The sequence below is a fragment of the Methyloprofundus sedimenti genome, from assembly GCF_002072955.1.
Taxonomy (GTDB): Bacteria; Pseudomonadota; Gammaproteobacteria; order Methylococcales; family Methylomonadaceae; genus Methyloprofundus; species Methyloprofundus sedimenti.
In genome coordinates, this window is the sequence record NZ_LPUF01000006.1 from 1 (window position 1) to 57671 (window position 57671).

Sequence of the window (57671 nt, forward strand, 5' to 3'; positions counted from 1 at the left end):
GCATACCGACGGTACGGGATCGAGTGGTACAAACAATATTAAAGCTACTGCTGGAACCGGTCTTTGATCCGCATTTTTCACCGCACAGCTATGGATTTCGCCCAGGGCGAAGCCAGCACGAAGCGGTACAAGCGGCACAACAGATAGTGAACAGTGGCAAGCCCTACGTGGTGGATATAGATCTATCCAAGTTTTTTGATAGAATCCATCACGACAGGCTGATAGCCCGAATGGGCGAGAAAATATCCGACAAACGGATACTTCGCCTAGTCGGAAACATGTTGCGTAGCGGCGTCATGATCAATGGCATCGTCAACCCCAGCAAGGAAGGCGCAATGCAAGGGGGCTCACTCAGTCCCTTGCTGAGCAATATCGTTCTGGATGAACTGGATCAGGAATTGGAAAAACGTGGACTGGAATTTTGCAGGTACGCGGACGACTGTAATATCTTCGTAAAATCGCAAAAAGCGGCAGATCGAGTGATGGAAAAAGTCAGCCAATTCATCGAAAAGAAGCTGAAACTGAAAGTGAATCAGGAGAAAAGCCAGGTGGCTAAATCCGATGCGGTAAAGTTTTTAGGTTTTACCGTGGTTAAGGGGACAATTGCCATTGCGCATAAAGCCCTGCAAACAGCCATGAGTAAAATCGAAGCACTGACACCGCGAGGTACACATCAGACTCTGGATACATCACTGGACGAGATCAATCAATGGTATGTGGGCTGGTCAAATTACTACAGTTTGACTTACTACCCCTCACAATTGAATAAAATCGAAGCCCATATCAGGCGACGACTACGATCACGAATAGTCGATCAACAAAAGAGAAAACAGCATCTATATCGAAAACTGGTCAAACGGGGCGTACCACGAAAACAAGCATCAAAAGCCGTCTTTTCAAACAACAAACGGTGGCAACTCTCCAATGCGCGAGCAGTGACGAGGGCTTATCCGAACAGTTGGTTTATAAATCTGAAAGGGCAGGAAATACGATCCGACCGAAAGTTAGAGCATTGGTTTGAAGTTTCTCAATGGATACGTCTTGCGTGAGGAGCCGTGTACGGACCCGTACGCACGGTTCTGTGGGCAGACGGGAGCTGCGGCTCCCTCTGACCCGATCTGGATATGTGTTTAAAGGGGCTGTTAAGGTTTATATCTTGAATACAGCCCCTGTGTTAGAGTCAATTAGCATCAGGATAAAATAATTGCTCACCGTGTTTTTTATAGTCGCCAATCAGTTTCTGGCCTTCAGTACCGGTGATAAAATCTATGTATTTCTTTGCCAGATCATATTTTACGTGCTTATGTTTAGCCGGATTTACCGCGATAATATGATACGGATTAAACAGGGCCTTATCACCTTCATTAAGGATAACTAAATCTATTTTATCTTTAAATGCAAGATAGGTACCCCGATCAGTTAGCGTATAAGCCTGTTTTTCATCGGCAATTTTAATTACTGCGCCCATACCTTGTCCAACTTCAAGGTACCAGGGCTTAGCAGGTGTTATTTCAGCCTGTTGCCATAAAGACAGCTCTTTTTTATGTGTGCCGGAGTCATCGCCACGAGAAATAAAATCGACTTGTGCTTGAGAAATCTGTTGCAGTGCATTGGCAATAGGTTGATTGATATCAATATTAGCAGGGTTAGATCCAGGCCCAATGAGTACAAAATCATTATGCATCACGGCTTTTCTATCTATGCCGTAACCTTCTTGTACGAATTTTAGTTCAGCCGCAGGCGCATGAACAAATACTACATCGACATCGCCATTTTCTCCTAAATGAAGTGCTTTGCCTGTGCCAACGGCTATGATATCAAGATGCACGTTATAGCGTTTTTCAAATAAGGGGTTGATTACTTTCAGCAAGCCTGAGTTTTCAGTGCTGGTAGTCGTTGACATGCGTAAGCTGTCTTGCGCATAGACAGAATTAATAATGAGACAAAAACTAAGTAGAAGTATATTTTTTAGCATAATAGATGTATTAATTTAAAGAAGATTCAAACACTGGTTTATTTCAATTTATAATTGATTAATGCAGATTTTACTGGATAAATCATTTCATACTTAATATTTTATTTGTTTTTCCCTTTTTTCTACGCATGAACCTATATGACAAATATTTATCAATTAAATCAACTATGCTTTGCTTATGCCAATAAGCAAGCACTGTCGCTAGAGAATTTACAGATAGAAGAAGGAAAAATAACTGCATTAATTGGTGCAAATGGCTCAGGAAAAAGTACTTTACTCAATATACTTGCATTTTTAGCAAGTCCTTCTCAGGGCGAAATCCTTTTTAGGAACCAAAGTGTCAATAAACGAGATTTAATTCAGTATAGACGGCGCGTGGGTTTTCTTGCGCAAAAGCCTTTTATGCTTGCAGGAAGTGCTTACGACAATATTGATTTTGCCTTAAAAATTCACAATCAATTACAGCGTCCTGAGAAAATATTAAAGGTCTTAAAGCAACTGGATATTAGTCATTGTATTCACCAGCAAGCTAAATTATTATCCGGTGGTGAACTGCAAAAAGTTGCTTTAGCACGTATTCTGGTTTTAGCCCCCGAAGTTTTATTATTAGATGAGCCGTTTAGTTATCTGGATCAGAGTAGTGCGCAAGCCCTGGAATTATTTTTGCAAAGTTATACACGGAAAACTGGTAAGACATTGATTTTTAGCACACATGATCGCTTGCAAGGTTTTGCGTTGGCTGATCATGTGGTAGCTCTCGCTGATGGTATGGAAGTAATGACACCGCTGATTAATGTATTTCATGGTGAAATAAAGCAGCATCAGTTTCATAGCGGTTCATTGTGCATTCAATTACCTGAAGCCATTAGCAAAGGGCGTCATGCCTCAATTAACCCTCAAGATATTGTGTTATCCACAACAGCACTGGAATCGAGCATGCGTAATCACTTTCTGGGGAGGGTTATTATGATTGCTGAAGAAATGGGCGTTGTTCGAGTCAATGTAGATACGGGTGTCATCTTTAAGGTACTGATAACTTATCAGGCTTTAGACGAATTAAAAATAAAGCTGGGGGAACAGGTATGGGTTAATTTCAAGTCCAACTCTGTCGTAGTTTTTTAAGTCTAAAGTGTTCTAAAACTGTGTTACCGCCTTAATATCAATGCACAAGTAATAAAGCATGATCTACACCACAATCATTGTGTTTGAACATACTCTTAAAGAACGGTCTGTTGCATAAATATTTAACAGTTCAATTGGGTAAACCACTATGCGTAGTAAAACGGCTACCATCGAAATAACAGGGGAGTTGTAATATTTAGGGCAAGCCATATCAAAATCAGGATCCAAAGATGCTTCTTTATTAACTGGAAAATTAGATTTTTCTAAAAAATTGCTTACCTATTTAAAATGCAAAAGAGCCAAAATAAATTTAAGTCATTATTTCTCTTATTGAGTATGGTTCAGGAAAAATACTGCCTGTACTGAAATCGGTGAAACGCTAGGGATAAATAAAATTTTACAATATCTAATTTAAATTTCTCAATTGGCTGATAACGCCTGTTTAGGCAGTATTATTTGTTCTCCTGCCTTTAAGCCCGCAATGATCTTGATACGGCCGTCAGGGTAACCCTGGCCTATGCGAACAAATCGACGAACTGGCTGTCCGCCTTCCAGTACCCAAACCACATCCAGTTGCCCTACCTGATGCAGATAGCCCTCAGGAATTAATAAGACTTGTTCATCCCCTTGAGGAATACGGAGTCTGGCAAACATACCTGGAAATAAGCCGGTTTGTTGTTCGTCATGTGTTTTGATCAACAGGCTGCGTGTGCCGGGATCGGCTGCCGGAACAATCTCAGCAATTGTGACAGGCAGGGTTTTATCCAATGTGTCTATGCGCGCTTCCAATACTTGTCCCGGTTTCAAGGCGATGGCGACTGATTCACGCACATGCGCTTCGAAACGTAACGAAGCTGGATCGTATATGGATAACAGTGTTTTACCGGGTGAGGCGATATCGCCTGGTTCGGCATAACGATCGATCACTCGTGCAGCAAATGTTGCTTTTATCTGACTGTAATCCAGCACATATTGTGTTTCATTAAGTGCCTGACGAGCGGACAAAAGTTGCGATTTTAAGCTTTCATAGTCAGCTTTTGCGGCTTCAAGATCCACCAGTGTTGCACTTTCTTTGGCATAAAGATTTTGAGTTCTTGTGAAATGAGATTTAGCCTGCTGCAAGCGAGCATTGATCACATTCAGGTTTTGCGCAGCCTGAGCACGGCGTGCTTTAAGATTCTGATCATCAAGAGAAACCAGTAATTGTCCTGCTTTTATACTATCCCCGGATTTAACATAAATAGCCTTGATTTTTGCCTGAATTTGCGCAGCCACCTGGGTGGTTTGTCCTGATTGCACGGACGCGGTTACTTCTTCAAATAGCGGAATGCGCTCAGGAATCAGCGTCAATGTTGGGCCTGAATACTGGTTGACGACTGGATTGATACCGGATGCAATTTTTTCTTCGAATGCGCCCGCCATCCACAGGATCATCAATAATAAAACCAGGAGGGTAACAATCGATGCCATGAGAGTTTTAAATGAGTTGGACAAGATCATTGCTCCGTGTCTGTATAAATTAAATAGTAAACCGTCGGGATCACGAACAAAGTAAACAGTGTTGAACCTATAATGCCGAAAATAATAGCAATAGCCAAACCGCTAAACACTGGGTCGAGGGCTATGACTATATTGCCTAACAGGGTTGTGCCGGCAGTCAGCAAGACTGGTCTCATGCGGATTGTTCCTGCTTTTAGTAGGGCATCGCGTAAGGCCAGGCCTTCATTTCTGGCCTGGGTGATAAACTCCACCAGAATCAATGAATTTCTGACCACAATTCCCGCTAAGGCGATCATGCCGATCATGGCGGTAGCGGTAAATAACACAGGGTTAGGACTACCATTAATAAACCGTTCACCAAACTGATTGAGTAGCCAGAATCCCGGCATAATCCCAATCACAGTTAATGGAATCGCCGACATAATAATCAATGATAAAGTTGCGGAGCCGGTTTGTAAGCGAAGAACGAAAAAAATGCCTACCAGCGCAAAGGCAAAGGCCAATCCCATATCACGAAACACTTCCACGGTGATTTTCCATTCACCTTCTCCACCCCAGCTAATGTTTACACCGTCCGGGAGTTTCCAGGGAATGCCACCGCCAGAATTGAAGAAAGTGCGATGCTGCCAGTCTGGTGCTGTATTGGTTGAATTATTCAAATCGGCGCTGACATCGGCGATGACTTCAGCTGGCGTCCGACCTTCCAACTCGGCCATCACATATACCACCGGCTTTAGATCCTTGTGATAGATGGCTTGATCGGCTTCGGATTCGACAAACTCTCCCAATTCGACCAGTGATATCATGGTTGAGCCGAATAGCGATTGTGCCTTTAGTGGTAACTCGCCAAAAGCCTGCTGGCTACTGCGAGCGTATTCAGGCAGGCGTACTTGAATAGGGATAGGCTGCAATTCGCGCTCCAAATTAAAGTAACCTGCGACAAAGCCTTGATTAGCCAGGCTTAAGGTTTGCGCTAGTGTTTGTGTGGTAATGCCGGACAGCGCCGCTTTTTCCTTATCGGTTTGAAAACGCCAGCGTGTTTGTGCCGATTCCAAACTGGAATCGATATCCACCACAAAAGGTTCTTGCGCCAAGCGCTGCATAACTATCTCTGCCGCTTGTCTTTGTTGCGCGTAATTTGTAAGTGTGTCGCCGTAAAGTTCAGCAACTAAAGTACTTACCACAGGAGGGCCGGGCGGAACTTCGACTACTTTGACTGAAATACCGTTGTTATTTAATGGCTTTAGCAATGCCCGCAGTCGCATTAGAATCGGATGCGACTGATGCTCTCGCTGTGCTTTGGGTGCCAGTGTCAAGCGTATGTCAGCCATATTAGGTGCTACACGATAGTCATATTGCCGTACCAGACCATTGAAGTCGATGGGCGATGGTACACCGACATAAGCCGCTTGAGCGGCTATTTCGGGAAGTTGCGCAGCTAATTGTGTGGCTTGTCGGGTAACAGCAGCAGTTTGTTCCAGACTGCTATATTCCGGCATATCAATGATAATCTGCATTTCGTCTTTATTATCAAACGGTAGCAGTTTGAGCGGTACCATCCGTAATACAGGTAGTATGGCTGTTATTAAAAACAGCCCTAGCATTAATAGAATCAGACTCCATGCGGTTTTTCGGCTGGCGATACAGGGCGCTACCAGGCGTTCGTATAAACCAGGCTTGGCATTGGCTATAACCGTTTCTGCGGTAGGTTTGAGCGCCTTGCTGGCCAACCAGGGCGTGACGATAAATGCAACGACAGTCGATGACATAACCGCCACCGGTACATTAAAGGCCATGGGTGCCATATAAGGCCCCATCATACCGGTAATAAAGGCCAGCGGGATAAATGCCAGAATAATAGTCAGCGTCGACATCAGCAGTGCTGGACGAATTTCCGCCATAGCGGCAACAATTCGCTCTTGGAGACTACCGTTACCCTGGCGCATGAAGCGTTCGATATTGTCGATACCGGTAATCGGATCGTCTACTAATAAACCCAAAGCCAGAATCAGCGCAAATAATGTGACGCGGTTAATGGTGTAGCCGAAAGCCATGTCCAGCATCAGGGTCGCGCCATAGCAAATAGGAATCGCTAAACCGACGACTAAAGCCGGCCGCCATCCCAGAAAAATTGCTATGAATAGCACGACTGTTGAAATCGCAAAACCCAAACTGCTGACCAGATTATTAACTTTGTCGTCTGCTGTTTGCCCGTAATCGCGCAGGATCTCAATATGCACTTCGGGTGGCAATAATTGTTGAGATAGTTTTTGCAATTTCTGATGCACATTTTCCGCTACCGTAACCGCATTGGCACCACGCTTTTTTCCGATTGCCAGGGTCACCAGTGGATAATCAGCAGAAAATTCATCAGCCAAGGGATGCGCGGTAGCAAAGCTGAGCCAGTTGTAATGGTCTGTTTCAGCCGGGCCATCTTTGATTTTGGCGATATCAGTTAAATAAACTGGAATACCATTGACACGATTAACAACCAGTTTTCGCAATTGCTCGACGCTGGTAATAAAATCACCCGCTTCAAGTTGAATAGCCGTATTGTTTACAGTGACTATGCCGGCATTAATTAACTGGTTGGCGGCTTGAATTGCCAAAGCAACATCCAACGCGGTCGTTTGTCGTGCCATCATGCTTTGCGGGTTTAGTAAAACTTGCAGTGTTCGCTGCCGACCGCCAGTAACGTTGATCTGATTAGTATCAGTAATCTGCTGTAGCTCAACTGTGAGCTCATCGGCAAACCGTCGCAGTTCATAATCACCATACAGATCGGGGTTATCACTCCATAAACCAGCGACTAAAATAGGTACGTCATCAACTTCTACCGGTTTGACTAGCCAGTTAGTCACTACCGCAGGAATTTTATCCTGATTGGAATATAATTTACTGTAGACGTTCAAGAGTGAATCTTCGCGGTCTTCTCCGACGAAAAAACGTAAAGTAACAATCGTTCGTCCGTTAATGGTTCGAGAATAGACATTTTCGATACCGGCAATCTGGGTTAGCAGTTTTTCAAGAGGTTGGGTGACTTGTTTTTCAATCTGTCGGGCCGTTAAACCAGGTGCTGTAACCAAAACATTTGCCATTGGCACGACGATTTGCGGTTCTTCTTCCCGGGGAGTATAAATCAAAGCCAGCACACCCAGCGATATGGATAGAATAAACACAAACATTGGCAATCCGCCTTGCAGAGAATAGCTTACCAAGCGGTCTAACAGATGCGGTTTGGGGAAGTCGGATAAATGAGGCAATGTTATGATAAATTATTAATTTCTAATATTTCATTTTTACACAGCCTCTTAGTTTTTTCAATTTTATAATGAACGCAGGCGCTTATCCAAAGACGTTATTCTTTAATCATTTATCACCCTGAAGGTGCTCGGGAAACGAGACAGCTGTACGAATGAGCTTGTGTTCCCAAGTCCCCCGTGGACATGTAACCGGATTTTTTGTCAGAATTTGAGCGATAGGGAGTGAAGGTAAAATATAAGGTATTCCAAAACGACGTCAAATCTTATTGAAATGGCCAATAATGACCACATATTGTTATAGAATTCCCTCTAAAACATTTCTCTGCCGAGTTATGAGAGTCAGTACCAGGGTGTGAAGGCTCTAGTTTCGAGCAGTTTTACGGTTGATTGAATGCAATAAGACGCGTATCAGGCTCAAGACAGCAGCCATTTTCTTAACGGTATAGTGAAATAATTAATTTGCGGAGAGACAAGTCACCGAGGTCACCATAAATAATCAGGTCGCAAGGTGCAAAGCTTTCTTCATTAGTTGTTACTATTATATGTTCGTAGGGAGCTTTTTTTGCTATTCAGAGCCTTACATTATTAAGTCAGTATTGGATGTATCTGACAGTAAAATAGAGTATAGTATTCATGTTGTTAAAAGTGAATATCGAGCGGTGGGTGTGAAATGAAATTTAATCCATGTAAAGGTAGTGATTTTTGTACAGAATCTGGGTCGCATTGTGAAGGTTGCGGCAGGTCTCATGTGGAAATTGCGGAAACCAGAAATCTGATTCAAGGCCTGGTTGAGTTTGTGCGAAAACAAGATTATGAAAACCCCGAAGATTTTGCTCAGTTTGTCAGTGGGTCGCTGGTAAAAAAATGTCTGAAATTTTGAATCAATAGTATTCAAAATAGCTGAACAAAAAGTGTACTATTTACAAAACAAGTTGTTTTAGATAATATTTTATAACGCAAGTCTCCAGAAATATTACTGGGGATGGCTATTTTAATTGAGAGGAAAAAAGATAATGCAAGTAACTTCAGATATGTTGGCTGAACTAATTAAAGCCGCGAGTGATACTATGGCAGAGCACGATGCAGAGGTAACTGAGCTGGATAAAACCCTTGGTGATGGTGATCATGTAATTAATATCCGTCGTGGACTTGGTTTTCTAGTCGAGCAAAGTGAAGAAATAAGCCAGTTAGATTGGGCTGATGCATGGAAAAAAATGGGCATGACCTGCATGAGCAAAATCGGTGGTGCTTCAGGTTCTTTAATAGGTACTTTTTTTGTTGCCATGGGAAAAGATGCGGCAGGAAAAACAGTTGATCCTGTGGTTTTTGCTCAAGCCTTTAATGCTGCAGTAGAAGCAATGAAAGCCCGCGGAAAATCAGATGCTGGTGAAAAAACAATGTTAGATACATTAATTCCGGTAGCTAACTATCTAACTGAAAACTGTGGTAAAACCGAGCTTCCTGCTTTATTGGCAGGACTTAAAGAAACGGCTATTAAAGGCATGGAGTCAACAAAAGTCATGCATGCAACACGAGGTCGTTCTTCATTCCTGGGTGAGCGCAGTGTGGGTCATATTGATGCTGGTGCAAGAAGTACGCAGTTAATGATTTGTGCAATTGCAGAAACAATAGAAGCGAAATTATAGGCTGTTCCTTAGTTATAGAGTATGACAACTTTATCTGTTGCATTTAACAAGAATGATTTTTTATTGCTGGTGGATGTGTAACCGGTACAGTAACGTGCATTAAAAATCAGTTACAGGATTGTTGTGTAAGGTGGGCATTGCCCACCTTTTTACTTTGTAGGGATTGAAATATACAATACTGTCTTGTTAATGAACAAAGCTGAGGTTTGTTATTTCTGGTTAAATTAGGAATGTGTTTTTTTTGGCTTTGCCAGCACCACGGCTTTGTGTTGGCAAGAATGCTGATTAAAAACCGTGGTAGTGTTCAGGCTAAAATAGTCTATCGTCTGCTGATTTTTTTTCAGACGCTAGAAGGGGATGGGTAAAACCTAGCAACCCCAGCGTAAATTAGCTGTATGCACAGGCGCATCCCATAATCCGATTAATTCATCATCTAACAAAGTAACCGTAATAGAAACACCTGCCATATCTAAGGCAGTAGTGTACTCACCGACCAAAGAACGCTCAATAATAACGCCACGTTCTTCCCAGTATTGACATGCTAAATCAAAGATTAAGTACTGTTCCATTGGCGGAGTAGCACCCAGGCCATTAACATGTAGCAGGATTCTTTGTCCTTTTTGTGGCTTTAAATCATCGTCAATCGCTTTGGCAATAATTGCAACAATTTCAGTAGCTGTACCCAGTTTCATGGTTTTAATGCCGCGTTCACCGTGAATACCGACACCCATTTCCATTTCATCTTCTGCAAGTGTAAAGGTAGGTTCTCCTAACGCAGGAATAGTGCAACTTGTTAATGCAACACCCATGGATGCAGTACTATTAGCAACACGGTCACCGATTGCTTTACATGTAGCCAGATCTGCGCCATTTTCAGCTGCCGCACCAACCATTTTTTCAACAATTAATGTTCCAGCAACACCGCGGCGACCAGTACTGTGATCTTTAGGTAAAGATACGTCATCTGCAACAATCACTGATTCAGAAGGGAAGTCGGTCATTTCAGCGCCGATTTCGAAGTTCATGATATCGCCCGCATAGTTTTTTACTATATATATCACACCCGCTTCGGTGCCCACTGCTTCAGCTGCAGCCATCATTTGGTCAGGGGTTGGTGAGGTAAAGGTTTGTCCTGGACAAGCAGCATCCAGCATGCCTTTGCCAACAAAGCCTGCATGTAGTGGCTCATGTCCTGCGCCGCCGCCTGAAATAACAACTACTTTATTTTTAGGAGTAGGGGCTACGCGAGTGATGTAGCAAGGGTCAGGATTTAGCTTTAAAATGTCTTGATGTGCTTTCGCAACACCTTTTATACTTTCGTTAAACAGGTTTTCGATGGTGTTATAAAATTTTTTCATTAGTAGTTTCCTGAAATTATTGTTGTTTTCCTGAGATACATATTAGTGCTCGTGTGTGATTATACTTCATGTGCTTTCTGATAGAAAATGCGCTTGTTAAAATCATACCTGGAAAAGGTTGAATAGGGTTTGTACAAACCGTGTATTCTATATTCGTAATATTCCCTCAGAAACCCTTTTTGCAACAGAATTCTGGTTGAGCGGAGTTTACTTGCTTCAGATTAATTCTGATTATGATGCATTTAGAGTTGCGGGCTGAAGTCCGTTTTCATTGTTATGCAGTAAATACTTCGTGCGGTCACATATGCGGTTTTCTAGTAGCCGATTTTAGCCGATAGCCGCGTTGCTGAAACAGTTACGTAGCTTGCTATGCGCCTGTTTCAGCGCCTTGCTCTTGACTAAAATCAATTCGCTATAAAATTCCGCATCTGTGACCGCGCGAAGTATAATAACTGGCTAACATTTATTTATCAGTTTCCAGAAGTATTTATGTCCTTACTTTTTTCTTTTTTTCGGCGTAGTACGCATTCGATTGACTCTTTAAACGAGTATGTTGGTCGTTTTGTGTCCTGGTTGACCTTGGTCCTGGTTTTAGTGACATTTTGTATTGTGTTGCTGCGTTATCTATTTGATCTTAGCTGGGTACCGATGCAGGAGTCTATTATTTATCTGCATGGACTGGTATTTATGCTGGGAGCTGCGTATACACTAAAACATGATAGACATGTACGGGTTGATATTGTCTATCAGCGTTGTACGCCAAAAGTCAAAGCATGGATTGATTTATTGGGCACGCTGTTTTTATTGTTGCCTGTGGCTGGATTTATTCTCTGGAGCAGCTGGGGTTATGTAATGGATTCCTGGGATATATTAGAGAGTTCACGTAACTCAGGAGGCTTGCCTATTATCTATTTACTTAAATCCTGTTTGTTATTGATGTCTGGCTTGTTGATCTTACAGGGCTTGTCAATATTTATGAGCAAGATAGTCTACTTATTTGCACCGGGAATAAAGCATGGATAGTTATATGGCTCTATGGATGTTCCTTGCGGTCTTTGTGGTTTTATTGTCAGGTTATCCGGTTGCTTTCGTGCTCAGTGGGACGGCATTGATGTTTGCCTTATTAGGCCTGCAGCTGGATACTTTTGATGCAGATTTTTTAACGGCTTTGCCCAATCGTTTGTTTGGTATTATAAATAATGAAACGTTGATTGCCGTGCCCTTATTTGTCTTTATGGGGGTGATGCTGGAACGGGCAAAGATTGCTGAATCTTTACTGGAGGCAATGTCGGAATTATTTGGTTCCTTACATGGTGGACTGGGTTTGGCAGTAACAATTGTGGGCATGCTAATGGCGGCCAGTACAGGTATTGTCGGTGCTACTGTTGTGACTATGGGTCTATTGTCCTTACCGACCATGCTAAAGAGCGGTTATCACCCTACGATTTCCTGCGGTATTATCTGTGCCTCAGGCACATTGGGGCAAATTATTCCTCCTTCAATTGTTCTGGTATTACTAGGCGATGTTATGTCTTCAGCCTATCAGCAGGCACAATTAGAAATGGGAGTTTTCGCGCCTGAAACAATTTCTGTGGGGGATTTATTTGCCGGGGCCATATTACCAGGCTTGTTACTGGTAATATTGTATCTGATTTATATTACGCTAACAGCGTGGATATGCCCTGCCAGTATGCCAAAGCCGAAAATAACGGAGCGCCATCAATCAGGCTTTTATTTGCGTGTTTGTAGAAGCTTATTACCCCCCTTGATGTTGATATTAGCCGTATTAGGGTCAATCATTGGAGGCCTGGCAACTCCAACCGAAGCCGCTTCGGTAGGGGCTATGGGCGCTCTATTCTTGGCATTTATCAACAAGCAGTTAAGTAAAGACATTTTGCAAGAAGTAATGCACAACACAACTCAAATCACCAGCATGGTATTTATGATCCTGATTGGTGCTGCGCTCTTTTCTTTAGTGTTTAGAGGCTTTGAAGGTGATGAGCTGATTGTCGAACTACTGTCTGATTTACCGGGCGGGAAATTTGGTGCTCTGTTTATGGTCATGCTGGTGATGTTTTTACTCGGCTTTGTGTTGGACTTTATTGAGATCACTTTTGTTATTGTACCTATTGTTGGCCCGGTTTTATTAGCGATGGGTATTGACCCTGTATGGCTAGGCATTATGATTGCATTAAATTTACAAACCTCGTTTCTAACGCCGCCTTTTGGTTTTGCACTTTTTTACTTACGCGGTGTTGCCCCTGCCGCAGTGACAACCGGACAAATTTATAAAGGTGTTATACCTTTTATTATCATACAATTATTGTTGCTCGGAATATTGGCCTACTTTCCTGAGCTGGCAACCTGGTTACCTTCAATTATTTATGCTTGATGTCATGAAAAACAGACGATTATTAATTTTTATATTATTTAGCGTTATATTAAACGCATGTGGCCAGCAAGGGCCTTTATTTATGCCGGTAGAAGATGAAGTGATACAAAGTCCGCCTCCAATAGAAAGCGACAAGCAAGAAGCAGGAACCCATTGATGGATTATTTTAATTATCGTGAACAAAGGCTCTTTGCTGAAGATGTTGCTGTCGAGGACATCATCACCGAATACGGGTCACCATGCTATATTTATTCCAAAGCAACTTTAGAACGTCATTGGCATGCCTTTGATTCAGCCTTTGGTAAACAAGCACATTTGATTTGTTATGCGGTTAAAGCCAATTCCAATATTGCCATCTTAAATACCTTGGCGCTCTTGGGTTCTGGTTTTGATATTGTTTCATTGGGTGAGCTGGAGCGGGTGCTAGCTGCACAAAGTGATCCGAAAAAAGTGGTTTTTTCAGGTGTGGGTAAGCGTGAAGACGAAATTAGAGCAGCGTTAAAGGTTGGTATTCGTTGTTTTAATATTGAGGTACAAGGTGAACTGGATAGAATTAACCAGATAGCTGGCGAGTTAGGCGTGATAGCTCCTGTTTCTTTTCGGGTAAATCCGGATGTGGATGCGAAAACACATCCTTATATTTCAACTGGTTTAAAAGAAAATAAATTTGGTATTGACATAGAAGGAGCGCTGGATGAATATCGACGCGCAGCTGCAATGCCGCATATTGAAATTGTCGGCATTGATTGTCATATAGGTTCACAATTAATTGAAACACGGCCTTTCCTGGATGCTTTGGAGCGTGTATTGAAAATTGTTAATGCTTTAAAAGCTGAAGGAATTGTATTGCATCACTTAGATTTGGGCGGTGGTTTAGGTATTTGCTATAACGATGAAACTCCTCCTGAGCCTGCTGAATATGTTGCTGCTCTTTTAAAAGGGCTTGGCGATAATAATTTAGAGATTTTACTGGAGCCGGGGCGGGCTATTTCAGGAAATGCCGGTATTTTAGTCACTAAAGTCGAATATTTAAAACCTACCGAATATAAGAATTTTGCCATTGTCGATGCCGCGATGAATGATTTAGTGCGCCCATCATTATACGGCTCATGGCAAGCAATTATTCCAGTGCAGTTGGGGAGCAAGGAGCCAGAGAATGAGTGGGATGTAGTAGGCCCCGTATGTGAAACCGGCGATTTTCTGGGTAAAGATCGACGTTTGGCTCTAAGTCAGGGTGATTTATTGGCAATTCGATCTTCGGGAGCCTATGGTTTTACCATGAGTTCAAACTATAATTCTAGACCTAGAATCGCTGAGATTATGGTTGATGGTGATCGCATGCACTTAATAAGAGAGCGTGAAAGTGTCGCACAATTATGGGCTGGTGAGCATTTATTGTAGAGCGCAGGGGATACACCTGTACCTTCGTTTTACAACGTTGAGATTTATGGAAATAGTTGGATGATAATTGAATTTACAAAAATGCATGGTCTGGGAAATGACTTTGTCGTGGTTGATGCTATTCGACAGCAGATTTCTCTAACGCCTGAACAGATTCGGTTTGTTGCTAATCGGCATTTCGGTGTGGGTTGTGATCAGTTGTTATTAGTTGAAAATACTCTGCATTCTGATGCAGACTTTCGCTATCGTATTTTCAATGCAGATGGGAGTGAAGTAGCACAATGTGGAAATGGTGCGCGTTGTTTCGCACGCTTTATCAGAGACAAAAAATTATCCTATAAAGATACTATTCTAGTAGATACTCATGCGGGGCAGTTGTTATTGACTTTTGATAATGATGGGTTAATCACGGTCAATATGGGGATACCACTGCATGAGCCCACGCTAATTCCGCTTAAAACAGAGCAGGAAGAAAAGTTGTATACTGTGATGCTTAATAATGTAGAAAAAGCCTTTGGAGCAGTGTCTTTAGGTAATCCACATGCAGTATTGCAAGTGGCTGATGTGGAGCTAGCTGTTGTAGACGAAGTCGGTGAAGCGCTGGAAAGTCATGCTTTTTTTCCCGAGAGAGTGAATATCGGCTTTATGCAGGTAATCGATCGAAATAAGATAAAATTGCGTGTTTTTGAGCGAGGGGCAGGAGAAACTTTGGCCTGTGGTAGTGGGGCCTGCGCCGCAGTTGTTATTGGTATAGAACAACAGCTATTAGCGAATGATGTGCTGGTTGAGCTACCGGGAGGGCAGCTTAAAATCAGTTGGCAAGGTCGCGGTAACCCTGTTTTTATGACTGGACCGGCAGTCAGTGTTTTTGAAGGAAGTATCGAGTTATGAGTGAATTGAGTTCAATGGAAGTGGAGGCTTATTTGAAACAGCATCCAGACTTTTTTCATGAACATTTAGAGTTATTAGAGCATATCAGTATTCCGCACCCGAGTGGTGACGCTGTGTCATTGATTTCTAAGCAATTAGAATTATTTCGTATCCGACATTATGAAATGGAAACCCAGCTAAATGGACTGATTGAAATCGCCAGAGAAAACGATAATTCTGCTAATAAAATGCACGAACTAATTTTGGCCGTGCTAGAAGCGGATACGCTGGAAACAGCGATTGAAAATTTGAATGTGGTTATGGCTGAATGCTTTTTAACTGATTTTTTTGCCGTCAGGATTATTAGCGCTGACCAGAGTAATAATGCATTGGCGGATTTATTTGTCGATCCTGAAAGTGCAGAGCTAACACATTTTATTACTGAATTAAATAGTAATCAGGCTAACTGCGGTCGACCCACTTTGGCACAGTCCAGATTTTTGTTTGGTGAAAATGCACTCGAAGTAAAGTCATGCGTTATTATTCCTATGGCGTATACTGAAATTGAAGGTTTGGTTGCAATCGGCAGCCGTGAAGAAGACCGCTTCCATTACAGTATGGGGCATTTATTTCTAACGCAAATAAGTGAGATTATTGGAACGCGTTTCGCAGCGTTGTTAAAGAACGCGACAGTATGATGCTAGAGCAAGCCAGGCAACAAGTCGCTGACTTTTTACAGCAGATAAAATTCGCAAGGCGTGTTTCTGAGCATACAGTGAATAACTATCAGAGGGATTTAAAGCGCTTGAGCAGTTTTTGTGACAAGCATATGATATCGGACTGGGTGGCGTTGAGTTCTGCAGATATTCTTAAGCATATAGCTGAGCGACATCGTGCGGGTTTATGCAGTAAAAGCCTGCAGCGTGAACTTTCTGCGATAAGAAGTTTTTATTTATTTTTGATGAAAACCGGTCAGGCAGACAATAATCCGGCGCAACATGTAAAAGCACCAAAACAAGCAAGGAAACTTCCTAAAACTCTTGATGTAGATCAAGTAAGTGCGTTATTGGATGCTGGTACGAATTCTGTGCTAGAACTGCGTGATGTGGCAATGTTTGAGTTATTTTACTCATCTGGACTGCGATTGAATGAACTGAGTTCATTAAATCTGGCGGATATAGATGTTTATGATAAGCAATTAACGGTGGTGAAGGGTAAAGGCGGGAAAACGCGGTTGTTACCCGTTGGAAGCAAGGCAATACAGGCGTTACAGAAATGGCTTAAAGCACGGCCGGCGGTAAATGAAAATGAACGTGCATTGTTCACAAGTACGCAAGGGAAACGTCTAGGAAATCGCAGTATACAGTTGCGTTTAAAGCAATGGTGTATTAAAAAAGGCATTCCCGAATCAGTCCATCCGCATATGTTACGTCATTCTTTTGCTACACATTTGCTGGAAACCAGTCAGGATTTAAGAGCAGTGCAAGAATTGCTGGGACATGAAAATATTAGTACCACACAAATTTATACACATCTGGATTTTCAACATCTAGCCGAAGTGTATGATCGCTCACATCCGCGTGCTAAAAAATCCAGCAAATGAATTTGAGCATTTTCTCAGGGGATTTATCTATGCCTATTACAGATAAATAATGTTAATATAGTATTTATTAGTTTGTACTGACGTGATAGATGGTTTTTCTTGTTGAGTTTGCAGACATCATTACTAAATAGAATAGGATTATAAAATGGCAGCCAGCGATTTTTCGCATGAAGCAGAGACGAAGGGATTCACATGGTTTCTCGGTGTTCTTGGTGCAATTTCGGTCATTGTTATTATCGTACTGTCTGGTTACTGGAGTATTGAGCCTAAAACTTTCGATGTCATGGCTGAAGCAAAGGGGCGCCAGGAGGCAGAGGGGCTTGATCATATGCCTAATGGTTATGTGTTTGCAAATACCTTAGTGCATATTGCCGAAACATTACTCTATAAGCCAGGGGGCTATCTTACCAATGATGTTGGTGTGCCAGGCATTCTGCTCGATAATATTCCGAGTTGGGAATATGGTGCATTGATTATGTTGCGTGACGGGGCTTCTGCATTAAGAAATCATCTGGCGCGGGCACAATCACAATCAGCGGAAGACCCTGATTTGGCCAGAGCCGAGCCGTATTTTTATTATGAACGTAATTCATGGGCTCTACCTTCTACCGAAGCGGAATATGAAAAAGGGATTGCGGCACTGCATGCCTATATGAATCGTTTAGCAGAACCGGAACATAAAAACCCGGGGCACTTTTATTCCAGGGCAGATAACTTATGGCAATATGTAGAGATTATTATCAAGCGTCTGGGCGGTATTTCAACTCGTCTGAGTGCCAGTACTGATCGCTATGAAGCATATGATATTAAACAAGAAAAATCAGCCGCGATTTCACAGACCAGCTGGTTGAAGCTGGATGATGAATTTTGGCAGGCACGAGGTTCTTGCTGGGCATTGCTACATATATTAAAAGCCATTAAATATGATTTTAGATTGATTTTGGAAGATAAACGCGCAATGGATACTGTAGAAATTATGATACATGAAATGGAAAATGCCTTGGCACCGATTACCAGTCCAGTTATTTTGAATGGTGATGGCTACGGTATTTCTGCTAATTATTCATTGGCAATGGCAAGTTATGTATCGCGTGCAAGCGCCGCGGCACTTGATTTACGCGACGTAATGAATAGAGGTTAATAGATAATGAAAGAAGAGTTACACGACAATCTTAAACAGGTTAGCACCTGGAAACGTATAGGTTTCATTCTTGTTTTTGCAGTTATAGCGGGTGTTGTACGAACCTTGATCTGGGTTATTGTGTTATTGCAAATTGCCTCAGCTTTAATTACTGGAGATACTAATCAGCACATTTTAGGCTTCGGTCAAAAATTAGCAGCGTATTTGTATCATATTATGTTGTTTATGACCTTTAATACTGACACAGTACCTTTCCCTTTTTCCGATTGGGAGTTAACAGAAGAAGCTATTAAAAGCAGGGATTTAGTCGCTAAGGAATAGGGTCCTTGGTTGCTATAAGTTGACTGAGTTTACCGAAAACATATTACTGTAACTACCTCAAAATGGTTGTTGAGAAGGTGACTTAAAACAAAGCCATTAATCGTTCACCCTCTTAATGCTGTATATGGTAATAAGTGAAGCTATATGTGCAGATCAAGAGTTATAAAACATTGAGCTACATCGACACCTAAAGTAAAGCCATGTCTGTCTCGTTGCGTAAAATCATTCACCTGGATATGGATGCGTTTTTTGCAGCGGTAGAGCAGCGGGATAATTCAAAATATCAGAACAAACCAATAATTGTCGGTGGTGCACCTGATAGCAGGGGCGTTGTTGCCACATGTAATTATGAAGCAAGAAAATACGGCATTCATTCTGCTATGCCATCATCCCGAGCGTTTAGCTTGTGTCCCAAAGCTATTTTTGTAAAGCCCCGGTTTGCTATTTATAAAGAAGTTTCATTCGCTATCCGTCAAATATTTTATCAATACACGGCCCTCGTGGAGCCTGTATCACTGGATGAAGCTTACCTGGATGTCAGTCATTCAGAACTATGTCAGGGGTCTGCAACACGCATCGCACAAACCATAAAGCAACAGATTTTATCCGAGGTCGGATTAGTTGCATCGGCAGGTATTTCCTATAATAAGTTTTTGGCAAAAATAGCCTCTGATATGGATAAACCAGATGGGCTATATTTGATAACACCAGAGCAAGGCCAAGATTTCGTTGCACGATTGCCTATTGGAAAGTTTCATGGTGTGGGTAAAGCGACTGAACGAAAAATGCATGATCTAGGCATAAAAAATGGTGCAGACCTTAAACAGTTTTCTTTGCCTGTTTTACAGCAGAATTTTGGTAAATCCGCATTGTTTTTCTTTAATATTGCACAAGGGATTGATGAAAGGCCTATTCGAGTCGATCGTGAAAGTAAATCCATAGGCACGGAAACTACCTATAGTCAGGATCTTGTGCAGAGTAATGAAATTTATCAACAGCTAACTGAGTTACTGAATAAGGCTTTGCTCAAAGTATATGCAAAAAAGTTGTATGCGCGTACTTTGACAATTAAAGTAAAATATCACAATTTTCAGCAAATTACTCGAAGCCTGACTTTTAATAAACCCATTAAAAGCCAACTAGCTGCTGAATCTGTATTTAAGCAATTGTTATGCAAAGACCGTATAGGCGAGAGTAAAATACGCTTATTAGGAATTACCTTGTCAACTCTGGAAAAGCAAACAGACTACTATCAGCAAATGGATTTATTTGATTAGTTTTTAGGGAGAAGCAGGATTTAGCCTGCATGACTACTCATCTCTCCACAACTACCCAATTTAATGAAGACAGGAGTAAAAAACTTTAGCAGTTTTGTATAAGCTAAAGCAATAACACTTCTACTAATAAAGATAATAAAGAGAGGAAAAAATGCAATTAGCAATGTGGGAAAGTATCTTATTAGGCGTCATGGCGCTTGGGCTTATTTTCTGGATGGGTCCTGGCATTAAAGTGACGCTACAACGTAGTAAGGAGGCGCCGAAAGACTGGCTTGGAGCACTGGTGCCGATAGGGGCTGTAGTATTATTTGTTATTTTTTTAATTTTGATGGTTTGATATGAGTGAATTTATAGATCCAGAACAGGAAGAAGAAACCTGGGCCATCAGGCCAAATAAATCACAAATAAAACGTGATATCTCAGTTTTGAGTGATTTATGTGAAGAAATAACGCAACTGGCACCCGCTCAGATAGAACGCTTAAATTTACCAGATAATATCGAGATAGCAATTCTGGAAGCGGCAAAAATGCCATTCAAAGGAGCAAGGAAACGTCAGCTGAAATTTATTAACGCAATGATGCGTAAGATTGATGTTGAACCGATACAGGCGCAATTAGACAAAATAAAAGCAAAAAGTGCACATGCTACACGAGAGTTGCATCAACTGGAGCAATTCCGGGAACGTTTTTTAACAGATGACAAGCAGGTTTTGACCGAGTTTCTAGTGCAGTATCCCAACGCAGATGCACAACATATCCGCCAATTGATTCGTAATGCTAAAAAAGAAATAGCCAGTGAAAAACCTCCTAAATCTTCGCGTTTATTGTTTCGTTATTTAAGAGAGTTGCTAGATAAGCAAACAGATAAATCTGAAGACTTGTAGCTCGATTTGTGTATTGATGAGAGCGTGGTTTAGCCCGCTTATATCATGTTCAGACAGTCTGCTGAAGGACATGCAAAGCCTCGAGACGCATATAAGCATATGTGGGGTATTGTTGAAAAATGATTAATTTAGAATATAGAGACCAATGATTAAAAAGTTTAGTAATGTTTTTTTATTGATGTTTTTACTATTGGCTTCTTTTCAGCTAAAAGCAAGTAGCGAAGAGAGGTATGTGGCAATTACTGAAATGCTTAAAAACGTGGCAGAAATTAATCAGGAAATTGCAAGCAATGATGATGATGCAACATTACAGATTTTACTGCAGAAAAAAAATAGCATATTTCATAATTTACTGTTAATTATTCGTGGCTCTTATATTGAATATCAAGTGCAGGATATCAATGAAGAAGAGCTCATATTATTGCGCTCAAAGATTAATATTAATCTTTCACGTGGGAATGCGGTCGCAGTACAGCGTGATCAATATGCTTCCGACTTCATTTTGACCAAACGGGCTATTGGGGAATATATCGTTTTTTTAGTTCAGGCCAGTCGTAATTATCTGTCTAAAGAGGAAATAATCGAGGAATCCAGGAAACGAATTAAATTAATTACGCAAAAAATTGAAGAGACACCTGATCCGATAGAAGGTGACAGTGAAATTTTTCAGAATCTGGCAGAAAATTATGCTGATTTATTGAAAGTATATGCTGTTTATCAGGATTTCCTGGAATACGTGATAACTAATCCTGACGAAATTGTAACCACCAGTTTTTTTCAGAAAATATCTTTAATCAGTTTTATTTCATACATCAATAATAACGCAGTATTTAGAAATATTAATTATAAGATTGCACCTTTACGTATTGATATGGGAGGAATTATTGTTTCCCTCTGTATTATGTTGTTGAATATAATTGCTTTTCCACTGGTTTCCAAGGCAAGTAACCGACTGGTAGAGCGATTTATTTTAAATGATGAAAAAATAGAAAATGTCGAACTCGTGTTTATGAGTATGTACAAGCCTATTTTATATCTAGTACTTTTTTTCGGTATAGACTTGTCTATGAACGCCTTGCTATATAAAACCGAAATTAAAATAACCCTCGATTATTTTGTTTATATTGTTTATGCGGTGCTTTATATCTATTTGCTGTTTAATATAATTGACAGTGTTGCGGTTGTTCACTCCGAACAATCTGAAAAACGCAACAAAGCGTATAGTAAAGAACTGGTCTTATTGCTAGTAAAGAGTTTGAAAGGTCTGGTTTTTTTAGTTTGTTTAACACTACTATTAAGCCATTTTGGAATTAATATTACGGCAATTCTTTCCACTTTAGGGATTGGAGGCTTGGCATTTGCTATGGCAGCCAAGGATAGTCTCTCTAATTTTTTTGGTGGTTTGAATATTATGATTGACCGTATCTATAAAATGGGCGACTGGATCAAAGTCGGCTCTGTTGAAGGAACCGTAGTAGAGATTGGTTTGCGGAGTACCACAGTGAGAACTTTTGATAATGCCTTAATCACAATGCCGAACTCCTTGGTGTCAACGGCAAGTGTACTAAACTGGAATCGTCGTTCGGTAGGGAGACGTATTAAAATGCATATCGGTGTCACCTATGAAAGTAACATGAATGATATTCGTCAGGCCTTGCAGGATATCAAAAATATGTTGGCGGAGCATCCTGGAATAGCTAACGCTAAAGAAAGACAAGTATCAAATATAGCCAGAAATAAATTTTTAATTCTAGAAGATGTGCATGGTATTAAATCAACACAACTAGTCTTTTTAGATCGTTACAGTGACTTTTCGATGGATATTTTAATCTATTGTTTTTCCAAAACTGTAAATTGGGCAGACTGGCTAGAAGTTAAGCAGGACGTAATGTTTAAAATTGCCGAGATTCTGGAAAAAAACAACCTTACCTTTGCCTATCCAACCAATGTACAGATTAATCGTAATGAGGAAAGCGCCGTGATGGGTGCAGAAAAGTTAATGGCTGAATAAGCCTATGATGCCTTCATTTAACAACGAAATTGCACTATCTATATGCTTTAAACAAGATGAATAAAGAAATTGAATCCTTGTATGCTGAAATGTGCTCCTGGCGTCAGCATCTGCACCAGTTCCCTGAAACGGCTTTTGAGGAAGTAAATACTGCGAAATTTATCAGTGAAAAACTTAAAAGTTTCGGCCTGGATGTTCATCTCGGCTTGGGTAAGACAGGTGTTGTAGCAAGTTTATCGGCTGGAAATAGCAGTAAAAAAATTGCTTTACGTGCGGACATAGATGCTCTGTTTATTCAAGAGAAAAATGAGCTTAACTATAAATCTAAAAATGATGGAAAGATGCATGCTTGTGGACACGATGGGCATTCAGCCATGTTGTTGGGAGCAGCAAAATATTTAGCTAATCATTCTGGTTTTGACGGTACAGTTTATTTTATTTTTCAACCTGCTGAAGAAGGTCGGTCAGGGGCTAAACAAATGATAGATGATGGATTGTTTGACTTGTTTCCGGCGGATTGTGTTTTTGGCCTACATAACTTTCCTGATATTCCTCTAGGACATTTTGCCATTAAAGCAGACGCAATGATGGCATCCTTTGATTGTTTCGAGATTGTGTTATCCGGGCAAGCTACGCATGCTGCCATGCCCCACCAGGGTAATGATGTTTTGGTTGCTGCAGCGCAAATTATTACTGCTATACAAACTGTCGTCAGTAGAAATGTCGACCCTGCAAACTCGGCAGTGCTTAGCATTACTCAGGTTCATGGTGGAAATACCTGGAATGCCATACCTGATTCCGTGGTCTTAAGAGGTACCTACCGATGTTTTACCCAGGAAACTCAGCAACTGATAAAATCCAGGCTAATACAAATTATTGAATCTCTGGCGCAAGGCTTTGATTTGAAAACTAAAATTACCATTAACCCTGAAAATCCCGGATACCCTGTCACCAGTAATACGCATGCAGAAACGGCTATAGCCATAGAGGTTGCGCATGAAGTGGTGGGGAAGGATAAAGTTGATTTACAACCTGTACCCAGTATGGGCTCAGAAGATTTTGCCTTTATGTTACAGGAAAAACCGGGTTGTTATGTATGGTTAGGGAATGGCTCCTCAAATGGTGGCTGTCTGTTGCACAATCCTCACTATGATTTTAATGATAAGATTTTAACAGTGGGAGCGAGTTACTGGGTTAAGTTAGTTGAACGGGTTTTAAGTAAATAGACAGTAAGCGCAGTGTATTAAGCCTGTTACTTTCAGAAATTATGTGATAATTATACGCATTCGCAATGTTTTAAAACTTAGATGCAATGCATAAGGGAAAGTTATGAGCTGTAAAGTGTGGCCATTTTTTTTTATATTACTGTTCGTAAATGGAGTCTATGCCATCGATATTACTCGTAATATTCCTTATACCTATGCTGGCCAGCAGACTCTTGATTTATTTATGCCTGATGAGACTGGAATTCCAGAGGACATGCTACGTCCCGCTGCTATCGTTATACATGCTGGAGGATGGTCAAATGGTGACTCTACCGACATTGAATCTATGGCTGCGTGGTTTGCGAACGAAGGTTTTGTTGTCATAAATGTGAATTATGCATTAGCACCGGAAAACAAATGGCCTGCTCAATTCGCTGATGTTATACAAGGCGTTTGGTGGTTGAAAAAGAACGCTGTGCGTTATAACATCAACCCAGATAAGATTCTTGCCGTTGGCGCTTCGGCTGGTGGTCATCTCGCGGCAATGTTAGGACAGAGTTCAGTAAACAACTTGAATGCTGGAATTGATAGTGAGATTCATGGAGTTGTGTCTTTCTCTGGTGCATGGAATCTTCTGGAAGCGGTAACTGAAGATCAGATTTTTTATATCAGTCAGATGTTAGCTGTTGACACGCCTGAAGCACGTTATCTGGCATCGCCAGTATATCTGATCAATCGTCATTCTCCTCCAGTACTTATTTTTCATGGTACAGAAGATACACTAGTTCCGTTTCAGCAATCTATATATGCTTGTGAGGTTTATGCAACTAAAGGGTTAGATTATTGTTTTTTAGTGCCCCTGGAAGGGCATACGCATTTCTCAGTGGTTGAACCTGCAATTTTTGTTAACGCAATACGGGTGTTTTTGAATTGGTGGCTTGCTCAATAAATAATATTTAAGGCTAATAACCTTTTTTCAAGATATCCATTAAGCTTTTTGCTCGAAGAAAGTAAAAATAGGATCTAGTTATAGTTCCATTATGCAATTGTTAAATTATAATTAAAATTAATCAGGTAATTTTGTGTTCACAATCTATACAGCATTGTTACAGTGACAGCTATTATCTCGAATAGTTGAACGATATCAGTCATTTTAGCTTGCTTTAGTCTAGAGCAGTTTCGCCACCAGGGCGGTCCAGCCGGTTTGGTGCGAGGCACCGACACCACGGCCGTTGTCACCATGAAAATATTCATGAAATAGCAGGTAATCCTTGAAATGCGGGTCAGTCTGTAGTTTTTCATTGTTGCCCAATACGGCTCTGCGGCCAGTTTCATCACGGCGGAACAATAGGGTCAGTCTTGATGTTAACTCATCAGCAACTTCAGTTATGCTCAAGAAATTTCCTGAACCGGTCGGGCATTCAATTTTAAAATCATCACCATAATAAGTGGCGAAACGTTGCAGTGAAGTGATGAGTAAATAATTAACTGGAAACCACACTGGCCCTCGCCAGTTGGAGTTGCCGCCAAATACAGAGGATTCCGATTCGCCTGGCTGGTACTGTACTGAAATGGCATGGCCATTGCAATCGAAAACATAGGGTTCATCGAGGTGAGCTCTGGATAGCGAACGTATGCCGTAAGCGGATAAAAATTCACTTTCATCTAACATGCGCTGCAGTAATTTCTTCATGCGGTGTCCGCGCAATAGTGATAATAAACGACGTTTTCCATGACCAGGTACGTCCCAGAAGGATACAAGTCCAGCCAGATCCGGTCGGTAATTTAGAAACCATTTCAGGCGCAATTTAAAGTGCGGTAATTTTTCCAGCATTTCCGGCTCAATGATTTCAACCGCAAAAAGCGGGATAAGACCAACCATGGATCGGATTTTGAGCGGTGTCATTTCACCGTTGGGAAAACGCAAGACATCGTAAAAAAAACTATCTTCTTCGTTCCAAAGGCCGATACCGTTATCGCCGATATGGGTCATGGCATCGGCGATATACAGGAAGTGTTCAAAAAATTTAGTGGCGATGTCGTCATATGCATTTTTATGTAATGACAATTCCAGCGCGATACGCATTAGGTTCAGGCTGTACATGGCCATCCAGCTGGTACCATCCGCTTGATTAATATGACCGCCTGTAGGTAGGGGCGCGCTACGATCGAACACACCGATATTATCCAGTCCTAAAAAGCCGCCCTGAAAGACATTGTTGTTATCGACATCTTTACGGTTAACCCACCAGGTGAAATTTACAATCAGTTTATGCATGGCGCGTTCCAGAAAATCGAGATCGCCTTTTCCTCCGTTAGCATCGCGTTCAGCCTTGTAAATTTCCCATGCGGCCCAGGCATGAACTGGAGGATTGGCATCATCGAACGACCATTCGTAAGCGGGGATCTGGCCATTGGGGTGCATGTACCAAACTCGTGTCATTAAAAGAATTTGACTTTTGGCAAAGCTTGGGTCAATCATGGCTAAAGTTATGCAATGAAAGGCAAGATCCCAGGAAGCATACCAGGGGTATTCCCATTTATCTGGCATGGAAATAATGTCGGCATTATTTAAATGTTGCCAATTGTTGTTACGAATTTTACGTCGTTCGGGGGAAGGACTGGGTTGTCCCGGGTCGCCTTTTTGCCATTGAGGTATGTCGTAATAATAAAATTGTTTGCTCCATATCATGCCTGCGAATGCCTGACGTTGAATCATTCTGGCTTCATCATCTGCTAATTTTTCCTGCAGTTTACTGTAAAAGGCATCGGCCTCTTTCAGGCGAGTTGCAAATATTTTGTCGAAATCGCTAAATGCGTGTTCATTAGGTTTTTTGCTCAGGCGTAAACGAACTTCTACTTTATTATTAGCGCCTACATTAAAGGTATAGTGTCCACAGGCTTTGGTGCCTTGTTTGTCCGGGTTAACTGACTGATGCTGGCCATTAATGACGGCTTCGTGGAATGCATCCTTGAAATATCCATGGCTTTCCTTGCCGTACAGTTTATTCGTATTCGTGTCGTTATCGCAGAATAACAGTTCTGGAGCACCATCCAGGTAGCAGTAGTAGCTTCCAAGTCTGTCATGAGTTATGTTGATCTGTTGTGATTCTGTGGAGGAAAGTGAAGGACGTGTCTCATTGTAACCCCAGCTCCATGTGTTGCGAAACCATAATTGCGGCAAAATATGCAGTAAGGCTGGTTGTAATGCGCGATTATACGCGGTGATACGCATCAGAATATCATCTGCGTCATTTTTGGCATATTCGACAAAGACATCAAAATATTTGTCGTCGTCAAAAATACCGGTATCTAGCAACTCAAATTCCGGATCTGCCCTGCTACGTCTGCTATTTTCCTCGATCAGCTCTGTGTATGGAAATGCCTGCTGCGGATACTTATAGAGCATTTTTAGGTAAGAGTGACTGGGTGTGGCATCGAGATAGTAATACAGTTCTTTGACATCTTCGCCATGGTTACCTTGCGCATTGGTTAAACCAAACAGGCGCTCTTTTAAAATTGCATCTCGGCCATTCCATAAAGTGAGTCCCAGACAAAGCTGTTGATTATTATCGCTAAATCCTGCGATGCCATCTTCTCCCCAGCGATAAGCGCGGCTTCTGGCATAATCATGAGGGAAATGATCCCACGCGTCTCCATCGTCACTGTAATCTTCACGTACTGTACCCCATTGGCGTTCGCCCAGATATGGCCCCCATTTTCGCCAGACATTGCTAAGCACATCAATGCGCTGTTGTTCAGCTGTATTTTTTTGCTTTGATGTCATGGATAATCCTGTTGAGTATTATATTCAAATTATTAATAATGAAGAATATCTGTGATTAAGTAAGTAGTTGCGCACATAATATATAATTATTTTCTATTATTTTGAACTCATAAATAATCGTTAATAAAAGTCCTTTTAATACACAAGCGATAGAGAAAATCTGGATGTTAGTATAAGCCATGATTGATTCACGACTAAGAAACTAAAAAAACTGATTAGCTACACGGAAGGATGCTGTGATTGAACGAGTTAATGTAAAGCAGCGTGAATTGTGGAAGCGATAGAATCAGTAAGTCTTTGTGGTATAAAATCAACGGGTATATGAAAAAGCGTTCTTTAGTAATGATTTAAAATCGTTTTTAATAGCACAATTTATCGTTTAAGCAAATGCTAGACTTAGATTAAAAATATATATTTTTATGAACTTGATGACATCCAAACCATCTTTATCATTGATTTCTATTCTGAATAGATTATTGGCCAGATTATAATTACAAATGTTACCTAACTGTTAGCATAAGCAATGTAGATTATGTTGTCTTAACGCCTCAAATTACAGGGGCTGAACACAGAATACAGTAATTAAAATTTAGTAGTCTTTTTTCCATGTTCTGAACGGGTCTTAGCGACAGATGTTATCCATTCTTTTCTATCAGATTTTTACACATTTACGAGACTAGTCTAATGTCAGTTTAGATGTAAATATATTTTGCATATAAGATAAAGGATAATAAACAATTCTTTATTTAATAAGTTCTGAAAAAGGCTTAAGTTGTTCGGTATTATGTTGTCTACACACAGTTAAAAGGTAGGTTTTATCATCAATAGTAACTGAAGTATCTTCCAATGTGGTTTTGCGTTTACATCTTGTGCCTTTAGCTGTGCTTGCCTGACATTGCTGACCGTTATCCTTTAAATCAATAATGTTTTTGGTCACTGCTACTGTGTCGGTTTCTGGGATCACGGTTGAAGCTGCTGATGACTTATCCGGTTCAACTCGGGTTGGCTCTTGAACAAGGGCAGAGGCTGTTTTTGTGCCGGTTTCTGGAATCACAGTTGATGCAGTTGCTGACTTAGCCGGCTTAATTTGGATTGGTTCTTGAACAAGGGCAGTGGCGGCTGATGTGCCCGTTTCTGAAATCATGGTGGAGGTTCGTGATACTGGCTCATCAGCTTCAACTGTGGCAGTATCTTCTTGTGATTTTAAGGGGGAACACAATTTAGTTGTTTTCTGAAAAAGAAGATTAAAGTAACAATTACTAAAAAAGGCCAGATGGGTATAAAGCTGGAAATAGTTTCTTCAGCAGCAAATAAATTCCCAGAACTAAGACTAAGACAAGTTGCGAAGATTGGAGCTGATATACTTTTTTTAGTAAACATTATGATTCTTCCCCTTTGGTTGAACATTTGTATTCTTTTATTTTCAGTAATTTACTAAAAATAACACAAACGAAGCAATTTATAAAATATTTCCTGATAATCTTTCCGTTAAAATACAAAGTCGAAAGTGATGAAATAATTCAGGATACTTTTTCTGTATTAGTCAACAACTGTCGTTGTCTTATTTGGCTCTTCCCGATTTCGCGGGGTGACCACAACATATAGTGTTAAGCATATCCGAATAAACGTCGGCCTTCGACATCAAGCCAAATATGCTGAAATAAACGCCCTATATCATAAATGCCATAGCAACGTCTTTTGATCACCTTAATTTTGTTATTCAGTCCTTCTACAAAACCACTGGTTTCACGGCGAAGAAAATAATTAGTGATTTCATGCTGCCAGTTTTGTAAGGTCACTATAAATGAGTTGAAACAGTCCAACTTCAGATTTCTAACCTGCTCGACCCATGAATTTAGCTCAGCTTCTGCCTGACTTTTACTTAAAGGTCGGTTAAAAATACCCGTCAATGCTTCCCGATAAATATAAATTTGCTTAAGCTCTGGCGCATAATTAAAGAGTTGTATTAATTTAATTTGTTGCTCTTCATTCAAGTCCCAGAGTGATTTTCGGAATAACCACATCACGCCTTTCAGTTGGGCATAATCCTCACTAGAAAGCGTCTTTTTCAGTGTTTTCATCTCTTTTATTCTTGCGTTGTCTGCACAGGCTCGATAGCTTTTGGTCACATGGAATCGATCAACCACAACCTCAACGCCATGAAGTTCCTCATACACTGCATTACTGTAGCCGTCATACATATCAACGCAGGCACGTTGTATTGTTCTTTTAATTTCCACGGGAATGCTTTGTAGAAATATTTTTACTGTTTCCTTTTTGCGATTTGGCAATACGGCCAAAATGCATTTTTCTCCGCCTTCATTGATCCCTGAAATGATAACAACAAAATCTTTATGTCCTTTTTTTAACGCAATCTCATCAAGTCCAAGTAATGGCAGGCTTTTTATTGTCTCCCAATCCACTTCTTGACGAATATAACGATTAATAATGCCTTCAACAGCCGCTTCATTAATGCCACGTTTGATACTGATGTCGGTTATTGTGCTATTGATTAGGTCGCGCAATATCCACTGTTCATAGGCTTTAGTATGTGGGCTTTTTTGATCATACCAACTACAGCGCTGAGTGGTTGTCGGGCCTTGATCACAATAAGGGCATTGGTAACGCTTCGGTTTGATCTTAATCCAGACGGACTGTTCAAAGATCGGTAAATGGCGTAACGTAATTTCTTTGCCATAGCCATAAAACTTATCGATAGGCTGATGGCATTGCCGACAAGTTGTGCCTTTGCATGTACTTTGGACTTTAATAATAATTCCTTTTTTAGACTCAGTATCAAATGCCTCTATTTGCACATCGGGTAAATCCAAAGGAATTTGTAACAATATCGGGTTCATTTATTTAAAGTTTGCCGTCTAAAAAGATGGCTATCATACCCAGCCTGCACCTAAATAATCAAATAGCAATATACTACATATAGTGACTACCCCGCGAAGTCGGGAAGAGCCTCTTATTTTTGCTTGCAAGCATATCAAGCTAGACTTTTATTTCGGCTGCTGTTAATTGAATTTTTATAATAAGATGAAAAGATAAACTGATTTTTTAATGCTATAGAAAGTACAAAGAATGTCTCCTCGGTACTTTCCATAGCAAATAAAACTGAGTTATGGGTTAAAGTTTATTATGTTCACGTTTAAATGCATCAATATCGATAATCAGTTTCGGATCAGGGAAATCATCATTTATAAATTGATTCCCTAATGCATAACTGCGCAGTTGGCGTGGGTTTTCAATCAACCAATCTGTGTATACGGCAATTAATCGGTTTTTATCAATTTTACTTACCGCTTCAGCAATGCGTTCTTTGGTATCAAAATCATCATTACCACGATCTATTTCCAGCCAGTTTCTATAGCTTCTTGTTTGTAAGCTTTTATCTTTTTCAAGTAAACGGGTGATCAATCCTGCTTTATAGCTTTCAAGATCTTGTTCTGAGATAGCTTGCAATTCCTGCAGGTAAGTATCGATAAAGGTATGATATCGATCCTCTATTTCAGGTGCTGATATAACAGGTGATTGCAGGATGAAAATAATACCCGGTATATCTTTTATCGGCAGGGCAGCCACTCCAAGATTGTAACCCAGTTGCTGGCGAGTACGCAGATCGGCAAAAAATGCAGAAGAGATTATTCGCCCTAATAATTGTGCTTCAGCTTGTGATTGGGGGCTTTTATCCGCAGCCTGGAAATAAAGTGCCAGGGCCGCATCATGATTATCAATAGTTAATCTGCGTGCGTTCAAGGATTTTTCTTGCAAATGGATTACGCCAGCAGCGGGCACTTGTGGCGCATCAGCTTGTAAAGCAAGTTGCTGGTCTAACATAGATGCAATATTTTCGGCTTCGATAACAGTGCTATTCCCTTGCAGTAGTAGAGTGACGTGCAGTTGTTTTAAAAAATCCTTTGCGAATAGCGTTAAGTCCTGACGAGTTAAACTAGATAAAGCATTTAACTTTTGTTCATTTGTCCAGCGGCGTTCTACCAGAGTGCGTTTAAGTTCAGCGAGCACTTGTTGAAAGGGCTGTTGTTTTTGTGCGTTAGTTAATTTCTGTTGATAACGGGCTTTCAATATATGAAAGCGTTTTTCAGTGATTTCAGGTGCTTTGATGGCATCTATAATCTGCTCTAGCAAAACGGATTGTTTTTGATCATAACCAGAAAGAGCAACGCCCATGCCGCGCTCCGTGGCATATATAGAATAATTTAAACCAGCCAGGCGGGCAGGGTAGGCATAGCTGTTTAACTGTTTATTTACGATTCCTGTTAAAAGCGAGGTTAATAAACTATTGCGTGGTGTTTTATTGGCAATAGGTGATTGTAGTTCTATATACAGGTTGCTACGCGGCACATTAAAGCTGGTGTCAAGCTGATGCCATAGATCAAGACCAGGGTTTTGCTTAATTAATTCAGGATGTGCCGAGTCAGTTTGTGTCGTTTTAAGTGTTAATTCATCGGGTATAAATGGATTCGCGGTGGGTAATGCCAGAGCTGGATTAATAGGTGACTGAGACCAGGTTTCGATCAACTCTGGTTTAATCGGAGTAATTCGATAATCGACAAGATAATTTTTTTCAGTTTTATCAGTGGCAATATTTTGTGTATTCAGAGCAATCAGAACTCGATCAGGTCTTAACTGGTTTAGCAATTGTTTAATGAGTTCAGGTTTATATTGCTCAATAATATAAGGGCCGCGCAATACATCCTGAGGGGCATAATATTGTAAGTTTCGAGCTAGCATGGTCACTGTGCTGCTGGCATCATGTTGTTCTTGATAGCGAAATTGCAGCATTGCCATCTGTTTCTGTTCCTGGAATATCCATTCCTGTATATCGTAGTGTTGCAAAAGTCTGATGTATTGAAACACAATATCGATAATTTCATGCGTATGTTGTAAGCCGGCATGGGTCAAATTAATACCGAGATGCAAGCTTGATTCCTGTGCATTATCACTAAAACCTACTGATGCACTGAGTTCATCTGCCCAGCCTTTTTCTTTTAAGAGAGCAAGAATGCTGCCTTCTCCTTCGTGTCCGAGTAAAGACTGAAAATACGCGCTGGGCTTGGCAAGGTAATAAGACTGCGTTGCGGGTAATGGGAAAATCAAGCTGAGCTCACGTTTTTCCTGTAATGATTTGATGTCAATTTGTTGCGCCATTTGTGCTTCAGTTAATAATGGCTCGGTAAATACTTTTTTCTCGGCATAATGGTTAGGAATCGCAGAAAATTTGTCGGTGACCCATTTTTTCAAAACCGGCAATGGCTCATTGGCAAGCACTACTAAAGTCATTAAATTAGCTGAATAATGCGTCTTATAAAACTGCAGTAGATCATTTCTTACCGGGTCATTATCCCTATCGGCAAGTGTTTCCAGACTACCGACACTAAATTTGGCATAAGGGCTTTGCGGATTAAATGCCTGTTGTATGCCTGCATAATAACGCCGATTTTCAGTTTTTATTTTGCCTAAGTATTCAGAATTTACCGCATTTTTTTCTCGTTCTACGAATTCTGCATTAAATAATGGCGCAGTAAAAAACTGACTGAAACGATCTAGTGCAAGTTCCAGCGAGGCGTTTTCAATATCAAAAAAATAGTTGGTATGCTCTCTTGCGGTAAAGGCATTTCTAGAGCCACCGTGCTGAGCAATAAAGGTTTGATATTCATCAGCATCAGGATATTTTTCAGTGCCTAAAAACAGCATATGCTCCAGGAAATGCGCAAGACCATCCCTATCCTCAGGATCGCTGGCACTGCCCACAAAAACATCCAGTGACGCGGCTGCCTTTTTTGTCTCAGGATCGGAAATAATCAGTACCTTTAAACCATTATCCAGGGTAAAAGCTTGATATTGACGGCTGTCGTTCTGGCTTTGAATGATATCGGTTTTTTGCATAATCAGGGTAGTTGATGAACAAGCGTAGCAAAGTAAAGCAGGTATAAGAATAAGGAATTTTGAGTATGAAGTCATAGGCGATTAAGTTTGTTGTGTGTTGTGCATTTAATATTGAAAAAACAGGAAATTAAGCTATTTGCTTTGGCGTTTTTTTAAGCTTGTGTGCTGGTTAATTTAATTTTACTGAACCCACCATTCGCAGTGCGTAAGTTTGTGACCTGACCTTGATAAAGCCGGGCACTAATTGCGAGAATGGTTTTGCGATAGACAAAAAGCCGAAAATCAGTTTTGAACTTTTCGCCATCCGGAGTAAACGTAATTGTTGGCTTGATATGTTGCTGGACTAAGGTTGTTTCAGGCATCAGGCTACTTAGTTTATTTTTGGTTAACTTGTCACCCACGTAAACACCTTGACTGGCATAACTGGTTGTTGGTTTAAATACCTTGTCTTTACGTCCAGACCATAAGGTATCTTTAGAGAGTGAACTTAGCAGTTGGGTGTGTGGAATAGCCTGTTGTAAACGAGACGCGATGGCAGGTGCTAATAAGCCATTAAAAAACTCAGGATGGGACCAGTCAACCATGCGTTGCTTATCTGCTAAAAGCCCATAAATACGTGGGTTAGGTGTTAAGCATACAGATTGCTGTTGCCATGCATTGGCAATATGCTGCATTTCTGTAGTGTTTAAATAAAAGTCACAATGACGATTATAAATCAGATCGATAGCTTGATCTTGATAATACAGTTTCGTACCTTGCATTTCAACTTGCCCCGGGTCGATAATAACGGTTTTTATACCCACTTGTTGAAATAACTGAGCAAATACGCGCATTTCAGGATAAAGGAATTGCTGCTCAGGTAAATGGTCTATAATCGCAATTAAGTGTGGTTGGGCATTTGGGTCTTGGCGAAATAAGCGATATTCCTGCAGAAAAGTAGTTAATAATTTATCGGCCAGTTTGCTGGGGTATTGTATTGCATCGGGTTGATAGCAACGAGTTACAAACCACAAACCACCTGCATTTGTGTTTACTTCAATCAGTTTGGCCTGTTGAGTATCATCTATATGAAAATCATAGCCCATTAATACCGAGAAGTATTTGGGGTTTACTTGAGCATTGCCGGGGAGTTTGGGTAATTTGGCTGGGTAAGCTGGATTTTCACAGAGGCTTTGCAGGTCATGTACAACATTGATCATCTGCTTCAAACAGCGGTAAGACAGGTTGACCGTATGGCGGCTAATGCCTTGTTGTTGGTTTTTCATATTGCGGCGTATTCTTACATGGAACGGAGATAAATTAAATATATGATTATGCATACATGGTTTTCGTATTAGCGGTGCTTTAAATGCTATACAATAGTTAGGAAATTTTTCTTTAGTTTTAAACAAACTGTTTTATCAAATCTTAGTCATGACAGAATTGAATCAGAATAGCTCAAAAAAACGTAATCGTGGTATTTATTTATTACCTAACTTGTTCACCACAGGTGCCTTGTTTTCAGGTTTTTACGCGATAGCTTCGGCGATTTCAGGGCACTATGAAACGGCGGCAATTTTAATTTTTGTTTCCCTGGTACTAGATGGGCTAGATGGACGTGTTGCACGTATGACTAACACTCAAAGTGATTTTGGTGCTGAATACGACAGTATGGCCGATATGGTTTCTTTTGGTGTTGCGCCTGCTATCGTCATGTATTTATGGTCATTGTCTTCTTTAGGTCAGGCTGGTTTAATTGGTGCTTTTGTACATTTAGCGGGCGGCGCATTGCGCTTAGCGAGGTTTAATACGCAATTGACAACCCAGGATAAACGCTATTTTCAAGGCTTACCCAGTCCGGCAGCAGCCGCTATTTTAGCTGGTCTGGTCTGGATTAGCGAAAAATATACTTATGGTATTGATGATTGGCCGTGGTTAGTATTAATAATGACAGTGGCAACCGGTTTATTAATGGTCAGTAATTTTCGTTATTATAGTTTTAAGGATATTAATCTGCGCGGCAAAGTCCCTTTTGTGGCAGTCATTGGTGTTATGTTAGGATTTGCCATAACCTTATCAAATCCTGCGACGATTTTATTTTTATTTTTCTTTGGTTATGCCTTGTCAGGACCTGTTGTGACTATGTTATTATTACGTCGTAAGCGTCAAGGGCGTATGAACTAATAAAATGAACCAGACAGAAAGCAAACGCAATATTATGATCAGTCAACGGGCAATACCTTTTTATCTTTCCACTAGTTGCCTCGGCCGTCATCTGCCCTGCCGGGCATCTCTTTAATATTCTCTAATACACGTTCGATACGGATTCAGCGCGACTCATTCATTCTCTTTAAGCAGGAACTGGGTGGATGGCTGGGTAAAAGACCAGATTCGCAGGCTCATTCTTAAATAGATCCGTGTCATACTTCAATTGTTGGCTAAACAAAGCCTCCATGAATGGAATTTCCCATGAAAGATAAATTAATAATATTTGATACAACCTTGCGCGATGGCGAGCAAAGCCCTGGTGCGTCTATGACGCGTGATGAAAAAGTAAGAATTGCACGGGCTTTAGAACGATTAAAAGTTGATGTGATTGAAGCCGGCTTCCCTGCCGCAAGTGATGGTGACTTTGCTGCTGTAAAAGCGGTTGCTGGCGCTATTAAAGACAGTACTGTGTGTGGATTAGCAAGAGCGTTAGACAAAGATATTGATAGAGCGGGCGAAGCTTTAAAACAAGCGCAGAGTTCGCGCATTCATACCTTTATTGCGACTTCGCCTATTCATATGCAAATGAAGTTGAAAATGTCACCCGAACAGGTTATTGAATATGCGGTAAAAGCTGTAAAACGGGCGCGTCTATATACCGATAATGTGGAATTTTCTCCTGAAGATGCAGGCCGGTCTGAAGAGGATTTTTTGTGTCGTATATTAGAAGCCGTGATTGATGCCGGAGCGACGACCCTAAACATTCCCGATACAGTAGGGTATAGTATTCCTGCTGAATTTGGTGCGATGATAGCGAATTTAAGACGGCGTATACCCAATGCAGATAAAGCCATTTTTTCAGTACACTGTCACAATGATTTAGGCTTGGCTGTAGCTAATTCTTTGTCAGCTGTGATGAATGGTGCAAGGCAAGTTGAATGCACCATTAATGGGCTTGGCGAACGTGCAGGCAATGCAGCTTTGGAAGAAGTCGTTATGGCAATTAAAACTCGCCATGATGTTTTTTCTTGTGATACCCGATTAGATACCCGTGAAATTGTTGCGTGCTCTAAATTGGTATCCAGCATTACTGGTTTTCCGGTACAGCCTAATAAAGCGATAGTCGGTGCGAATGCATTTGCGCATGAATCAGGTATCCATCAGGACGGCGTATTAAAAAATCGTGAGACTTACGAAATCATGCGTGCAGAAGATGTGGGCTGGTCGGCAAATCGAATGGTATTGGGTAAGCACTCTGGACGCAATGCATTCAAAAATCGCATGACTGAATTAGGTTTTGAATTTCAGAGTGAGTCGGAATTAAATGATGCCTTTTATCGCTTCAAGCAGTTAGCGGATAAAAAACATGAAATTTTTGATGAAGACTTGCAAGCATTAATTACTGCGGTAAATACTGATAGCGAAGAAGAGCACTATAAATTAATCGCCTTAAAAGTCTGTTCAGAAACTGGAGAAACGCCGAACGCTAACGTTACTGTTAAAATTGGCAAACAGGAATTCAGTGCTGAATCAGAAGGCAGTGGTGCAGTAGATGCCAGCTTAAAAGCGATAGATTCTATCGTTAATTCGGATGCTTCTTTGGAGCTTTATTCGGTTAACAGTATTACCAATGGTACTGATGCTCAGGGTGAAGTAACAGTGCGATTGGAAAAAGGTGGCCGGGTAGTGAATGGTTTGGGAGCTGACACCGATATTGTGATTGCTTCGGCGAAAGCGTATATCAATGCTTTGAATAAGCTAGAAGATAAAGGTGAAAAGCAGCACCCGCAGGTGTAACAGGTTAGCTGCTTAATACCCCTGGATTAGGCTTTGGCTTGTACAGTGTATAGATTATATGAGCTAAAGTTCACACCTCTGGTTATGAAAGATCAGGATTTTGCTACTTTCTCGCTTATTTAGAGTTTACAGCACTGGTTACTTATGGATAATACAACACGATTACAGTATTTATCGGCAATGGGTATTGATGTCTGGGTGCCGAGAATTATTGCCGAAAATACTGAAATAGAGGCCATGGCCTCTGACGCTGCAAAGGATAGCTGGTCAAGCTTGCATACTGAAATGCGTGCTTGCCAGCAATGTGATTTATGCCAGACTAGACAGCAAGTTGTTATTGGTGCAGGAAATCAACATGCAGATTATATGTGGATAACCGAAGCACCAGGTCTTGAAGAAGAGCAGCAAGGCTTGCCGTTTGCAGATGATTCAGCCGAGTTGTTAACAGAAATGCTGAGGGCAATGCAACTAAGCAGGGAGCAGGTTTATATCACGCATATAGTTAAATGTCGTCCCCCTGAAGATCGAGATCCAAAGGCTCAGGAGTTAGTTGCTTGTGACGCCTTTTTGCAACGTCAAATTGCCTTGATTCAACCTAAAGTATTAATTGCTGTAGGGAGAATTGCGGCACATAAATTATTGCAAAGCAAAGCCCCCCTGGCGGACTTAAGGGGAATTGAACATCAATTTTCAGGTGTCCCATTGATTACCATGTATCACCCTGCCTATTTGTTACGCTCCTTAACAGAAAAATCAAAAGCATGGCAAGATATGCAGATGGCTTTAACTCTTTTAAACAAATATAAAAAATAATGATAAAACGAGTATTCAATCAAATTAAAAGCTTAGTGACCTATGATGCAGACAGAGAATTTTACTCCAAAGTTTTTCCCGATTCATTAAGCCAAATAGAACTAATGCGTTTTCGTAAAATGAGCAAAGCGGATTTACCACGAATTCTAGAAATAGAAGGGCAGGGTTATAATTACCCATGGAAAGAACCGATATTTCATGACTGTTTAAATGCGGCTCATTATGATTGCTGGGTGTGTGAAAACACTGAAAATAAAATTAACGCATTCTGTATTGTATCAACGGCTGTTGGTGAGGCAACCGTGCTTAATATTTGTATAGAACCGGATATGCGTCAGCAAGGTCTGGGACGAAAAGTTATGCAGCATGTTATTGATACAGCAAAAGCAAGGAAAGCTGAGAGTGTTTTCCTGGAAGTTCGTCCCTCTAATGCCGGCGCAATCGCCTTATATGAAAGCATGGGCTTTAACGAGATTGGTGTCAGACCAGGATATTACAAAGCAGAAAATGGTGAGCGCGAAGATGCCATCATGATGGCTTATAGTCTCATTTAATTTGCATAAAATTGATTAAATTCAAGATCTTAAATTTCAGTCAGGTTTGCATTCTGTTCCTTGTTATTCAAGGAACGCTATTTATCTTGCTGCGTGGCTCAGATGCATTATTACCAGCACTTATTCTAATTTCGCTTGTGTATATTTTATTGTTTTTTTTCTCCATGAATCTGAACTGTAATTTCTATTTAAAAGCGAAAAATAATGCAAAAAAAGGCTGTGTACTTTTGGGCTTTGATGATGGTCCTGCCCCTGAAATGACCTTAAAAATACTGGATATTTTAGATCAATATCATGCTCAAGCGGTTTTCTTTCTTATCGGGGAAAACGCCATCAAATACCCTGATATTGTTAGAGAAATTATCAACAGAGGCCACTTGGTCGGTGGACATACCCTGCACCATCCTACAAATTTTGGTACTCTGGATTTAGTCCGGGCTGAAGAAGAAATTATGCAGGGTATCTACGTTATAGAAGAGATTATTAACCAGAAAGTCACACTTTTTAGACCTCCGTTTGGTGTAACTAATCCGGTAATTGCCACTATCATTAAAAAAATAATTTAGAGGTGTTAGGCTGGAATATAAGGTCTTATGATACTATCAATGTTAATGTACAGAAAATGCTACTGCGAATTACCCGAAAAATTAAAAGTGGCTCTAGTATACTTTTGCATGACCGGGTCAAGAATACTGTAGAAATACTCCCGGATATTTTGCAGGATATTCAAAATAAACAACTGAATATTTCCCCTCAAGCAGATTAGTCAGTTTGGGTTAAAGAGAGGCATATTCCCATAAATTGCGCTGAGTATGGAACATTCCTTTTTACTCTCAGTAAGAGAAGGGGAACTGGAACCCGCAAGAGTCTAAATCAGTAATATTAAATATCTTTTTTGGAGAAAATCATGGTTGAAAATAGTCGGCAAGAGGAACAACTAGCAGCACGGGACACAGTAATCCGTGGTAATGATATTCATAATGAGGTTCGACAAATCGTTGTTGATGCTTTGAAAAATGGGCAGATGGAGCCTGAGCATATCAAAGAAGTTCTGCAGGCAGTCGTCAATGGTGCTGTTGAGGGCGCAACTGAAAGTGAACCCGAAGCAAAAGAAATATTGCAACAAACAATCGCAGGGATAGATGATGCTTTAAGCCAGATTGCTCAGGCCTCTTCTCTGGCAATTGAAGAAGCCGCTGATAATGTTGAGCAATTTAACGAGCATGATTTGAAACGTGCTTTAACTGACTTAAATGACCTGGAAAAGCTGTTTTTTGATACTTTGAATGATGTCGCAAAAGGCGGTCAGAAAGTGACTTCCGACATCATAAACAAACTCGTTCACCATCTGCAGCATAGCTCTACTTCAGTTGGCCGTACTGTCGAAGAAACTTCCAGTCACTTAAGAACGTTTCTTTCCAGCAAAGGTAAAAATATTCCGCTAGCTGATATTGCAAAAACAACGGGTGCTTCTGTAGCGAGGATTGCTAGTGGTTTGCTCGCGGGTATTGCAGATAGTTTATCTGCTGACGAAAAAAAGTAAATCGATGAGCATCATTCAGCAACTGTAAGAGCACAATATCGTTCAATGATATTAGGAACTTTAAATGCAGCTAAGGATCTTGGCCGGGTACATGAAATTGCATTAATCCTGATTCGTTATGGTTTTGGTGATATGGTTCGGCGTCTAGGTTTGTCGAATATCATTGATCGAGCCGGAAAAGTATTACATTGGTCAGAGGTAGAAGAGCTAGCTCATCTAGAGCCTCCGGCTCGAGTACGCAGGGCTTTGGAGGAAATGGGGCCTACTTATGTGAAACTGGGCCAAATTTTGGCAACTCGTGCTGATTTATTTTCTGCAGAATGGATAAATGAGTTTGCAAAGCTACAGGATCAGGTACAGGCAGTTCCTTTTTCCGAAATCGAACCTCAATTACTAGAAGATCTGGGTGGACAGATTGACGATTTTTTTTCTGAGTTTAATCACCAGCCTTTTGCAACCGCATCCATAGGTCAAGTTTATCTTGCGCGATTAAAAAGAGGGCATCAGGTTATCGTTAAAGTACGGCGACCTGGAATTAGACCCAAGGTTGAGGCGGATTTGCGTTTGTTAAAGCAAATAGCTGAAATTGCCGAACGGGAAAGTAAAGATTTTCGTCGCTTTCAACCTAAAGAAATTATTCATCAATTTACCTTATCAATGCGCCGCGAACTGGATCTGGCGGGTGAGTGTCGCAATGCAGAGCGGATCGCTAGCGCATTTTCCAATGATCCTGTTATTATCATTCCCAAAGTGTACTGGCAATGGACCAGTGAACGAATGAATGTGCAGGAATACATTGATGGCATTCCTGCTCGTGACCTTGTGGCCATAAATAATGCAGGTCTGGATCGTAAGCAATTAGCACGCAATGGCGCAGAAATAGTGATGAAAATGGTTTTGGAAGATGGCTTTTTCCATGCTGACCCGCATCCTGGCAATCTGTTTTTTCTACCCGAAAATCGTATAGCATTTATTGATTTTGGCATGGTGGGTCGATTGACTGAGGAACGGCGCTCTCAGCTTGTGCATCTTTTACAGGGGGTTGTTGCCAGAAATACCAGCCAGGTGGTCAGGATTTTATTGAAATGGGCGGGTGATACACTGGCAAACACGGAGAGTCTAACTACCGATGTAGATGGCTTAATTGATCAATATCATGATGTTTCACTTAAAGATATAGATATAGCAGGTTTTTTAAATGATTTGACCACCTTGTTGCGAGATCATCAGCTAAAGTTGCCTCCTGATCTGACTTTGCTAATGAAAACGTTAATTACTCTGGAAGGAATGGGACGGCAATTAGATCCAGATTTTAATATTGTGCAGGTAGCGACCCCTTTTTTACAGCGAGCTTTATTCAAGCGCTATACCCCCGATGCCATTGTAAAGCAAAGCTGGCAAAGTTTTTCCGGTATGCTCGAGTTGTTAACCGAACTGCCCAACGACTTGCACCGCTTACTGGATCTGGCGCGACGTGGAGCGTTAGGTGTACGCCTTGATATTGCAAAACCTGAGTGGTTAGCTAAAGAGTTAGACAGAGTAGTGAATCGTTTATCAGTCAGCCTGATCACTTCAGCTTTAATTGTCGGTAGCTCTATCGTTTCCACAGTGGAAGGTGGAGCCTCTTCATTTCTCGGACTGATAGGGTTTGTCGGTGCTTTTATGGGCGGAATCTGGTTATTGTTCTCTATCTGGCGTAGCGGTTAGGTTGTAATGCGACATTAACACAGGTGCGTTAATGTCGCGCTCCGGTGGAGCACCATATTAGCAATCTGTTTTTTACTCTACTCCTGATTTTATTCCTGAATTCGAAATTCAGGACCTGAGCCTCTATTCTTGCTCTGTTCTCTAAACCCGCTTCGACTTTGGACATCAGTGCTTGAAAGTGTGCGATATGAATAGAAGGAAGTCAATGCTACAAAAAAGCATTCATGGTATTGGCAACTGATATAAATGCCATCAGGCATTGAGGTGATATGACTAATAATCAAATGTCTTAGCCGGAAAAGCTTTTATTTATTCCATCTTATATCAAAAAAAGCGTATATCTCTATGTTTTTTATAGTTAATTTGAGTGGGCACATCAGGATCTACCCCCTTTTTTTCCTATATACTTCAGTACTAAGAGCATACATTTCTCATACACAATCGAAGGGATTGCAATATGCTTAAAATTGCTATTAAGCAGATGAACTCTACCGTTGCTGATTTTACGGGCAATACAAACATGATGATCGATGCCATGCAAGCAGCAGCAAGGAAAAGCACTGACCTTCTGGTATTTCCTGAATTATCTCTTTGTGGCTATTATCCATATGATTTAATTTATGAGCCTTTTTTTATACACCAATCCGACCAAGCTTTATCTCATTTACTTGAAGCTTCAAATCAGTTCCCAGAACTCACCAGTATTATTGGTACAGTCCGTAGAAATAAAGGCTCAGGAAATCCCTTTTATAATGCCCTGGTCGTTATTAGCAACGGTAAAGTTATCGCCGAGTATTACAAGCAGTTGCTACCTACTTACAATGTATTTGATGAACGAAGGCACTTCGAGCCTGGACCGGCAGTCCCCTGTTTAATTACAGTGAACAACATAAAAATTGGCTTGTTAATCTGCGAAGATAGCTGGAATGATTCTGAACGAAAGTACACTGTAAACCCTTTTAGAGCATTAGTAGTACAAAAACCTGAGCTACTAATAATTATTAATGCTAGCCCATCAAATATAGGCAAGCGAGAGCAACGGCATAATATTTTGTCAAACGTTGCCAGACATTATCAGCTACCTCTGTTATCGGTTAATTCAGTCGGTGGCCAGGATAGTCTGGTGTTCGATGGCGCTTCTTTTGCAATAAATGACAAAGGTGTTGTTATCTATGAAGCAGCGCAGTTTACTGCTACTCAAGAATATATTTGTTTTGATGCACAAGGCTTTAAGAATTATTCTTCTAGCCCGTGTACATCCTCCAATAATGAACTGGCATTTAAGCAGATAATATTAGGTTTAAGAGACTACTCTCGCCGATGTGGTTTTAATAAAGTAGTGATTGGCTTATCTGGTGGAATTGACTCAGCTCTCACCCTGACTTTAGCCGTTGATGCATTAAGTGCTGATAATGTTATCGGAATTACGATGCCTTCGGTTTTTTCTAGTAAAGGCTCGGTCTCTGATTCAAAGAAACTGTGTGAAAACCTGGGGGTAAAGTTGATTAATCACCCGATTAAACAACTGGTTGAACAATATTCAATCGATTTCAGCAAAGCATTTAACAAAACATTGCAAGGACTTACTTTAGAAAATTTACAAGCCCGGATTCGTGGCACAATCTTGATGGAATATTCTAATGAATTTGATGCCTTACTGTTATCCACAGGAAACAAATCTGAAATATCCATTGGTTACTGTACGCTCTATGGTGATACTAACGGAGGGTTGAACCTATTAGGTGATCTCTATAAAACAGAGGTTTACAGTCTATCTGAATATATTAACAATCGCGCAGGATATGATGTTATCCCGATGAATATTATTAACAAAGAGCCGTCAGCTGAATTAGCAGTCAATCAGAAAGATACTGATACTTTACCGCCCTATGAAGTTTTAGATGAAATTCTGAAATATTTAATTGAAGGCAAACAATTATCAGAAATTGAATATGCACATGTGAAAAATTATATTACTCAATTAGATGAAACTGATCCAGCTCTGGTTAATAAAGTTAGAAAAATGATTGCCCATAATGAATATAAGCGCTTTCAAGCACCACCAATTATTAGATTACGTGCAAGAGCCTTTGGCAACGGCAGGCAAATGCCTATAACTGCAAAATATTAGATCCGTTAGCTTTAGATCTGGGCTGAAAACTCTCATGTCGATGATTCGGCTTTATCCTTGATCAAACCGCGCGGCCAAAGCCTATCCACAAGAATGCGTCGGCCGTCATGCTTGTCAGGTTGGTTATATACCCTTTTAATCCTGAATCGATAATGTTCTGGCTGTTGCATTTATGAGGTGACCATTTTCAATGGCCTCCACAGCAGTCAAAAGCCCCGCTATCGAGACCTGTTTTATCGATAGGATTATTTATTCCACACAGCGCGCACCCAGCCAACCCTTGATGGAGGCTATGACCAACGGTACGGCACCCAATAGAATAAATACCAAGTCACCGGGGAGTCGTAGCCATTCAATCAGGCGCGAGCGCTCGCTGCCAATGTAGTCAAGGCTACGCGCGTGCCAATAACCATGCTGAACGACATCCCAGACCTGTAACACGCCGCTGGGGAACAAACTCATGCTTAGCATTAGAGCCAGGCCGACGTTGCTGCCCCAAAATCCGACCTTAACGTATTTCTCGATGTCGACCCAGCGTGCTTCATCGCTGGTCTGGCGCAACACAAAAACCATCAGCGCCAGTGCCAGCATGCCAAATACGCCCATCATCGCGGCATGGCCATGGTTGGGCGTTAGTTGGGTGCCGACCTCATAGTAGCTGACGATAGGCAGGTTGATGAGAAAGCCGAAAATACCGGCGCCGACGAAGTTCCAGAAGCCGACAGCCATCAAAAAGTAGAAAGTCCATTTATGCGGTATGGCGACTGATTTGCCGCAAATATCGCAATCAGCACGTGTGGTGCGGACAAAATCCCAGGCGTCCAGGGTTAGCAGTGTCAGCGGCACCACTTCCAGTACTGAGACCATGGCCGACATCGCCATGTTGACACTACTTTGGCCGGTAAAATACCAGTGATGACCGGTGCCGATCAGGCCGCCAGCGAAATATAAAATGGCATCGAGGTAAATCACTCGAAGCGCAACATTAAGTCGGGTAAGACCCAGTTGATAAAACATCAACGCCACCAATGTGGTGGCGAAGAATTCAAAGAAACCTTCGACCCATAGATGAATGATCCAAAAACGCCAGGTATCGACCACGGTGAAGTTAGTCTTGGCCCCATAGAAGAGTGCTGGTATGTAGAACAGCGGAATTGCCAGGGAAGCCAACAGAAACAACCTTACCAAAGGTTTCGCGACTGGCTCACACAAGGATTTCGGCTGCACCAACTTAAATAATATCGCAAACCACACCAATAGACCGACAATCAGCAAGTACTGCCACAGCCGGCCGAGCTCCAGGTATTCCCAACCCTGATTGCCGAGCCAGAACCACCATTGACCCAGCATTTGAGAAATCCCCGCCCACTCACCTATCAGGCTGCCGCCTATGACCACGACGAAAGCAGCGAATAACAGATTTACCCAGCCTGCTAACCAGCGCGGTTCATCCTTGCGTAGCGATCGGCCGAGAAACAAGGCCGCGGCGACAAAGGCAGTAGCTATCCAGAAAACGGCTAATTGCAGATGCCAGGTACGCATCAGATTGCTGGGAAATATGGCTTCCAGTTCAAGGCCGTAAAAACTGCCAGGGTCGGCGCGATAGTGTGCCGTTGCACCGCCCACCAAAGTCTGGGCAAGAAACAGCAGAGCGACCACCACAAAAAATTTCACCAGTGCTAGTTGACCGGCGCTGGCTTGACCCGGTAGCAGATGGGGATGTACATGCTCTCCGCTGCTAATCCAACCAAGATAATCGAATTTGCCGAACATCAATAATACGATACCAATGCCGGCCAGCAATACGATAAGACTCAATGCACTCCACAACAGTGCATCGGGAATGGCTGTATTACCAACACTAGGGTCGTATGGAAAATTGTTGGTATAGGAATAGTTCTCATCGGGGCGATTAGTCACCGAGGCCCAAGCTGTCCAAGTCACGAAGGCGGTAATTTGCTGCAATTCAGTTGGATCGCTGATCAGGCCACGCTGGAGTCCACCGTTACGTTCGGGGTTCAGAAAATAATCTGTCCAATAAGCAATCTGCTTATGGTAAGCCGTGGTTTCCGACCGGGTCAGATGCAGCGTTGTGCTGGCGGCATCATAATGATTGGTTTTTAGTTCGACCGCCACTTGCGCATACACAGCCGCTAGTTGACCGGGTGTCAGTGCAACTAGTGGCTGGTGATATTGTTGTTGCGCAATAGCCGTGGCAGTGTCTTCGCCGATACGGTGCAATGCCTCGGCCGAATAATCCGGCCCCAGGTATGCGCCATGCCCCCAGATACTGCCGTTGTTCATCAATCCGTATTTGAGAAAGATTGCCTGGCCCTCGCTGATGTCATCGCCGGTAAACAAGGGTACGCCTTGCGCATCAAGTACCTGTGTGGGGATCGGTGGAGCATTACGATAAGCCAACGATGTGATGGTGATTAGCCCCGCAAAGCCCAATACCATTACGATCAATACTGTGCGCAGCCACCATGGAGACAATGCAGGATTCTCTGCAATTAAGGGTTGTGCGGTAATATTCATGCTGTGTCTCCTTTAGTAAGCACCTAATACAGTCGTCATCAGTAGCCTGAAAACTCTTCCGTGCGCATGTTGTCGTCGTTAACGCCTGCTTCGCTCAGTATTTACCGCATCGCATTCACCATCTCGGGTGGGCTGTCGATGTATTTCAGGAGCATGGCTTTGCTGATAAGTCTGCTTTCCACATGCCACTCGCGTCTGGACTTTTTCATCTGCGCCATCGTAGCGACAAAAGTGTAGTTTGGATTTGCAGGGTGAGATTCTCTCAAATCGTCCAGAAACGCAGCATCTTGCGGTGTTCAGTTGGAATAAAAGACTACGATACAAAGCCGTACATCTTTAGTTATTAGAGGTGGAAATTTAGCATCGATACTCCCCCAATGTCAACATACCTGTCGTCTGTGAAATTTAATATTAGGAGGCAGAAATAACCATATTTAACCTGAGTTCTGAATAAGATGTCATAACAAAGGTAATAAATCTTCTCTACGTAAGTTGAGTGCAGGCTTTTTTTCCTGGTAAGAAGGGGCGGCATCATTGGATGCGTCATGTGTTGTTAGCAGCATTCTATCGCAAACCTAAAGGCCGGAAACATTTGATTGTGTATAGAGATCCAGCTCGATCCTAACAAAGCCGGAAGCAGACCAAACGCGAAAAAGAACCGTAGTTACTAATTCTGTTACCTTCCTTGCTCGCTCGGAAAGCTTGCAAGTATGTTCAGTTTGATCTTCCGGCGGGCTCTCGGAGTTAGCGCAGATGATGTTGAAAGGATATTTTGAGAGTCTCGAAGCGGCCTAAATTTGAGGGGGATACCTCAGAGACTGACTCTTTTAGTTTCTTCATTGACCGTGCTTAATGGGCATTATCATGATGCCATTTCGGCATCATAACAATATTGTTTGCATTTAGACCTTGATCTTTAAAAGTATCAATCGTCATTTTCACAGTCGATTTTTGCAAATCAACTACCGTAATAGAACCGTCATTCATACCAGGTAAATTTAAAAGGTTATTTTGCACAAAGGCATAACGTTCATCAGGAGAAAAAACAACATGATGTGCGCCCTCTGCCGTAGCAATCGATTTTTCAAGTATCGGTTTAGCTGGATTTTTAATATCGAAAATATTTAAATAACCTGGACTTGCTGTCGTAATATACATTTTGTCAAGTTTATGGCTAAAGTAAATTTCTAAAGGAACGCCTTGTTTTAAAGGGTTAAAATCAAAAATTTGTGAAAAACTAAAATTTTGACTCATGCTATTCCAGACGCCTGTCCACAAGGTATTGCCAAACATGGTATTGATATAAAGCCGTACTGGATTTGATTTAGGTAAAAATACCGCCTCAACAGGGGCTGAGCCTGAAGGTGATGCTTTTTCTGACATTTTATGCGTAGAGAGTATTTTACCGCTACGGGCTTTAATGACCGTTACTGTTTCATCGGCATCTCCTAAATCAGTTGGGTGCACCGTGTTAGCAATGACAATTCGATTAATTTCATCGTTTATGCCAATACCGTGCGGATGGCGAATAAATTTTTTGCTTGTCGCTGTTTTGGGTGCAGCAATGACTTTAATCTGTTTATCTGTTTGTGCATCACCCATAATGACATTGCTAGAACCCATACAGGTGACATACCATCTTTCTTCATCGTCTGAAAAGACCAGGTCTTCAGCTACCTGACACTCAGGAACAGAAATGGTCTTAAGTTCAAAAGGTTGTTTTGTCATATCGATTACTTGCAAGGGATTGCTACCCAAGGAAGCGACATAAGCTTTGGTCATATTTTTGTTATAAAAAATATGATGTGCCACTAAATCAGTAGGTAATGGAATATCCGTTACAATTTTTCCAAAATTACCAGAATTGAAATCAAGATCAATAATCGCTATGCCTTCCCGTTTTGGCGTTTGATCGGGTTTACTTTGATAATTAACTAACGCTAAAATTTCAGCTTGTGCCAGCATTGGATAAAGTAAAGTTAAAATAATAAGTGATTTTTTTAAAATATATGTTTTTTTCATAAACATTTCTCCAGAGGATTAGAGCAGGTTAGTTACACTGCTTTATTTTCAATAGGGTAAAGGATGGTCTGTGACTTTTAACGATGTTTCAAAGTTAATCGGGTTCGCCAAATTAAATAAATTGGGAGAGCTCGCCTTAACCCTTTCATGAATTTTTTCAAATTGTTCGGCTGTTGCATCTCCCGTTATAAAAACAGTAAATTTTACTGTGTCGTAGCCGTTCTTGATAGTTGGGTCTATTCCCAGAAAACCCCGTAAATCAATATCTCCAGTTGTTTCTATGCGCAGAGTATCTATTTTAATGCCTTCAACAGCACAAAGTGTTGCGTACCCGACTATTATGCAGGCATTCAAAGCGGTTAACAGATAATCTTGAGGGTTTGCAAATTGGTTGGTGCCTAAAAATTCAGATGGCTCGTCTACTTTAAGGTTAAAATTTCTTTCTACCTTTTCACCTCCTACTGAAAAAGCATTAACCTGTGTATCAGAGCGTGTGCCGCCTTGCCAGGTGGTTGTTACGCCCCATGAGGTCATACCTTGCTGCGGGTCGTTGGTAACTTGGCCTGTTATATTTTTTAATGCATCAACATCAATACCATTCAGCATAGATAAATCCTCATGAAAATAATCGTGTTTATAAATTAAGTTTGGTGAAAAATAAGATCAACAGGCTAAAGAGTTGCTCTACTGAACAGTAATCTGTGAAGTGAGAGGCTCTTTAGTCTGCATAACTGAGTGAACAATAGTCTCTCCCATTAAGTGGGTCACTACAATTTAATGACCTGTTAAATAGGTTATGATTAAGATGATAACATGAGCTCCGCTAACGCTCGACCCACTCTACCTATACTAGACACTCATATATTGCAAATCAATCTCTTTTGTTTTGTTGAAATTTTTTATCGTGCATAGAGATTAATCATTTTTCATCTGCTGGCCAATAATACGCATAGTCCCGATAAAAAAATGCAATGAACGACGGACATCGGGATCGTTTAGGGAACTGATCAATTGAAACAAACCGGGAGGCTTTTCTAATGCTTCTGTTTGTGCATTCGCCATACGCACAGCATTACCACCTGTCCAGCCCAGTGCTAAAATTTCCTCGCCTACTTTAGTAGTTTTTTCCAGTGCCGCTTCATCAAGAAATTCGATATTGTCTGATATGACTGACAATAAATCGATGATGTTGTCGAACCGACCGGCTTGTACTAAGGGAGCTGTTTTATCGATTAAGTTCTTAATGCCTTCGAGGGTTGCAGGGTCATTAAGGGCCGTATCCGACATAAGTTTTTCTACATTTGTATTTAACTGCTTTTCTTCAGACATAAGTAATTCCTCTGTAATCAAACTATTCCACGTGCAACAGCCCAATAAATACCGCGATTAAATGTTTTACGCATTAATCCCCCTAGCTTGGTAGGTGGTGCGACTTGTACATCATGTTTATAGTCGTACCAGAGTGGCATGCCAGCTTCCAACCCCATTTGAGCGATCGCCTGTACTTTCCCATCATAGATAGCAGAGGTATAACCGCGACGAATTTCCGAAGCGATATTTTCCACGATAACAGGTGATTGGTTATGACACGTGCCTCCGGCTTTACTCACTGGCAAATCAACGGTATCCCCCATCACATAGACATTTTCGGTACCATACATTTTTAAGGTTTCAAAGTCAGTAGGTAACCAGCCTTCATTGTTTTGTGCTTCTGACTTTCCTGAATTAATAACGGCATCTACCGCACGGATAGGTGGAGTGGCCATTAAAATATCGAATTCCTGGGATTTTCCTTCCTCCGAATAAGCTATTTTTGCTTCGGGATCGACCTTATCTAAAGTAAAGCCGCGTTGATATTTAATATTTTTACTATCGAAAATAGTAGGCAACACATCACAGGTGGGTTTCTGTAAAAATAAACAATTACGCAATAATTGAGAGACGGTAGGATAACTGTAAATAATCTCTACACGGTCGCGCACGCCGCGTTTACGTAAATATTCATCAAGCATTAACGTGGTTTCGATTGGGGCAATACCACATTGATGAGGTACGTTAGGGGTTTTGGGGAAATTGACCGTAATAAATATGCGTCCCTCTTCGATGGTGCGTAATTTATGCGCGAGTTGTTGCGCCGCTTTAGTCTGATAAAAATGATCACCTGCCTCTTTCAACCCTTCAATGCGTTCTGGCGCCGGAATACAGCCTGTTGAAATAACAAGATACTCATAATCGTATCGCTTGCCACTTTCACAGAGGACGCGATTTTGCTCAAATTCAAAGCCTTCCACGCCATCGACATGAAAAATAATTTCCGGGCGTAATAATGAACGTTGCTTACGGACTAATTCATGAGGATGAAAAGCATTAAAAGCCACATACATATTGGCTGGCTTGTAAATATGGTTAGGGGAGTTTGAGAGCATCATAATCTCAATTTCACCTTTTAGAATCTCCGGATAAAATTTAGCGACTAAGTTGTTAGCGGTCATCGTGCCGCCAATCCCACCGCCAACGACGATAATGCGTTTTGTCGAGCTAGTCATAATGACTCCTTCAATTGATTATTCAGTGAAGGGTCAACTTGCCAGGTGCATCGATAATGAATATCTAGCACCGTGGACAAGAAGCCCCGTTTTATTTAGTCAGTCGATTTGTTTAAGAGCGCCGGAAGGACATTGATTGATTACTTTGGTGATTTCAGCGTCAGTCGCTTTGTCCGGTTCGATCACAAATTGTCCGTCTGCCACTTTAAATACCTCGGGCAGTGATTCAACACAGTTGCCGGAGTGCGTGCATGTTTGTTTATCCCATTGTATTTTCATGGTACTTAACCTCCGCACTGTTCTGCAGTTGTTGGATTAATCATGGTTTTTACTTCGGCAATAGAATTTGCCGGAAATTCACCACGTTCTGCATGTGTTTTAATGCTTTGTTTATCGGGGGCGATATAAATGCAATAGATCTTATCGTCCGTTACATAACTTTCCACCCACTGAATTTGTGGCCCCATATCGTTCAGAATACAGCAGGATTTTTGTGATACTTGTTGTAATTCAGTTGCAGTTAATTGGCCTGCATTAGGGATTTCTCGTTCAATAATATATTTAGGCATATTGCCTCCTATGCGGTTATATGACCAGTCATCTTTAGTTGGTCGTTAAAAAAAACGATATAGGCCATCATGGCCATATCGCTTAAAAGTTTGTTAGTTAAAAAGTTTTTTAAATGATTAATGCTTATGACTGTGGTGGAATTTTCACCGCTAATTCAGCCGCTTTCCAGGCTGTAATGCCGCCATTTATATTCCTGATATTTTTAAAGCCCATTTGTTGCATCACAGCCGCCGCCATGGCAGAGCGCCCCGAACTGGCGCAAAGTAATAACCATTTTTTATCACGATCCATCAATTCTTCACGGCGGCCCGCGTATTGACGGTCAGCCGCCGCTTCCAGTATTCCACGAGGAATATTTAATGCGCCTTCAATAGTACCTGATATAAATTCTGCAGGTTCCCGTACATCCAGTACCTGATAGCCTTCATCCAAGAGAGGTTTAACATTTAATACATCAATTTCGCGTATTTGTGATTTTGCTTGTTTAACAAAATCCATTAAGGTTTTTTCTTCGCTCATATCAAAATCCTATAGTTATTAGCTGACCAGTCATCTTAGATTGATCGTTAAAAAAACGACACAACCGCTCGCTGTCTCGTTTTGCTTTGTTCCTACCCTACAATCAGCTAGGCAATAAAATAATCATACAGTAAGGTGTCACAAAACTCTTGTAACGGTTGCACAGACTGTTCAATTTTCATCCGTAACAACGCGCCTTGCCAGTTGTTTACCAACAAGTTAGCCATAATTTCGGCGCTCCTGTCAGTACGTACCGTGCCTTCTTTCTGTGCTTGCAGTAATGCCTTATATTGCAGCACTTTGTAGCGCTCGACAGCTGATTTTAGTGCCTGATTGCATCGTTCACTGGTATCGCCAATTTCCCCCATCAGGTTGCCCAGTAAACATCCCCCTTTGTATCCATTCTTTTCCACTGCAACAATAAGCTCTGCATAGTAGTTTTTTAAAGCAGTGAGCGGGTCAACCTGTGAATGTTGTAGATGCCTCGTTAATAGCTGAATAAAGGGTTCTATATAATGGGTAATAGCTTGAGCAGCAAATTCTTCTTTGCTATCAAAATAGCTATAAAATGAACCTTTGGGCACCTGTACGGCACTTACAATTTCGTTAATACCTGTCGCATGATAGCCCTGGTTCATCAACAGATAAACACCTTGGTCGAGTAATCTTGTGCGTTTGGATTGCTTGTTTATCATAATTGACTTATAGAATACGACCGGTCATATATTTTGTCAAGAAATATTTTCCCTACAAAGTTAGAGTCTGACTCGAATGGCACTTACTTAAGAATAAAACACATAAATCACAGTGAGTTACTTTATTTTCTTCGGGTGTCCATTCTTTCTAATCACTGCTCTTGCTTCTTCTCTAGGTTTCATTAACAAGGAAAAAGGCTTTGGTCTTCTTTTTACTGCACGAGGCTCTATTCGACCAGAACGATTTCCAACCCGCTGCTGAGCAATTAATACAAATAATGATTCTTCAATGACTCCTGTACCAGTAAGAGCCGTCTGTTGAGTCCATGCCAACCACAATTGTAGTGTATGCTTAAAGCTAAGCTGGCGTGGTAATATATCGACTAATAAAGCCGTTTGAGCCATCAATAGTCGAATCAGATTATAGGCCAGAAAATAGACCCATATCTCCTTTTCACTCATTTCGGGTGTTTTACAGCTGAGCGTTTCCATGCCCATCGTCGTTTTTATATTCCGGAAATCAACTTCAATCTGCCAGCGTTTTTTATACAAAACCTTGAGTTCTGGTTTCGATGCTTCTTTAGGGCATAGCAATGTTGTTATGAGTATCTTGCCATGAGTGCTTAACTCACGGATAAGTAACGTTTTCGGTGCAACATCATAGTGCGCTTGTGTCATCCAGTCTGGTTTGATCTTTGGTTTGGTTAGTTCGATTAAGTGATCTCTGGTGCCTATTCGTTTGCCTTTCCTAAAGTCAGTTACCCGTTTACGCGCGCCCATTTGCTCAAAGACGGCATCAATGCCTTTTTCACGCAGTGAAGCTAACAAAAAATAGGTACCATAAAAAGCATCGCCAAGAACAAGGTCTCCCGTATCAAAGGTGTCTATAATATTACGAAGCAAACTTTGCTCATCTGAGCCTTTTCCATTGAACCGTCCTATCGACGCATTTAAAACGGCCCCACTTGAAAGGCAGATAACGCCAACCAACCGACAAATTGGAAAACCAAGTCCTGGTTTTTGACCACTCTGCTGAGGATATACTGCCTGATTTTCAACGGTGTCGGGCATTGTTACAGTGGTTCCATCAATTAAATGTACACGCCTTCCATGCCAGCGCCATTGCTCAGGGATTTGACAGTTAATGAGCTCACCTGTCTGGCAAACTAGGTCAGAAACCATTGCTAATGGCAAACGCTGTCTTGCTCGACAATAACCACCCGTAGAGGTACTAACAGGTGCAAGGCCACCAATGATACGTTTTATTGCTGCATCATTGACCGCTTTTTGACAGGAGCGATCTTCACTCAAGGCTTGTGCTAAAAAAATTGAAAGTGTTTCTGTGGGCGGATAAAGTCGCTCTCGATGTTCAGGTAATAAGGTGTCAATTCTTGATAGCAGTTCAGGGCAGGTGAGCAGGTTAAAAAATTGATACGAATCTGTCTTTTCTGCACATTTTTTTATTCTTTGTTGTTGGCAGCGTAAAAATTTGTTATTAATAAACATTAAGGCAGGTTCCTCGGTGATGGCTAAGTTGTTTTGTCGCAATCAGTTTATCATCGAACCTGCCTTTTTTAATATTTTCAGTAGCTTATATCTTAAGTAAGTGCCATTCGAGTCTGACTCAAGTTAATTTAAATAATTAGACATTTGAATCATCATTTTTGAATTCTCGATTAGGGAGCTGAGCCTCTGCTTTTCAATGAAGCGTAGCGGAATTGTCGTCCAATTCTATCATCTTGTATGTATATTATTTTCCTTTGTTCAGTAATCATAGCGCCTTCTTGCAGCCAAATAGAAAATGATCTTTTATCCTTTGGTGACTGCTCCTCAAACCTCTCCACGCCACCGCCTTGAGCAACGTGGAGATGGTACTCAGAATTACACCAGATCGAAACGATCAGCATTCATTACCTTCGCCCAGGCGGCCACGAAGTCTTTAACAAACTTCTCTTGGTTGTCATCCTGCGCGTAAACTTCTGCATAGGCACGAAGGATTGAATTGCTACCAAAAACCAGATCTATTCGTGTTGCCGTCCACTTTACATCCCTCGACTTGCGGTCGCTTATTTCATATAAGTTATTGCCAGCTGGCTTCCATGTATACCTCATGTCTGTAGGATTGACAAAAAAGGCATTGGTCAGCATACCTTCACGATCAGTAAAGACACCGTGCTTAGTACCTCCGTGGTTGGTGCCAAGTACACGCAAACCACCGACCAACATTGTCATCTCATGGGCGGTCAACCCCATAAGCTGGGTTTGCGATCAAGCATCAGCTCTTCTGCACTAACGATATAGTCCTTCTTGAGCCAGTTGCGGTATCCATCATGAACTGGTTCGAGTACATTGATGGATTCAACATCCGTCATTTCCTGACTAGCATCACCACGCCCTGGCGAGAAAGGCACGGTGATATTCACGCCTGCAGCCTTTGCTGCCTGTTCAACGCCTACGCTACCAGCCAACACAATGACATCGGCTACGCTGGCACCAGTCTCTGCCGCAATGCCTTCGAGCACTATAAGTACCTTGGCAAGACGCGCAGGCTCGTTCCCCTCCCAGTCTTTTTGCGGGGCGAGACGGATACGTGCACCGTTGGCGCCACCACGTTTGTCCGAACCACGGAAAGTGCGAGCGCTGTCCCACGCAGTAGCGATCATTTCACTGTCACTCAGACCACTGTCTGCAATCTTTGTTTTTACAACTGCAACGTCATAATCAGTAGGGCCTGCGGGCACTGGGTCTTGCCAGATCAGTTCTTCCTTAGGCGCGTCTGGACCGATGTAGCGAGTCTTCGGCCCCATGTCACGATGCGTTAGTTTGAACCAGGCACGGGCGAAGACTTCCGAAAAGTAGGCTGGGTCCTTGTGGAACCGTTCCGAAATTTTGCGGTATTCCGGGTCGTACCTCATTGCCATATCGGCGTCGGTCATAATCGGTTTGAGGCGAATCGATGCATCCTCAACATCAACGGGCATATCTTCTTCTTTGATGTTAACTGGCTCCCACTGCCATCCATGCCCCTGCAGGAGATTTCTGTGTAGTGGTCAAGTAAATTCGTACATAACGATCGGTTTTTTAAGCGGCTTCTTTCTCCGCTTGGATTGGGGTTAAATAATTGTTATAACTATGTACACGGAAACTATTGTAATACTTGATGTATTGCATAATATCTTTCTCTGCCTGTTCATAAGATGAATAAAAAGTCTTAGGCATCCATTCAGATTTAAAGCTTCTAAAACAACGCTCCATAGGTGCATTATCCCAACAGTTACCACGCCGACTCATGCTTTGCTTGATCTCATATTCCGACAATTGCTGCTGGAATACCTTACTGGTGTAATGGCACCCCTGATCAGAATGAAACATCAAGTTCTTGGGCTCTCCTCTAGCCGCATAAGCTAATTTTAACGCTCGTGTAGTCAATACTGAGTCAGGACTAGTTGAGCAAGCCCACCCCACGATACGGCGCGCATTTAAATCAATCACCAATGCTAAATATATCCAGCCTGTACCCGACCAAATATAGGTGACATCACCACACCAAACTTGATTAGCCAGTTCGGTAGAAAATTCACGGTTTAAGTGGTTATCCGCTATGTTTGATGGCTTTTCAGCCACCTTGTAACGATGTGCGCCTGGCTGTTTACTTGTCAGCTCCGCTTCTTGCATTAAACTCCGTGTTTTGAAGCGTCCAACAGATTCACCTTGCTGTTTTAATTGAGCAGAAAGGGTACGACTCCCCGCTGAACTGCGGCTCGCTTCATGTAACGCAATAACCTTGGATTTTAACCTGTCTCGCTCAGGATCTGCCTTGTTTGCATGCTTACGGTGGTAGTTGTAACTACTACGACTCATCTCAAATGTTTGCAATAATTCGCATTGTTTGTATTGCTCTCTTAACTCATCAATTAGCATTAAAATTGATACACGTCCGATATTAAGAGAGCTGAAGCCTTTTTTAAAATTTCTTTTTCCCTTGTTAATTTCTTTATTTGGGCTTCCAGGTCTTGAATCTTTTGCTGATCAGAAGTAATCGCTCGGCTTCCTTTTGGCGTAACACCATGACGCTCTTCTTTTAATTGAGTGACCCAACGGCGCATTGCTGTAGTTCCAACGCCCATAGCTTCGCAAGCATCATTTATGGAATATGCCTGATCTAATACCAGACTGGCCGCTTCATGTTTAAATTCTGTTGTATAACTTTTTCGTTTACTCATTGGTCTGCATCTTTGATTAAGGGGTTATTATAAACTCCTATCGTTTAGTACAGGATTATTAGACCACTACAAGAATCCATTCATGCGATTGCTGAGCGATATTTAAAGTGTCTTATCGACTAAATCACAATAAATTTTTTTCTGCTCATCACTAATA

At 41.4% G+C, this 57671-nt stretch carries 51 protein-coding genes (1 of these 51 running past the window's edge); 27 read left to right on the forward strand and 24 right to left on the reverse strand.

Translation table 11 applies throughout. The annotated features are described in order from the left end of the window. The coding region (gene ltrA / locus AU255_RS19215; protein ID WP_143736032.1) for a group II intron reverse transcriptase/maturase at window positions 1-1049 on the forward strand (1049 nt) is incomplete at its 5' end. 131 nt (window positions 1050-1180) lie between these two features. Here the strand turns inward: ltrA and AU255_RS19220 are convergent. Beyond that, window positions 1181-1975 (reverse strand): substrate-binding domain-containing protein, encoded by a 795-nt coding sequence (locus tag AU255_RS19220; RefSeq protein WP_080524506.1) that lies wholly within the window; start codon window positions 1973-1975, stop codon window positions 1181-1183. A gap of 138 nt (window positions 1976-2113) precedes the next feature. Between AU255_RS19220 and AU255_RS19225 the strand changes: the two genes are divergently transcribed. Continuing rightward, a complete protein-coding gene (locus AU255_RS19225; RefSeq protein ID WP_080524507.1) occupies window positions 2114-3097 on the forward strand; it encodes an ABC transporter ATP-binding protein in 984 nt (327 codons plus the stop codon). Between the two features lie 420 nt (window positions 3098-3517). On the opposite strand, the gene AU255_RS19230 is transcribed toward AU255_RS19225, so the two are convergent. Then, a complete protein-coding gene (locus AU255_RS19230) occupies window positions 3518-4597 on the reverse strand; it encodes an efflux RND transporter periplasmic adaptor subunit (RefSeq protein WP_233144755.1) in 1080 nt (359 codons plus the stop codon). Further along, window positions 4594-7782 carry an efflux RND transporter permease subunit gene (locus AU255_RS19235; RefSeq protein ID WP_080524508.1) on the reverse strand — a complete coding sequence of 1063 codons (3189 nt, stop codon included), beginning with the start codon at window positions 7780-7782 and terminating at the stop codon, window positions 4594-4596. The genes AU255_RS19230 and AU255_RS19235 overlap by 4 nt, the downstream gene beginning before the upstream one ends. 748 nt (window positions 7783-8530) lie before the next feature. Between AU255_RS19235 and AU255_RS19240 the strand changes: the two genes are divergently transcribed. Continuing rightward, window positions 8531-8740, forward strand: coding sequence for a DUF1289 domain-containing protein (locus AU255_RS19240; protein ID WP_080524509.1), 210 nt, complete (start codon window positions 8531-8533; stop codon window positions 8738-8740). 133 nt (window positions 8741-8873) lie between these two features. Next, window positions 8874-9506, forward strand: a complete 633-nt coding sequence (gene dhaL / locus AU255_RS19245; RefSeq protein WP_080524510.1) for a dihydroxyacetone kinase subunit DhaL — start codon at window positions 8874-8876, stop codon at window positions 9504-9506. Between the two features lie 368 nt (window positions 9507-9874). Here the strand turns inward: dhaL and AU255_RS19250 are convergent, their stop codons facing one another. After that, window positions 9875-10864, reverse strand: a complete 990-nt coding sequence (locus tag AU255_RS19250) for a dihydroxyacetone kinase subunit DhaK (RefSeq protein ID WP_080524511.1) — start codon at window positions 10862-10864, stop codon at window positions 9875-9877. A gap of 489 nt (window positions 10865-11353) precedes the next feature. Between AU255_RS19250 and AU255_RS19255 the strand changes: the two genes are divergently transcribed. The 15 genes from AU255_RS19255 to AU255_RS19320 all read left to right on the forward strand — a co-directional run bounded on the left by AU255_RS19255 (window position 11354) and on the right by AU255_RS19320 (window position 24918). Next, the gene (locus AU255_RS19255; RefSeq protein WP_080524512.1) at window positions 11354-11887 is read left to right on the forward strand and encodes a TRAP transporter small permease subunit; all 534 of its coding nucleotides are present in this window, start codon (window positions 11354-11356) and stop codon (window positions 11885-11887) included. Then, a complete protein-coding gene (locus AU255_RS19260; protein WP_080524513.1) occupies window positions 11880-13256 on the forward strand; it encodes a TRAP transporter large permease in 1377 nt (458 codons plus the stop codon). The genes AU255_RS19255 and AU255_RS19260 overlap by 8 nt, the downstream gene beginning before the upstream one ends. Window positions 13257-13260: 4 nt before the next feature. Further along, the gene (lptM, locus tag AU255_RS20560; protein ID WP_198942705.1) at window positions 13261-13413 is read left to right on the forward strand and encodes an LPS translocon maturation chaperone LptM; all 153 of its coding nucleotides are present in this window, start codon (window positions 13261-13263) and stop codon (window positions 13411-13413) included. Further along, window positions 13413-14657, forward strand: coding sequence for a diaminopimelate decarboxylase (gene lysA, locus AU255_RS19265; protein ID WP_080524514.1), 1245 nt, complete (start codon window positions 13413-13415; stop codon window positions 14655-14657). The genes lptM and lysA overlap by 1 nt, the downstream gene beginning before the upstream one ends. A gap of 63 nt (window positions 14658-14720) precedes the next feature. After that, window positions 14721-15548 (forward strand): diaminopimelate epimerase, encoded by an 828-nt coding sequence (gene dapF / locus AU255_RS19270; RefSeq protein ID WP_198942708.1) that lies wholly within the window; start codon window positions 14721-14723, stop codon window positions 15546-15548. Then, window positions 15545-16225 (forward strand): DUF484 family protein, encoded by a 681-nt coding sequence (locus AU255_RS19275; protein ID WP_080524515.1) that lies wholly within the window; start codon window positions 15545-15547, stop codon window positions 16223-16225. Before dapF ends, AU255_RS19275 begins: the two co-directional genes overlap by 4 nt. Then, entirely contained in the window at window positions 16225-17130 is a 906-nt protein-coding gene (gene xerC / locus AU255_RS19280) for a tyrosine recombinase XerC (protein ID WP_080524571.1), read from the forward strand. Before AU255_RS19275 ends, xerC begins: the two co-directional genes overlap by 1 nt. Before the next feature lie 145 nt (window positions 17131-17275). Beyond that, a complete protein-coding gene (locus tag AU255_RS19285) occupies window positions 17276-18271 on the forward strand; it encodes a DUF2333 family protein (protein WP_080524516.1) in 996 nt (331 codons plus the stop codon). A gap of 6 nt (window positions 18272-18277) precedes the next feature. Continuing rightward, a complete protein-coding gene (locus tag AU255_RS19290; protein ID WP_080524517.1) occupies window positions 18278-18592 on the forward strand; it encodes a DUF4389 domain-containing protein in 315 nt (104 codons plus the stop codon). A gap of 200 nt (window positions 18593-18792) precedes the next feature. Next, on the forward strand, window positions 18793-19869 hold the full coding sequence (gene dinB / locus AU255_RS19295) for a DNA polymerase IV (RefSeq protein WP_080524518.1): 1077 nt from the start codon (window positions 18793-18795) through the stop codon (window positions 19867-19869). Between the two features lie 151 nt (window positions 19870-20020). Next, entirely contained in the window at window positions 20021-20206 is a 186-nt protein-coding gene (locus tag AU255_RS19300; protein WP_080524519.1) for a hypothetical protein, read from the forward strand. Window position 20207: 1 nt separating this feature from the next. Then, window positions 20208-20753 carry a ribosome biogenesis factor YjgA gene (yjgA, locus tag AU255_RS19305; RefSeq protein WP_080524520.1) on the forward strand — a complete coding sequence of 182 codons (546 nt, stop codon included), beginning with the start codon at window positions 20208-20210 and terminating at the stop codon, window positions 20751-20753. A 145-nt stretch (window positions 20754-20898) separates the two neighbouring features. Further along, window positions 20899-22764, forward strand: a complete 1866-nt coding sequence (locus AU255_RS19310) for a mechanosensitive ion channel family protein (protein WP_080524521.1) — start codon at window positions 20899-20901, stop codon at window positions 22762-22764. 56 nt (window positions 22765-22820) lie between these two features. Further along, on the forward strand, window positions 22821-23990 hold the full coding sequence (locus AU255_RS19315; RefSeq protein WP_233144757.1) for a M20 aminoacylase family protein: 1170 nt from the start codon (window positions 22821-22823) through the stop codon (window positions 23988-23990). Window positions 23991-24093: 103 nt separating this feature from the next. Beyond that, window positions 24094-24918, forward strand: coding sequence for an alpha/beta hydrolase (locus AU255_RS19320; protein WP_080524522.1), 825 nt, complete (start codon window positions 24094-24096; stop codon window positions 24916-24918). A 219-nt stretch (window positions 24919-25137) separates the two neighbouring features. Here the strand turns inward: AU255_RS19320 and AU255_RS19325 are convergent, their stop codons facing one another. The 5 genes from AU255_RS19325 to AU255_RS19345 all read right to left on the reverse strand — a co-directional run bounded on the left by AU255_RS19325 (window position 25138) and on the right by AU255_RS19345 (window position 34988). Continuing rightward, window positions 25138-27756 carry an MGH1-like glycoside hydrolase domain-containing protein gene (locus tag AU255_RS19325; RefSeq protein WP_080524523.1) on the reverse strand — a complete coding sequence of 873 codons (2619 nt, stop codon included), beginning with the start codon at window positions 27754-27756 and terminating at the stop codon, window positions 25138-25140. A gap of 742 nt (window positions 27757-28498) precedes the next feature. Then, on the reverse strand, window positions 28499-28900 hold the full coding sequence (locus AU255_RS19330) for a hypothetical protein (protein WP_143736033.1): 402 nt from the start codon (window positions 28898-28900) through the stop codon (window positions 28499-28501). A 463-nt stretch (window positions 28901-29363) separates the two neighbouring features. Then, complete coding sequence (locus AU255_RS19335) at window positions 29364-30614, reverse strand: ISL3 family transposase (RefSeq protein ID WP_080522378.1); 1251 nt, start codon at window positions 30612-30614, stop codon at window positions 29364-29366. 274 nt (window positions 30615-30888) lie between these two features. Beyond that, the gene (locus tag AU255_RS19340) at window positions 30889-33669 is read right to left on the reverse strand and encodes an insulinase family protein (RefSeq protein ID WP_158083171.1); all 2781 of its coding nucleotides are present in this window, start codon (window positions 33667-33669) and stop codon (window positions 30889-30891) included. Window positions 33670-33821: 152 nt separating this feature from the next. Continuing rightward, a complete protein-coding gene (locus AU255_RS19345; RefSeq protein WP_233144758.1) occupies window positions 33822-34988 on the reverse strand; it encodes a hypothetical protein in 1167 nt (388 codons plus the stop codon). Between the two features lie 94 nt (window positions 34989-35082). On the opposite strand from AU255_RS19345, the gene pssA reads away from it, so the two are divergent. From pssA to AU255_RS19390, 8 genes are all read left to right on the forward strand, one after another. Then, on the forward strand, window positions 35083-35832 hold the full coding sequence (gene pssA / locus AU255_RS19350) for a CDP-diacylglycerol--serine O-phosphatidyltransferase (RefSeq protein WP_080524527.1): 750 nt from the start codon (window positions 35083-35085) through the stop codon (window positions 35830-35832). A 285-nt stretch (window positions 35833-36117) separates the two neighbouring features. Then, a complete protein-coding gene (locus AU255_RS19355; RefSeq protein ID WP_080524528.1) occupies window positions 36118-37653 on the forward strand; it encodes a 2-isopropylmalate synthase in 1536 nt (511 codons plus the stop codon). A 144-nt stretch (window positions 37654-37797) separates the two neighbouring features. Beyond that, window positions 37798-38466, forward strand: a complete 669-nt coding sequence (locus tag AU255_RS19360; protein WP_080524529.1) for a uracil-DNA glycosylase — start codon at window positions 37798-37800, stop codon at window positions 38464-38466. After that, window positions 38466-39020, forward strand: coding sequence for a ribosomal protein S18-alanine N-acetyltransferase (gene rimI, locus AU255_RS19365; protein ID WP_332889086.1), 555 nt, complete (start codon window positions 38466-38468; stop codon window positions 39018-39020). The genes AU255_RS19360 and rimI overlap by 1 nt, the downstream gene beginning before the upstream one ends. 86 nt (window positions 39021-39106) lie before the next feature. Beyond that, a complete protein-coding gene (locus AU255_RS19370) occupies window positions 39107-39586 on the forward strand; it encodes a polysaccharide deacetylase family protein (RefSeq protein WP_080524530.1) in 480 nt (159 codons plus the stop codon). A 341-nt stretch (window positions 39587-39927) separates the two neighbouring features. Then, entirely contained in the window at window positions 39928-40563 is a 636-nt protein-coding gene (locus AU255_RS19380; protein ID WP_080524532.1) for a DUF6781 family protein, read from the forward strand. 45 nt (window positions 40564-40608) lie between these two features. Next, on the forward strand, window positions 40609-42270 hold the full coding sequence (locus AU255_RS19385) for an ABC1 kinase family protein (RefSeq protein ID WP_080524533.1): 1662 nt from the start codon (window positions 40609-40611) through the stop codon (window positions 42268-42270). A gap of 457 nt (window positions 42271-42727) precedes the next feature. After that, complete coding sequence (locus AU255_RS19390) at window positions 42728-44401, forward strand: NAD+ synthase (RefSeq protein ID WP_080524534.1); 1674 nt, start codon at window positions 42728-42730, stop codon at window positions 44399-44401. A 32-nt stretch (window positions 44402-44433) separates the two neighbouring features. Here the strand turns inward: AU255_RS19390 and AU255_RS19395 are convergent, their stop codons facing one another. The 15 genes from AU255_RS19395 to AU255_RS19470 form a co-directional block, all read right to left on the reverse strand. Next, window positions 44434-44571 (reverse strand): DUF488 family protein, N3 subclade, encoded by a 138-nt coding sequence (locus AU255_RS19395; protein WP_080524535.1) that lies wholly within the window; start codon window positions 44569-44571, stop codon window positions 44434-44436. A 79-nt stretch (window positions 44572-44650) separates the two neighbouring features. Further along, window positions 44651-46939, reverse strand: coding sequence for a nitric-oxide reductase large subunit (locus AU255_RS19400; protein ID WP_080524536.1), 2289 nt, complete (start codon window positions 46937-46939; stop codon window positions 44651-44653). An 849-nt stretch (window positions 46940-47788) separates the two neighbouring features. Then, window positions 47789-48961, reverse strand: coding sequence for a YncE family protein (locus AU255_RS19410; protein WP_080524537.1), 1173 nt, complete (start codon window positions 48959-48961; stop codon window positions 47789-47791). A gap of 48 nt (window positions 48962-49009) precedes the next feature. Next, the gene (locus AU255_RS19415) at window positions 49010-49567 is read right to left on the reverse strand and encodes an OsmC family protein (RefSeq protein ID WP_080524538.1); all 558 of its coding nucleotides are present in this window, start codon (window positions 49565-49567) and stop codon (window positions 49010-49012) included. A gap of 309 nt (window positions 49568-49876) precedes the next feature. Beyond that, window positions 49877-50290, reverse strand: a complete 414-nt coding sequence (locus tag AU255_RS19420; RefSeq protein WP_080524539.1) for a DUF1641 domain-containing protein — start codon at window positions 50288-50290, stop codon at window positions 49877-49879. Between the two features lie 17 nt (window positions 50291-50307). Further along, on the reverse strand, window positions 50308-51507 hold the full coding sequence (locus AU255_RS19425) for an NAD(P)/FAD-dependent oxidoreductase (protein WP_080524540.1): 1200 nt from the start codon (window positions 51505-51507) through the stop codon (window positions 50308-50310). A gap of 99 nt (window positions 51508-51606) precedes the next feature. Continuing rightward, window positions 51607-51786 carry a (4Fe-4S)-binding protein gene (locus tag AU255_RS19430; protein WP_080524541.1) on the reverse strand — a complete coding sequence of 60 codons (180 nt, stop codon included), beginning with the start codon at window positions 51784-51786 and terminating at the stop codon, window positions 51607-51609. Between the two features lie 5 nt (window positions 51787-51791). Continuing rightward, on the reverse strand, window positions 51792-52076 hold the full coding sequence (locus AU255_RS19435; protein ID WP_080524542.1) for a DUF4242 domain-containing protein: 285 nt from the start codon (window positions 52074-52076) through the stop codon (window positions 51792-51794). A gap of 124 nt (window positions 52077-52200) precedes the next feature. After that, on the reverse strand, window positions 52201-52596 hold the full coding sequence (locus tag AU255_RS19440; protein ID WP_080524543.1) for a rhodanese-like domain-containing protein: 396 nt from the start codon (window positions 52594-52596) through the stop codon (window positions 52201-52203). 107 nt (window positions 52597-52703) lie between these two features. Further along, complete coding sequence (locus AU255_RS19445; protein ID WP_080524544.1) at window positions 52704-53291, reverse strand: TetR/AcrR family transcriptional regulator; 588 nt, start codon at window positions 53289-53291, stop codon at window positions 52704-52706. Window positions 53292-53408: 117 nt separating this feature from the next. Next, window positions 53409-54797, reverse strand: a complete 1389-nt coding sequence (locus AU255_RS19450; protein ID WP_080523812.1) for an IS4 family transposase — start codon at window positions 54795-54797, stop codon at window positions 53409-53411. A gap of 375 nt (window positions 54798-55172) precedes the next feature. Then, window positions 55173-55538, reverse strand: coding sequence for a peroxidase family protein (locus AU255_RS21170; protein ID WP_198942706.1), 366 nt, complete (start codon window positions 55536-55538; stop codon window positions 55173-55175). After that, on the reverse strand, window positions 55535-56272 hold the full coding sequence (locus AU255_RS21175) for a peroxidase family protein (protein WP_198942707.1): 738 nt from the start codon (window positions 56270-56272) through the stop codon (window positions 55535-55537). The genes AU255_RS21170 and AU255_RS21175 overlap by 4 nt, the downstream gene beginning before the upstream one ends. 100 nt (window positions 56273-56372) lie before the next feature. Continuing rightward, a protein-coding gene (locus tag AU255_RS19465) for an IS3 family transposase (RefSeq protein ID WP_143736034.1) occupies window positions 56373-57514 on the reverse strand; the annotation gives its coding sequence in 2 pieces (ribosomal slippage) (window positions 56373-57259 and window positions 57259-57514; 1143 coding nt in all). 102 nt (window positions 57515-57616) lie between these two features. Further along, a protein-coding gene (locus tag AU255_RS19470; protein WP_080524546.1) for an adenosine deaminase crosses the window boundary here: on the reverse strand, window positions 57617-57671 show its 3' portion. It continues 950 nt past the right edge of the window; 55 of the gene's 1005 nt are visible here — the last part of the coding sequence; its start codon lies beyond the right edge, outside the window — the gene reads right to left on this strand; the stop codon is at window positions 57617-57619.

Bases quoted from the DNA above. Each gene is read 5' to 3' on its own strand.
- AU255_RS19220 (WP_080524506.1), bottom strand. From the start codon at position 1,975: ATGCTAAAAAATATACTTCTACTTAGTTTTTGTCTCATTATTAATTCT.
- AU255_RS19225 (WP_080524507.1), top strand. From the start codon at position 2,114: ATGACAAATATTTATCAATTAAATCAACTATGCTTTGCTTATGCCAAT.
- AU255_RS19230 (WP_233144755.1), bottom strand. From the start codon at position 4,597: ATGATCTTGTCCAACTCATTTAAAACTCTCATGGCATCGATTGTTACC.
- AU255_RS19235 (WP_080524508.1), bottom strand. From the start codon at position 7,782: ATGTTTGTGTTTATTCTATCCATATCGCTGGGTGTGCTGGCTTTGATT.
- AU255_RS19240 (WP_080524509.1), top strand. From the start codon at position 8,531: ATGAAATTTAATCCATGTAAAGGTAGTGATTTTTGTACAGAATCTGGG.
- dhaL (WP_080524510.1), top strand. From the start codon at position 8,874: ATGCAAGTAACTTCAGATATGTTGGCTGAACTAATTAAAGCCGCGAGT.
- AU255_RS19250 (WP_080524511.1), bottom strand. From the start codon at position 10,864: ATGAAAAAATTTTATAACACCATCGAAAACCTGTTTAACGAAAGTATA.
- AU255_RS19255 (WP_080524512.1), top strand. From the start codon at position 11,354: ATGTCCTTACTTTTTTCTTTTTTTCGGCGTAGTACGCATTCGATTGAC.
- AU255_RS19260 (WP_080524513.1), top strand. From the start codon at position 11,880: ATGGATAGTTATATGGCTCTATGGATGTTCCTTGCGGTCTTTGTGGTT.
- lptM (WP_198942705.1), top strand. From the start codon at position 13,261: ATGAAAAACAGACGATTATTAATTTTTATATTATTTAGCGTTATATTA.
- lysA (WP_080524514.1), top strand. From the start codon at position 13,413: ATGGATTATTTTAATTATCGTGAACAAAGGCTCTTTGCTGAAGATGTT.
- AU255_RS19275 (WP_080524515.1), top strand. From the start codon at position 15,545: ATGAGTGAATTGAGTTCAATGGAAGTGGAGGCTTATTTGAAACAGCAT.
- xerC (WP_080524571.1), top strand. From the start codon at position 16,225: ATGCTAGAGCAAGCCAGGCAACAAGTCGCTGACTTTTTACAGCAGATA.
- AU255_RS19285 (WP_080524516.1), top strand. From the start codon at position 17,276: ATGGCAGCCAGCGATTTTTCGCATGAAGCAGAGACGAAGGGATTCACA.
- AU255_RS19290 (WP_080524517.1), top strand. From the start codon at position 18,278: ATGAAAGAAGAGTTACACGACAATCTTAAACAGGTTAGCACCTGGAAA.
- dinB (WP_080524518.1), top strand. From the start codon at position 18,793: ATGTCTGTCTCGTTGCGTAAAATCATTCACCTGGATATGGATGCGTTT.
- AU255_RS19300 (WP_080524519.1), top strand. From the start codon at position 20,021: ATGCAATTAGCAATGTGGGAAAGTATCTTATTAGGCGTCATGGCGCTT.
- yjgA (WP_080524520.1), top strand. From the start codon at position 20,208: ATGAGTGAATTTATAGATCCAGAACAGGAAGAAGAAACCTGGGCCATC.
- AU255_RS19310 (WP_080524521.1), top strand. From the start codon at position 20,899: ATGATTAAAAAGTTTAGTAATGTTTTTTTATTGATGTTTTTACTATTG.
- AU255_RS19315 (WP_233144757.1), top strand. From the start codon at position 22,821: ATGAATAAAGAAATTGAATCCTTGTATGCTGAAATGTGCTCCTGGCGT.
- AU255_RS19320 (WP_080524522.1), top strand. From the start codon at position 24,094: ATGAGCTGTAAAGTGTGGCCATTTTTTTTTATATTACTGTTCGTAAAT.
- AU255_RS19325 (WP_080524523.1), bottom strand. From the start codon at position 27,756: ATGACATCAAAGCAAAAAAATACAGCTGAACAACAGCGCATTGATGTG.
- AU255_RS19330 (WP_143736033.1), bottom strand. From the start codon at position 28,900: ATGATTTCAGAAACGGGCACATCAGCCGCCACTGCCCTTGTTCAAGAA.
- AU255_RS19335 (WP_080522378.1), bottom strand. From the start codon at position 30,614: ATGAACCCGATATTGTTACAAATTCCTTTGGATTTACCCGATGTGCAA.
- AU255_RS19340 (WP_158083171.1), bottom strand. From the start codon at position 33,669: ATGCAAAAAACCGATATCATTCAAAGCCAGAACGACAGCCGTCAATAT.
- AU255_RS19345 (WP_233144758.1), bottom strand. From the start codon at position 34,988: ATGCATAATCATATATTTAATTTATCTCCGTTCCATGTAAGAATACGC.
- pssA (WP_080524527.1), top strand. From the start codon at position 35,083: ATGACAGAATTGAATCAGAATAGCTCAAAAAAACGTAATCGTGGTATT.
- AU255_RS19355 (WP_080524528.1), top strand. From the start codon at position 36,118: ATGAAAGATAAATTAATAATATTTGATACAACCTTGCGCGATGGCGAG.
- AU255_RS19360 (WP_080524529.1), top strand. From the start codon at position 37,798: ATGGATAATACAACACGATTACAGTATTTATCGGCAATGGGTATTGAT.
- rimI (WP_332889086.1), top strand. From the start codon at position 38,466: ATGATAAAACGAGTATTCAATCAAATTAAAAGCTTAGTGACCTATGAT.
- AU255_RS19380 (WP_080524532.1), top strand. From the start codon at position 39,928: ATGGTTGAAAATAGTCGGCAAGAGGAACAACTAGCAGCACGGGACACA.
- AU255_RS19385 (WP_080524533.1), top strand. From the start codon at position 40,609: ATGATATTAGGAACTTTAAATGCAGCTAAGGATCTTGGCCGGGTACAT.
- AU255_RS19390 (WP_080524534.1), top strand. From the start codon at position 42,728: ATGCTTAAAATTGCTATTAAGCAGATGAACTCTACCGTTGCTGATTTT.
- AU255_RS19395 (WP_080524535.1), bottom strand. From the start codon at position 44,571: ATGCAACAGCCAGAACATTATCGATTCAGGATTAAAAGGGTATATAAC.
- AU255_RS19400 (WP_080524536.1), bottom strand. From the start codon at position 46,939: ATGAATATTACCGCACAACCCTTAATTGCAGAGAATCCTGCATTGTCT.
- AU255_RS19410 (WP_080524537.1), bottom strand. From the start codon at position 48,961: ATGAAAAAAACATATATTTTAAAAAAATCACTTATTATTTTAACTTTA.
- AU255_RS19415 (WP_080524538.1), bottom strand. From the start codon at position 49,567: ATGCTGAATGGTATTGATGTTGATGCATTAAAAAATATAACAGGCCAA.
- AU255_RS19420 (WP_080524539.1), bottom strand. From the start codon at position 50,290: ATGTCTGAAGAAAAGCAGTTAAATACAAATGTAGAAAAACTTATGTCG.
- AU255_RS19425 (WP_080524540.1), bottom strand. From the start codon at position 51,507: ATGACTAGCTCGACAAAACGCATTATCGTCGTTGGCGGTGGGATTGGC.
- AU255_RS19430 (WP_080524541.1), bottom strand. From the start codon at position 51,786: ATGAAAATACAATGGGATAAACAAACATGCACGCACTCCGGCAACTGT.
- AU255_RS19435 (WP_080524542.1), bottom strand. From the start codon at position 52,076: ATGCCTAAATATATTATTGAACGAGAAATCCCTAATGCAGGCCAATTA.
- AU255_RS19440 (WP_080524543.1), bottom strand. From the start codon at position 52,596: ATGAGCGAAGAAAAAACCTTAATGGATTTTGTTAAACAAGCAAAATCA.
- AU255_RS19445 (WP_080524544.1), bottom strand. From the start codon at position 53,291: ATGATAAACAAGCAATCCAAACGCACAAGATTACTCGACCAAGGTGTT.
- AU255_RS19450 (WP_080523812.1), bottom strand. From the start codon at position 54,797: ATGTTTATTAATAACAAATTTTTACGCTGCCAACAACAAAGAATAAAA.
- AU255_RS21175 (WP_198942707.1), bottom strand. From the start codon at position 56,272: ATGCCCGTTGATGTTGAGGATGCATCGATTCGCCTCAAACCGATTATG.